The following is a 55,740-nucleotide window of genomic DNA, read 5'->3' as shown; positions in this document are numbered from 1 at the left end:
GAACGCCGTACTGGTGCTGTGAAGTGCCTCAGGTTTTGTCCCTAGGCTTGTGCCTTGATTTCCATCATTTCTTGACCGGGGTGGTGTTTTTCAAAATTCGGCTTCGACTTCAGCCGGCGTGCGGTAGCCCAGGCTCGAGCGTGTTCCGCCTGCCGCCGACTCCGTACGTTTCCCTGAGAACAAGGTTCCCCATCATCCGAAAACAATCCCTCAGGATAACCATTCTTCGTCCACAAATGTTCCCCCTTTTCACCAATAGGGTACTTTCGTATCCTCTTCTCAAATTTCATGAATTAAATAGTGTACAAAAGTAGAAAATGGGCATATCCCACCAGTCGGCAATGTGGGACTCAACCACCAACTAGATTCTCTCAGGAGCACAGGATGCATAAAGTAGCAAAAGGCCTAGCCGCAGCTTTTATTGCCGTATCTACGGCGACGGCCCAGCCACCAGCAATGGCAGTCCAAGCCTCATCATCAACACAAACCCCTGAAACGGAACCAGAGTCTACAAACAGTGCAGCAATTGACTCACTGACCCGCAACGCCCAAGCCGAGAAGGAAAATAGACAGATCCTAGGTGCTGAAGCAGCCTCGTTCGAATCTTCAATGAAGAAAGCATTTAATGAGGATGCAGTTCTGAAAAATGGTCAGTTCATTGATTATAAATCGATTTCCGTCAAACAAACGCCTGAGGGATATTACTATGCTTCCGCCCCGATTAAAGGACTAACGGATGGAAGCATAGCCGTAGCAGGTTTCTCTCCCACGGGAACTCTCGAGAACACTGTTCAAATCAATCTTGCCCAAGCAACGGAGACCACCGGAACCGTGAGCGTCTTCGTTAACGGAGATTTGCAAAAGGAAGAGTTTGTGGAGGTTGGCGCTCAGACAACCTATCCATCATCCCCCAGTGAGAGAATGGTGACCCCCTACGGAATGAATTGGGGAGCTCTCAACGATTGCTTGAGCAGCCAAGGAATCGCTTCATGGGCGGTTGCAGCTCTGAGCATTGCTTGCAGCGCGGGATGCCTTGTTACACTAGGCACGGCTTGCCTTCTATGCATATCTGCAGCTACAGGGGCAACAGTGGGAGTGATTGAGGGATGCGCTTTTAATTCATGGGAATAGATGATAGAAATGAGACAACTAACTACCTCTTTTCTATTTATTGCTGCTGCTGGGGCGATATTCACGACCTTCAAGGTTGAGTACTCTGGCATTGGCTGGATAGTCGCCTTGATAGCCCTATTGAGCGCAGGCATGACCGCATTAACAGGAAGGGCGCAAAACTCGGAAAAAGGTTCTCAAACAACCGGACGTGGACAATGAATGTTTACCCATAGTCCAACCTACCTAACGTCGTAGGGTTGTCCCCTCGTCTGTCAAGACAGCAGTTCTCGCAAATGCCGTCCTGACAGTAGACCCGGACATACCTGTTTCAGCCATAATTTCTTTAAGTGATGGAAGCTTTCCGGTTTCAACAAAGCTTTGACCGACAAGGACTTAAATTTTCGCTCGCTGAAGTGCCCCAAGTTTTGCTCCGTTTGTCAATGCTGTTTTGTCCTCTGATACTCCAGCTGATCTTTTCCAGCTTCTGTAAAACTCTTCTTGAGAAGTTTTACTAACTGCCTAGCGGCAGGGGAACCGTACATTGCTTACGGTATGACCCCCCCTACAACTCAGGAAGCAACCCCGCGGTACGCAGATCTCGCAGATGCCGTTTAACGGTAGATTCAGACACACTTGTTTCAGCCATGATTTCTTTACGTGATGAGATCACGCCAGTTTCCACAAAACTTTGACCGATAAGGGCTTGAATTTTTGCACGCGTTGTTTGCCCCTGTACGCGCTTCCTCCTGTGTGTTCGCTCGGACTGCGCATAGTCGCTATCACGGTCTTTCCAGCGTTGTGCGGCTTTCTGTCCGCCCTTGCGGCCCATCGTGGCTAAGGCTTTGCGCTCGCTGCTGGTTGCCTTTCCAGGCGCGCTCGGCCCCATGGAGGCCGCGTTCTTGGATTGCGTCACGTAGCCGCGGACTCGTCGTGCCATAGTCTGACGGTCGCGCATCGGGGGAAGCTCTGCAGGGCGGCCTGCGCCTCCGTGGGTCTGTGCGACGTTATAGGCGTGCTCGTAGGCGTCGATGATGGCTGCATCCGTGAGTCGTTGGCCGGCAGCACGCAGCCTGTGCCCGGTCTTGAGGGCATGCCGGAACGCGGTCTCTTCGCGGGCGGCGGTGCCCTCGGTAATCCAGAGCACGCGCACACCGTCGATGAGCTCCGGGTCGTACTGGTCGAGTCCGGCAGAGACTTCCGCGTCCACGTCCTGGGCCAGTGCCTTAAACGCTTGTGCGGTGGAAGGCGAACCAGGACGCCAGAGCGATAACCGAACCGCCCACAAGCGCTGCGACCAGGTAAATCAAGGCAGCCTTGAGGGAGAGCTGGTCATCATTGAAAATCTCGTAACGGTCTTCGTCGGTGAACTCGCCTGCGAGCCGGTTTGTGGAAAACTCTGTAGTTTCGTCAAAAGCTGGCGAAGCCTGTTGGGCTTCGCTGCATGATGAGGTGTCGGCCTGCTTGTCAACCATGCTTTTAAGTGTTGCACACGAACGTGAACGACCGGATACCTGCGACGTGGATATCGCTTTGAGGGACGAGTTCTTTAGAGTTTCACGGTAAGGTCTTTACGCGTCGCGAGAAGGAAAGCTCTCCAAAGGATTATTGAAGAACTGGCAAGCCCGATGACCAATCCCCACCACACCCCGTGAGGCCCTAGACCGATGGGAAAAGCAAGTATTAAAGCAGCTGGCAAACCTATAATCCAATAACCAGTGAGGGATGCCTTCAAACCAGTAGTGGTGTCGCTAATCCCGCGCAGGAGACCGATAGCTATGTTTTGTGCAGTATCGACAAATTCCATCACTGCGCCAATAGCCAACAACCCCAATGCGATGCTTAATGTCTCGGTGGCATTGGATTTCTCGGAGCTGCTTATAAATGGGGAAAGTACGAGGCGGGGAGCGCAAAGAAAGCTGACGGAAGCAACAGCAACGATGGCAGCCATCATCGTTTGAGTTCGAATGCCGACTTGGCGTGCAAGGGAGTTGTCATTCAGACCCCAAGCGCGACTCACAAGAATAGAGCTGCCGTGGGAGAACCCAACACCAATCTGGAAAACAATAAAGGTTATTTGATAGACGACGTTGTGCGCTGCGAGTGCTTCTGTGCCAAAGGATCCCATGACCATCGCCAGCACAGAAAACATGCCCGCTTCGGCTCCGTAGGTTGCTGAGACTGGAAGCCCCAGACGAAGCTGAGTGCGGACGAGGTGACGGAGCCTTCCGTGCATCGTGTCTCCGTCGGCACTCCAGAAATCGAGGGCAAGAAAAGTTGAGAGGTCGGGATCTCGGATGGTGATTCGCAGATAAATTAGGGCCGACAATAAATGAACCAGTGTGGTGGACAGTCCAATGCCTAGCAGACCCAATGCAGGAAACGGCCCGAATCCAAAACCGAGCGCGTAGTTCAACGCTGCATTCACTACGATCATCGCCACGGTTATGTGTAGTAGCGATTTTGGTTTGCCGAGGCCTACACAAAACTGACGGGAGACTTGGAACCACAAACAAGGAACAAGACCTGGCGCGAGCAACCACATCATGGAAGTGGCTGCGGAACTAATCTCAGCGGACTGGCCGAAAAACGGTAGGGCGTAGGCAATCGCCATCAGAACCAGTGCTCCCACTAGACCGCTGACAGTTGCTAATAGCCAGCCGGCGCGTGAGAGGTTGCGAATTTCGCGTTGCAGCGTAGCGGCAGATAGTTCGGAGTCCGCTCGCTCGCGAGATTTGCTTTCGTAGAGTGAATGAGCCGACGCAATTCTATTGCCCAGCGGTGTTAATAGGCCCACGGCCATTGTGCGTATCTGGTTAAACCACACAACTGCCAAACCTCCGCCAGCAAGAGCCCCGAGGCTAAGTTGGCCCATCATGAAAGTGTCGGTGGTTGAAATTGCGATATTCGCAAGCTGTGTGCCGGCAAGGGGAAGAGACAACGCCAAAATCTGGCGGTTTAGTTTCTGAGAGGTAGCTCCGGGCACTACTTTTCCTTCGACCATGAAACTCGTGTTGAATTTAGCGAAATTGGGCTTTCCCCAGCGCGCAATGACATAACTTGTTCCCAAATTTTGTCCTCGAGGGCGACATCGAGTAAACCACGTTCGGACATCCACTCATCGTTGAATACGGTATCTAGATACTTTTCCCCTCCATCGCACACCATGGTCAACGATGTAGAGCCAGCGGGAAAGCCCGGCAGGAGCTCGAGGGCTGCTATTACGGCTCCGCCAGCAGATCCTCCCAGTAGAAGCCCCATGTGCTTTCCGATTGTTCGGCATGCAGCGAAAGCTGCTTTGTCGGATACCTTTGCTCCGTAGTCGAGTAAGTCGTAGCGAACTGAAGTGCCGATAACTGCACCTTCGGGGGTGCCCGTTCCAGATTGCCAATAGTCGTGTCCAGGAGCACCGAATGCAATGGAACCTTCCGGTTCGACGCCTATAATAGTGGGACGGTGTCCCAATTGATGGAGACGTTCAGTAACTCCAAAGAGGCTTCCACCTGTGCCTACGGCACTAATGATATGAGTCGGACTTTCCCCAAGATCATTCAAAATTTCATCAGCTGCAGGGTAATAACCCATCGAGTTTGCGACATTGTCATGCTGCTTCATGAATACCCAGCCGTGTTGTTTGCCGAGCTCCTCAGCATGGTTTTCTCTAGCCGATGTGGCGAGCGAATCGTCATCTTGATTGGAAACGAAGCACATCTGTGCATTCATTGCACGCATGGAGTTCAATTTATCTTTACAAGAATGATTATCGACGACTGCTACGAAGTCGTATCCGCGCTCAAGTGCAAGAAGTGCTAAGCCCTGTCCAGTATTACCGGAAGTCGATTCAACGATAGTGCCATGCTCTTGAAGTCGGTTATCCTGCTCTGCCGCCTTAATCATCGACTGGGCCATCCGGATTTTCGCACTTCCAGTTGGGTTGAATTGCTCGAGCTTAAGCAAAACGCGACTTTTCTGGGGCGTACAGACAAGCTCGAACAGAGGAGTATTGCCAATGAGTTGAGACATCTGCGTATAAATTCTTTTTGGCATCTTTATTTGGCCTCTGTTCTAGCGATCTTCCGTGATGGTCATGGTGACAGGATTAAAGGCGTATTTCTGAGGAATCCGATATCCGTGGAAAGCAGACTCGTTCGAGTCCATTTGATACCCGGCTGTGTCGGGATAGACTAGGAAATCTCCAGGTCGAGGCCTGTCGGGGAGTTGAATCATTCTTTTGCTGAGATAATCGCTGTCTAAGCACGTTGATCCGGAAACTGCTGTTGCGGTAGCTACTCCCGAGTCGATAATGACTCCGTTGCGCACAAGGTATGGGTCCGGATAATACTCCGAGTTGAACCATTGCTCTGAGAGGCTGAGACTAGTTCCACGTACGACAGTTACTGTCCGTGCAGCATTGGGCAATGCGTGACACGAAAGAACAGGAAAGAAACTAGCACCCGCGAACTGGCATAAAGACCGTCCAGGCTCTGCCAAAATCTTTATGTTGTGACGATGAGCGCGCTGAGCCATGGAGTCCGAGCTGCGTCGAGTGGACTCCATATCTCGACGTGTCAGTGGGCGATGTTGATTAGCTATAAACCGTAGTGAGTATTGTCCGGATAAAGGTGATCCGAACGGATATTGGTCTTTAGGTTTATCCGAATCTATGAACATTTCGTTTTTTAGTCGAGATTGCAGGTTTCGCCAGACTCCATACTCGACTGAGCTTGTGGGAAATCCACCTCCAATGGAAATAGTGTCGGCCCGTGGAGACAGGGAGCGCACCTTGAGTAGGGTGTCGATTGCCAGATGCGACATGTTTATCCTCTCGTGGAGGTCATAACCGTTGCAGTGGAAACTTAGGCCGGTAATTTCGATGTTGGCACGGCCTTGGCTAAGACGAGCGGTTAGAGACAAGGCGGTATCGATGCTCATACCAAACCGTGTGGAGGGGGTTTGGTTCGCAATCCGGAGAAGAACTCGGAGCTGATTAGGCGTATCGATTTCGTCGACAAATTGGGAAATTATTCTTGAATCTACTTCATTGGAAATCGTTAGAGTTGCATCGTGGCAAACTGCCAAATGGATAAGTTCTCGACTCGGTGTAGCACCAGTAATGATTAATTTATTTCCTGGTACACCAGCGGCCAGAGATGATTGGAACTCTTCGACGCTGGCGACATCGATTCCACTGTCGAAACCACGAAGAGCACTCAGTGCTATCTCGCGACTGAAGTGCGCGGACTTATTTGCCTTTTTGCCAAACCGGATACCGAATTTAATGCCGACTTCCTTAGCGGTTGTATGCCAGGCTGAAAGTGTTTGAGCAAATTGGTTTGGGCAAAGGACATGAAAAGGGGTGTCGGAAAGCTCAGCAATGAAGTCAAGTTTCCCTGAGCCAATCAGAGCCGTTTGCCAGCTTGGAACATCAATCTTGCATGATATGGCACTTACCACAGGGATATCTCCGTCCCGAATCCCTGCTTAAGACCTTCCTTGGCGAGGATTTGGCCGACAGCGATATCGGTTAGAACTAGTCCGCTGTTATAGCAAAACGTAGTTTCGTCAATACGAGGCAGTTTGCGCCCTTTGCGGAGCAAATCGGATAGTTCGGCATGGACATTCGGCAACCGACCATCGGTGTCAGCGTAATCGCGACCGGTAACATTCATCTGTTCGATACTCGTCGTGATGACTCTGCTCGCTTGATGACAGATATCAGGGGCGATTCCGTAGCCCACAACAACGACGGTTGCGTGCCGGGGAATATCGGATGCTGTGACAGTACAACGAGTCTCAGGTCCAGCGGCCCCGATAATGAGATCACAGTTTGAACTCACAGTTGTAGGATCGTCTACAATCTTGATTCTTATTTTTCGGCCAAGCTTCACTGCTGCTGTTGATGCAATCTTGGCGCCTTTCTCTAGTCCCACGCTGTGGCTGCCGGCGAGATAAATCGTGTTTAATGTTTCAAAGGTTTCAAGGAGAAAAGGGGCTGCGTTTTGTCCTTGGGTTCCCGAACCGATGATGAGAGCGCTCTGAGGAATTGCACCAGCATACTGTGCCAATAGCGCTGAGACTGCCGGGGTTCTGAGAGTTCCTGCCGCAGCGCCGTCGAGAAGTGCAATAGGATATCCGCTGGAATCGTCGTACAGTGTGAGGGTCGTGTAATAGCTTCTATCCCTGGCGCTTTGTTGGTGAGTTTTGCTCCAATGGGTATAGGAAGTCTTGAATCCGACGGAATTTGAAGAACGACTTCTGCCGACCATCGAGTAACTCACGCTTTCAGGTACTTCAACTTTGATTTTCCCTGGGCACAGAGTTCCTGGCTGGTCGAGCTCGATGAGAGCGGATTTCACCGACTCGAGTACGGACTCGGGTGAAATTTTTATTTGAGCTAATTCTGATCTGCTGAGGACGGTCAGGTTAGTTCGCTGTTTCATAGGATTTCACCATCCATAAATCGGATGTGTTGGCCGTAGCCGGGTTCGTTGATTTCATTGATGGGGCGTGTGTTTTTGGTTCCCATAATGTTGATGCGTAGCATCCAGCGGTCGGTCCCGTCGTAGTTGGCTACGAAAGGTACTCGTCCGTGGGCGCATCGGTCATTGTTGATGATGACCATCTGACCTGGCTTTATAGGCACCGTATAGGTGACAGTGTGAAGAGCCTGTTGAAGCTTCTCAAATGCCTCCCACCACTGTAAGGTTCCAGAATTTTTGTCTGTGTAGGCGGGGTCAAACCTCATGCCTAAATTGCCATCAGTTTTCCAGATTGATGTCATGGCAGTAGGAGCTGCATATTCGTAATCACCGTAAGATGCATCTGGAATAATGATGGCTCCGTCCCCGGTTAGAATTTTTTTCGAATCTACATCGAGTAGATGCCATGCTTCATCGATGGGGGCCAGCGTAGTGCCGACATTTTTGGGGTTACGAAGACCAAATAAAGCGAAGTGCGTCGCGCGCCGCGGATGAAAAGCATCTTCCGTGTGCAGAGTCAATGTGGTGTTGCTGCTGGCGCCAACTTGCTGGTTCTCCTGGCCGCGGGTCGGCACCAAGTCTGTGGTGATACGGCCTTTCTGCTGTCCGAACCATCCGAATGGGCGACCGACAGCGCTAGCGATAATCGCAAGAACGAATCTCCAGGTTCGGACCTTGCCAACGCATTCCTGCCACGTGGCTGGGGTAGGTCCGTGAACTGCAGGGAAGGGAAGTCCATGGATGGAAGTGGCATGGGCAGTAGGGGAGAGCAGAATTAGTTCTTTCAGTTCCTCCAGCTCATCAGTCAAAAGATGATTGATGGCATTGTACGAGTCGGGAGAGCTAATCTTCTGTGTCGCAGCCAGTTCGTCGGCAGCTTTAACGATCCTGTGTGAGAGTTCTTGGCTCAGGTGCAAATTCTGCATGACAAAGAGATTAGGTGAGGGTAACCTATGCTGTAAAGGGTGACCTAGATAATTATTCTTAAAAGAATTTCGTTAGTAGGCTTGCCTAAGCTTTACTGCTGCTGTAGTTGTTAGTAATGTCTTTTCTCCTGTGGGCAGTCTTTCTTAGAGATTAAGGAACCATCATGACCAATTTTTCTCGACGCCAATTCCTCGCTGCAATGGCAGTTATTGGGACAGGCACTTTTCTGACGGCGTGTACGTCACGAGAGTCGACGGCAGGGGATGGGGCTGCCAGTGGGGATGAAGTCGAAAACGTTAATGTGCTGCGTGTTGGGGCTCTCGGGAAAGCGGCAAGCGCTCAACGAGACCCTTACCAGCTTTTGCCTAATGATTCAGATATGCTTATTAGCTCCCTGATCTGGGAGGCTCTGACGGTGCCGGGCGAGAAAGAAACTGTAGTGCCACGCCTGATGCAGGAATGGAAACAGAATAATCCGACTGAGTGGGAATTTATGATTGCCGACGGTGCTACCTTCCATGATGGTTCCTCGGTCACATCTGAAGATGTCGTGTGGTCGTTGAAGAAGATGCTTTCGGATGAGGAAAACTCATTCCGGCTTCCAGTGATGCCTGATAGCATTCGTGCTGCTGGAGCCAACGTCGTTGTGATGGAAACTGCGGAACCGAATTCACAGCTTCCGATGCTTGCGCGATTGATGACCTTCGTGATGAAGAAGGGTTCTTCTGCTGAAAAGCCCATTGGATCGGGGCCGTTCCAGCTGGTCAGTTGGGAAAATGGTTCTGCTAAGCTCAAGCGTTTCGATAACTATCACGGAACAGTAGCAGGAGTTGCTGAGGTCCATGTCATTCCATTTGAAGACTCCACCGCAATGACTAATGCGCTGTTGTCCGGGCAAATTGACTTAGCTCAAGCTGCGGGTCCTATTGCGGCCCGATCCGTCGAAGGAAATGAAGATATAAAGATTGTGCGCCGGATGAATGACTCGGTTATTCCACTAATCATGCGTACCTCAGATGGGCCTTTCTCAGATGTGAGAGTTCGTCAGGCGCTGCGCCTTGCAGTTGATCGGGAGCAAATCATCCAACGAGCTCTCTCCGGTTATGGAACCCCTGCAAACGACATTCTTGGAACGGCAGATTCGAACCTGGATTCTTCGTTAGTGCGTAAGCGTGACGTTGTGAAAGCGAAGAATCTCCTCCAAGAGGCAGATTTTGACCTTGAGAAAACGTATGACTTGTACGTTACCCCTGAGGCTCCGGGTCAAGTAGAGGCGATGAAGGTTATCGCTGATCAGGTGAAAGAAATCGGCATGACTCTCAATGTAGTGGAGCAGGATTCGGGTACTTTCTACGACGAGACATGGACCAAGGCAGACCTATATTGTGGCTATTGGGGAACTAACGATTCCGTGCTCTTCTTCGCCGGGAAGGTTCTCGACGGTGACGCGGCCTCTAATGAGACCGCATTTGATGATGCTGAATTCAACGAGATCTATGACCAGGTACTGGAAAGCACCGATACTGAGAGAATTAACCAGCTAAGCCGCCAGCTGCAGAAGATTGAGTTCGAGCGATCCGGGTATCTGGTCTGGGGTGCATCCGACGGCGTCGATCTTGCGAGAGCGAATTTGAGTGGTCTGCCTAAGGCTCCAGGCTATGGTCGTGTCCTCCTTGAAACTGTCAAGAAGGCTTAGTGTGTCAGCGGAAATCGCGCGTTGGCTTATTCCTCGGCTGATAATTCGTGGAGGCTTACTTTTCGCAGTTCTCGGACTTGTTTTTGTAGCGATTGATCGACTGCCCGGTAATGCTGCCTCCGCAATCTTGGGCGCAAACCGGACCCCGGAAGCTCTGGCAGCGCTAGAAAGAAACCTGAATCTTGATAAGCCGCTTATGGCCCGCTTCCTGAGCTGGCTGGGAAGTGCGTTTGCGGGCGACTTTGGTACTTCCGTAAACGGAGTACCGATTATTAATCTGCTGAGTTCAGCGCTGCCTGTGACGCTGGCAACAACTGGTATGGCATTTTTAGTCACTGCTGTTCTTTCGGTAGCAATCGCCATTTTTTGGGCTTCACGTGCTGAAAAACCCTGGATTTCGCACATTATTGACCGATCGACAGTGGCATTAATTGCGCTACCAGAGTTTGTCGTTGGTGTGTTTCTGGTAGCGGTATTCTCTCTCTGGCTTGGTTGGTTTCCCGCGGTCACTATCACCGCGGAAGGCTTGCCAACCCAGATAAGTATGTACGCATTACCGGTTATGGCGCTGGTAATTCCTCAGGCGGCCTGGAATTCGAGAATGCTTTTCGCAGCGTTCGAGGATGCTTCTCACAACACTGCGGTCCGCAATGCTGAGCTAAACGGAATCGTGGGAAATCAGCTGGCACTTCGACATATCCTGCCGCTATCCGCACCGACATTTGCTACTTCAATGGCTACAACAGCAGGTGTTTTGGTAGCAGGGACAGTCACAGTCGAAGCGTTATTTAACCATCCTGGAGTGGGGCTTTTGGTGTCTAATGCAGTCGCGCAACGGGATATCTCGGTGATTCTTGCCGTACTTGCTGTAACAGGGGCGATCATATTGGTGTTGCTGACTGTGGCAGATGCAATAAAAGTCGCATTCACCCCGAAGGTGCAACTATGATTCGAAGGTTTTTAGCGGGGGCCTTTATCGCCCTAGTGTTAGGCGGACCGGTCGCTGCTGGTTTGTTTGGCATTGAACTGTCGGCGCATGGCGTGCCCTTCGCTAACGGTAACGAGGAGGGCTTCCTAGGAACAGAACACCTGGGGAGAAGTGTGGGCGCTGCGGTGCTTGTTGGCGGCCAGTCCTTGGTCGTAACTGCAATAATCGTCGGTTCTTTAACCACGGTATTTGGCACCCTACTCGGTATCTTGGGGGCGCTAAGGCCAAAACTGGGTTTCTTTATTGAAGCAGTGGCGGATGCCACGATCTTGGTGCCGGCGGTAATTCTTTTGCTTTTAACCGCTGTGTTATATCCCAATGGAGGATTGCCTTTACTTATCAGCGTTTCTGTCGCAGTCGGTACTCCATACGCCGCCCGCGTAGTCGCTGCCGCAACCTATCCCGTTGCTAGCGCTGGCTATGTTCAGGCTGCACAGGGCAGTGGCGCAACGACCGTCTCGATAATTTTTCGGGACATCATTCCCAATATTTCGGCTGTACTTCGTTCGGTGTGGAGTCTTCGCATTATCGAGGCACTGTATGTTCTGGCAACAGCGAGTTTCCTTGGGGTCGGGAGAAGTTTAGGTGAATTCGCTTGGTCAGCGATGGTGCGTGACAACGCAAGCGGAATATCTCTTAACCCGTGGTCAGTGCTTGCACCGGCTGCTGCATTGGCTGCGACATCGATTGCTGTAGTGGCACTAATTAATGGGGACCAGAAGGAATTGAAGGATGTGTCTATCTCGTGATTGATGTAGATATTTCCGTGAGGCAAGGTCGGCACGTTATCCTACCCCGCACAGTGCTCACTGCCCGAGCGGGTGAAATTACGGTTTTAACTGGGGTGAGCGGCTCCGGGAAGACCTCACTTTTAAAGGCATTGATTGGTGCGGTACCGGAGAGATCGGAAGTAATTGGTGAGGTTTCTGTCGAGTCCAGTGAGTGGCGAGATGTAAACCCGCTGGAGCTTTCATCATGTGAATTAGCTCATTTTCGCCGTGAGCACATTGCTTTCGTAGGACAGGATCCGGGCGCCGAGTTGCCACCATTGATGTCAGTAGCCCGGATGCTCCGGGAGCTAGCTCCAGCGGCCGACGTTGCAGCGTTGCTGCAGCGTGTAGATCTTCCAGCCAGCATTGCTTCCCGACGTATTCACCAGCTTTCTGGTGGACAGCAGCGACGGGTGGCACTGGCTCGGGCACTATCGCGTTCGCCTGAAGCCATCGCTCTTGATGAGCCCTTCGCCGGCCTTGACTCCGATACTTCGACGGTAATCGCTCATCTGCTAAGAGGCCTCGCGGATAGTGGCGTTACGGTCATTTTCACCGCCCACCAGGTTCCTAAGCTTGCGATTTGCATTGACTCGGTCGTGGCTGTCGGGAATGGAACGGAAAAAAGCGATTCGATCACCCAGCGCGTGGAACGCCAGAGTGTAGAGACGACTTCTGGCCACAGCCCGCGTTCAGTAACGAAAGGCATCCAGGTCACAGAACTCTCCAAAGCCTCGATTGGTGAATCTATGCCGGGGCGGGCTGGGGCGGCGCGTCTCCGTCTTAAGAGTTTCAACCTGAGCTGCGTGAATAATGAACGCGTGACTCTTTTCAGGGCCTTTCTTTGTACAGCGTGGACTATGGTTGGGTCAGGACCGCGGAGAAGTCGACACTATTTTCGCTAAACCACGCAGAGTCGGGTGAGATTGAATGTGCTGGTGTAACTCGTGAAGCTAAGCGTACATGGCCACGGAAGAATCGTTTGATGATGCAGATAGTTCCGCAGGATCCTGCCTCTACGTTGAACCCGAAAATGACCGCGCTCGATGCCGTAGAGCGTGCAGCCCGGGTGTCGGTAAGGGGACGCCGTGACGCACGCCGAGCGGCAATAGATTTACTCGATAAAGTCGGTATCGATAAGCAGCTCGCACAGCGTAAGCCAAGTGGACTCTCTGGAGGGCAGAGGCAGCGTGTTGCAATCGCACGTGCTCTAGCCGTGCGCCCAAAGCTCCTGCTCTGCGATGAAATTACCTCGGCGCTTGATTATCAAGCAGCGACCAAAGTGATGAGCGTTCTGCAAGAACTCAACAGCGAGGGAATGGGCATAGTTCTAGTCAGTCACGATGATGAGCTGCTGCAATCGTATTGCTCCACGGTTATCCCAATTGGAACTGCAGCTGTGGGTTGAGACCAAAGCCCTGCTATTCGGGCCTTGGTCCCCTCCAGACCTTAAATAGGCAGCATCTTGAAGATCGGGCGCGGGATGTGCTTCAGCACCATCATCAGCCTCTTCACGACGGGTTTTCACCGCGTTGATCAGTTCCCGTACTGACTTAAATTGCTGGCGTGGTGCAGCCTCGTACTGATCTGTCCCGGCCAAGTCTCTCATCTGCCTTATCAAGTCGCCTAGAGAGCATCGACGTTCGAGTGGGTTAACTGGTGGAACGAGTCAAGGCTCCACCAGAGCCTGGGCTACCGCACGCCGGCTGAAGTAGAAGCGAGAGGGTCTGATGGGCCCCGAGGACAAATAGGGCGACCATCATGGGGTACCTTTCGAATCAACTTCTACCCATCCTCGAAAGGACGACACCCATAATGGCCGCTGGTCCTTAGTTTATCGACCCGACCGCGTATCTCGAAGAGCTACTCACCCAAGCATCACCTGATCTGATGCGTTGGATGCTCGGTGATTTCATCAACCAAATTCTATCTGGCCAAGCCGATACTGTCTGCAGCGCTGACTACAGCACCACCAGCGACAACCACGTCAACCACCACAACGGCTACCGCCACCGACCACTGGATACGCGGATTGGCACCGTCGATGTGACTGTCCCGAAACTACGCCACAGTTCCTTCTTCCCTGACTGGCTGTTAGAACGAGGGTGTGATTAGTCCGTTGATGGCCAGCGCAGCCGACTTTGCTAACGCGAAAAGACTCGTTAGTTTCAGTGGTGCCCTAAACGATAAAAGCAACATGGCTGAGGCGAAGAAACCAAACAGGCTAGGTGCACCACTCTCACCACGCTCGTCCTATGTCAGAGTTGACGAAAACCAGCGGCTTTCCCAAACTCGCAGATAGGATAATGTTGTGGAGGTAGAAATCGCAACGATCGAGTGGGCCTCATAAGAAATATTTCGGAACCAAGACAAAGTTTAGGAAAACTCGGAGCACTTCAGAATGAGTCCACGCTACGCACGACAGGAAACCCTGTGGGGAACTGACACTCAAAAGCTCCTGGCTAACGCCACCATCGCCGTCATCGGCGCCGGCGGCCTCGGCTCACCTGCCCTGCTCTATCTAGCAGGCGCTGGCGTGGGACGCATCCTGTTGTTCGACGACGACACCGTCTCCCTTTCCAACCTGCACCGCCAAGTCATCCACAGCACAGCAACTGTGGGTCAGCCCAAAACCGAATCCGCTGCCGCGGCCATGAACGCCCTCAACCCCGAGTGCACCGTCGAGCAATTCTCGCGCCTCACGCCCGATACTGCCCTGGAACAACTGCGCGGCGCTCACCTCATCATCGACGGCACCGATAACTTCTACTCCCGCCACCTGGCCTCCTGGGCCGCCCATGAGCTGGGCATTCCGCACGTGTGGGCGTCACTCCTGGGTTATGACGCGCAGCTCACCGTCTTCCACTCCGGCCACGGCCCGGTCTACGAGGACCTCTTCCCCACCGATCCACAGGTACCCTCCTGCTCGCAGGCCGGCGTGATGGGCCCAGTCGTCGGCGTGACCGGCTCCGCCCTAGCCGTTGAGGCGCTCAAGCTCCTCACAGGCATCGGCACCCCGCTCATCGGCACGCTGGGCTACTACGATTCCCTCGCCGGGAACTGGGAATACATCCCCGTTCGCGCCAACGGCGCCATCCCGGCGCGCCCCGACAACCCCACGGATGTCCGCGAGATCCCTGCGGACGCCACGCTCATCGACGTCCGCACCGCCTCCGAACGCGCCACCTCGCTTATCCCCGGCTCGCAGCACTTCCCGCTCGATGACATCCTCGCCGGTCACAATCCGCCCTTAAACTCTGAGGACCTCGCCGTCCTCTACTGCGCCAGCGGCCTGCGCTCCTCCCAAGCAGTCGAGGCCCTGCGCGCCCGCGGCTTCAGCAACGTCTACTCGCTGCGCGGCGACATCGACGCCTGGCAAGAACACATTTCCGAGCTTGAGTCCGAAGCCGCCGCCGCGCGTCGCGGCGATCTGGAGACCATCTCTCTCGACGACCTAGAGGCCGAGCACAACGACACATAGACCAAACCATAGCCCGAACCCTTGCTCCCTTTCCTCTACCCACATGGCATCTGATAGAAGGCATCTATCAGAAGGCGTTTTCAGAGCTAAAAACGCCTTTTACCCCGCGCAGATGGCGTTTTGAAACCCAAAGATGCCTTTTGACAGATGCCATCTGCAAAGTGCATCTTATGACTCGAACCATGCACGGGATCGACTCCTACAACGCCCCCAACCAGACACCCCCTTTGTAAGCTCACTGCCATGAGGATCCGCCAGTATTACGTCGCCACCGCTGTGATGTGTGCTCTCACGCTGGTGTACATGCTGCTGCGCTGGGATTCGGTGCCTAACCCCATCCCTGTCCACTTCGATGGCTCGGGCAATCCGGACCGCTTCGAACCCAAGTCTTTCTTCAACGCAACGGCCCTGGTGTGGATTGGCGTTGTCTTCGCCATTGCGCTGCCGCTGTGCGTGCCACCGGTCTCGCTGGCGCGAAAGACAGCGCAGGTTCCGGTGGAGTCAGCGCTTCCTTTCTCCGAGACCACGGCACAGCGCGCGGAGCTGCTCGCTGAAAAGACCACCACCTTCATCGCCCAGACAGTGTTCGCCATGACGACCTGCGTGTGCCTCACCGCGGTCTGCACGGTAGTACCGGACATCCCCTTCTCGGGCTTTCTCCTCGTGGCCGCGTGGATAGCCTTCACCGTGTTCGTCATGATCCAAGGCGTCCGATTGACGCTGACATCCGCGAAGGACGTGAAAGCCATTCCCACCGACCATGATGAACAGGTTCGAAACAAAGCACTCCGCTTTGCCGGCGGCATGGGAGTCTACAACGAGCCCGCAGACCCCATGTGCATGGCAGTCTTTTCCACGAATCCTTCGAAGCTGCAGATCAACACCGCCCACGAACCGGGACGGCGCTACCTGTGGCGCATGGGCATCGCTCTCGCCGCATCCATAGCATTCTGCGTGCTCATCGCCGTACTCTAGGCATATGGAGCACCTGTTTGAGCGCGCACACTCGATCCTTTCTAATGCCACCCACGTTGAGGTGTTCACCGGCGCGGGTATGAGTGCGGATAGCGGCATCGCCACATACCGCGATGCGCAGACGGGCATCTGGGAGAACGTGGATCCGGTTGCAATGGCGTCGATAAGCGCATGGCGTAATGAACCAAAGCCCATGTTCGCCTGGTACCTGTGGCGTGCCCAGCTAGCGCAGCGGGCCGAGCCCAACGCCGGGCACCGCGCGATTGCTGCCGCACGGGACATGACGGTGACTACTCAAAACATCGATAACCTGCACGAGCGCGCCGGAAGCCAAGACGTGGTCCACCTGCACGGCTCCCTGTTTGCCTTCCGCTGCGCCGACTGCGATACGCCCTATGACGAGAACATTGCACTGCCGAAGGAACCGGTCGAGAGCATCACTCCACCCGAGTGCCCCGTGTGCGGTGGACTCGTGCGCCCGGGCGTCGTGTGGTTCGGCGAGGCACTGCCCGACGACGAATGGGCCGAGGCCGAGCGCCGCATGTCCACCGCGGACGCGCTGCTCATCGTGGGCACCTCCGGCGTGGTCTACCCCGCCGCCGGCCTGCCGCAGATTGCCCACGCGCGCGGCATCCCCATCGTGGAAGTCACCCCGCAGCCCACGGACCTTTCACCGCTTGCCAGCGTGGTGGTCACCGCCACCGCAGCGGAGGCGCTGCCTCGCATCCTGGCGGGGCGGATCGATGGCAAAGAGGAGTAGCAACCCGATATCCGCAGCCCTTGCCCACCAAAATGTACAAGATGTACATTTGTTGTATGAAAACGATTTCAGTGGCATCCAGCCAGTTTCGCCAATCCCAAAGCCAAATTCTTGAAGAGGCACAGCACACGCCCGTCGCCATCACTAGTCGTGGAAGCCGGATTCGCGCTTTTGTCGTCTCTCCTTCATTTTTCGCCCGCGCAGTTGAAGCACTGGAAGATCGTGAGGATGTTCAGGCCGCAGAGATTGCCCGAGGAGAAGCCGTAGAGATTTCACACGAAGATCTTAAAAAAGAACTGGGCCTCACCTAATCGCCTTCTATGGCTAACTCCACTTATCGCATCACCTATAAGGCATCCGCAGCCAAGGAATTACGCAAGCTCGATAGACCGACACAAAGGCAACTTCTTGCTGCAATCGAAGACTTAGCTGTTACCCCTCGTCCGGATGGAGTAAAGAAGCTAAAAGCCTCGACCAATCTGTATAGAACTCGAATCGGGCACTATCGCGTGGTTGGCACTATCGCGTGGTTTACGAGATCTTAGACGGAAAGCTCGTAGTCCTCGTCCTGCGTGTTGCTCACCGACGAGATGTTTACCGGAAATAGGCAAGATTCCTCTCAGATAAACAAACCGGTTCCACCCTGCCAGAAGGTGAATACTCCACTTCGATCGAAAGATAGTTCTTACACATCCAGATCGATGTCGTGCTCCTTAGCCTTTCCGTCCAGCACTTGCTCGTAAGACTCCAATAGCCGGCGAGCATTGACTGGGGAGCCGAAAAGATAATCAGTCTCTACCCACGCCGAATAGTTATCCTCTGACATCACGAAACCACCATCCTTACCACAACCATTATTCCCCCCGAGAGGAGATGAATCCATGCTCTACCTTGTTCCAGGGGCCTTAGCGGGAATCGTCTTTTACGCCATTCTCACAGCAGTGAGCTGGGCTATCGAGAAAGCTTGGCCGCAATGCCACCTTGGAGCGCATAGCCGGTTGGTCATCCACTGCCTTGTCGCGATTACATTTTCGATTTTTCTCGCCCTGCCTGGCGGCGGAGGAAACGGGGCCACGCACCTACAGATCAGCGGGTTCCTACTAGCTGGATGCGTTCTGAGCTTCGTTACAGCCGCATGGGACAGGAGCAAAGCCGCTACAAATGACCCCCAAAAATAGTTGGCGGAGGCGGCGGGATTTGAACCCGCGGTGAGTTTCCCCACGCTGGTTTTCAAGACCAGTGCATTCGGCCGCTCTGCCACGCCTCCTCGTCACGCGTCAGCATGCACCGCGCGCAACACGTTCAGAGTACTAGACTCCGCCGCGGGAGAAGAATTCGGCTTATCACGCCACCGATAATGGCCTCACAACCGCAGGTTCGCCAGTGCTACTCGTCGTGCTGATTGCTTTGCGACGCCGCGGGTGCGCCATCCGACTCCTCATGCTGAATGCGCGAGACATGCAGTCGGGCATGGGCAATGGCGTCGAGAGTGTCGTCGAAGACGTGATTCTCGTGCGCAAGCTGGTCAAATACGCCGAGTCCGCGCAACACCGGAACATGTTCTGGCTTCGTGGCTGCGAGTAAGACAGTGGTACCGCGGCGTTCGAGGTGCCCGATGGTGTCGGCGAGCATTTGGGCACCGGTGGCGTCGATCGTCGTGACGTAGCGCATGCGGAGCACGACAACCTTGACCGACGAGACATCAGCGAGCCCCAGGAGGAAATCGTGCGCTGCGCCAAAGAAGAGTGGGCCTTCCAAGCGGAAGGCGGCGATGTGTTCGTCGAGAAGCTCGCGCTCCTTGTCGCGGTTATCTCCCGTCTCCAGCGGGGCAGCCTCTAACACCGCCGTGCGGGCGGTATCGCGCAGTGCAAAGAAGCCCGCGATAACAAGGCCAATGAGCACGGCGACGACAAGGTCGAACACGACGGTGGCGGCAGCCGTGATGAGCAGGGTGACCCCGTCGCCCTTGGTGGCGCGCATCACCGAGCGGATGTTCCGCGGATGGATCATCTGGATCGCAGTAGCGATAAGCACGCCGGCGAGCGCGGCGAGAGGAATCTCGCCCACCCACCGGGCCGCGACGAGCACGGCGACGAGCAAAAGCAGCGAATGGAACACCGCTGCCAGGCGCGTACCCGCTCCTGCTCGCACGTTAACGGCAGTTCGGGCGATCGCGGCGGTCGCGGGGATCCCGCCAAACAGGGGCGCGACGACATTGGCCACGCCCTGCCCAAAGAGCTCGCGGTCGGGATCGTGCCGGTCGCCGACAGTCATCGCGTCGGCAACCGTTGCAGACAGTAACGATTCCAACGCACCGAGAGCTGCGACGGCGACCGCTGCCAACAGCAAGGAATCCAGGTGCTCCCACGGGATGTGCGGCAAGCGCGGAGCAGGCAACGTCGACGGGATGTAGCCGATTGTCTTCAGGTTACTGTCTGCCAGCATGTTGATGGCCGTCGCGGCAGCTACCAACACCAACGCCGCGGGAAAGCCACTACGAACGCGCGCCGCAACCACGATTCCGGCCGCCACCGCGAGGGTCATCACTGGCGCCTGCCATCCCGGGGCATCTAACCAAGCTTTGATTGCGCCCCACGCCAACCCGAGGACCTTCTCGCCGTCCACATCAACACCGAGTGCAGCAGGCAGCTGCTGGAGGCCGATGATCACCGCAATACCGGCTGTGAAACCTTCGACGACAGGCAACGGCATGTATTTCATCGCACGGCCAGCGCCGGTGAATGCCAGCAAGAGCAGCATGAGCCCCGCCAGCACGCCAACGACGAGCACCCCATCGGCACCATGGTCGGCCACGATGGGGATTAACACGACGGTCATTGCACCAGTCGGGCCACTTACCTGAACATTGCTACCACCGAAGACTGCGGCCAAGATGCCCGCGACGATGGCCGTCGTAATTCCGGCTGCCGCGCCGACACCGGACGCAACGCCGAAGCCGAGCGCGAGGGGCAGTGCAACGAGGGCCACCATGAGGCCTGCCGAGAGGTCGCGCCCGATCGTCGCGCGGGACCAGTCGGAGCGGCGCGGTGCGAAACGTAGGGCACGGGATCGGATGCCCTCCTGAGAGACAGCGGAGGGGTGGGTCATGCTACTTTCTTGCTCCTTCAAGACTCAACGACATCCAAAGGATACCCAAGGTGCCGTCCTCCGACGGTCGCATTCCCAGTTCTGGCCGCCGCCATCGCGGTCAATGCCTTCCTCGTCGAGAATGATTGGATTTAAGTACGGTGGTGTGGCATGAAAGCCATCATTCAGACCAATCCGGAAGACCCACACTCGCTAGAGTTGGGGGATGTCGCCACACCAGAACTAGCTGCCGGCGAAGTCCTTGTTAAAGTCAAAGCCGCCGGCGTGAACCGCGCCGACCTACTCCAGGCCCGCGGGCACTACCCGCCGCCGCCGGGTGCATCGGAGATTATCGGCCTCGAAGTCGCCGGTGAAGTCGTCGATGCCGGCACCACCGACGTCGAGGTTGGCTCCAAGGTCGGCGCACTGCTGGCCGGCGGCGGCTATGCCGAATACGTGGCCGTGCCGCAGGGCCAGCTGCTGCCCATCCCCAGCGGCTACTCCTTTGCCGAGGCCGCCTCCGTCATCGAGGTGGCCTGCACCGTGTGGTCCAACATCGCTATGGAAGCTGGCCTCACACAGGACCAGACCATCCTCATCCACGGCGGCGCGGGCGGTATCGGCACCTTCGCCATCCAGGTGGCGAAAAACCTCGGCGCCACCGTCGCCGTGACGGCTGGTTCCGATGAGAAGCTCGAGACCTGCAAGGAACTCGGCGCGGACATCCTTATTAACTACAACGAGCAGGATTTCGCCGAGGAACTGAAGAACCAGTGTGATGTCATCCTCGACATCATGGGCGCGAAGTACCTCAAGAAGAACCTCATCGCGCTCGCCAAGGGTGGTCACATGGTCACGATCGGCATGCAGGGCGGAACAAAAGCCGAGCTCAACATGGCCATCCTCCTCAACAAGCGCCTGACCCTGCAGGGCACCACGCTGCGCTCCCGCTCGTTGGAGGGCAAGGCCGCCATCGTTGCGGACACCGTCAAGAATGTCTGGCCTTGGCTAGAGAACGGCAGCGTCAAGCACCACCTGCATCGCACTTTTGCGCTTGTCGACGCCGCCGAAGCCCACCAAGCCCTCGACTCCGGCGAAGTCACCGGCAAGCTCGTCCTCGAGGTCTAAGCCAGCGACGCAACCACGCGGGTGAGATGCTCCACGTCGTGGTACGTGCTAAACGGACTCAGCGAGACCGTGACGGCACCGCCAACCTCTTCCACGCCCATCTCCGTGAGCAGCGGGGTGTGCGGAGCGATGGTAGTCACCAAACCATTATCAAAGAGGCGGCGGTGAATCACGTCCGCAGGCACGTCACGCACGGCAAAGGTGAGGCGTGGGAGGCGGTCATCGGAGGCGTCGGCAGCCGCCTCCCCCGTCACACCCAGGATGTGAACGGCCGGAAGCGTGCCCAACAGGCTATAGAGATCCCCGGTGAGATCCTCCATATAACCGGAGAGAGCTTGCATGGAACGCGTCAGGCGCACGCGGCGCGAACCGCGCTCCCCGCCGGCGAGCTCCGCGAAATGGTCCACCAGAGGACCAACGCCACCCGCCAAGCCCGCGGAAACCGGGCCAACGACAAGCTCATCGAGGCGGCGGAACATCGCGGTATCGCGGAAGACCAGCGCCGCCACCTGCGGGCCACCAAGAGCGCCCACTTCCACGCCGAGGATGTCCGCCCCAATCGCATCAAAGTCGAGGAGACGGTAGGGGGCGATCGAGGAGACGTCGACAAGCACCCAGGCGCGCGAACGCTCATGGACCGCATCGATGATCTCCGCGGCCGGTGTTACAGTGCCCAGCAGCTCGTGGGCGGCGGAAAAAGCGACAAACCGCGTCGAGCCATCAACCAGATCCGCGTATTGGAATGCCGGTAACTCGCCCGTACCCAAATCCGGCTGCGCCCACCGAATATCAGCTCCCACGTGCTCGAACGCGCGTGTCATCTCCGGCGAATCAAAGCGGGAGAGCACCACCGAAGACTGGCGGCGCAGCAGCGGGCGCAGTGCAACGCCCAAGGACTGGTAGAGCACCGGCAAAGACGGGCCCAGGATGACTCGTTCCGCCGTGGCACCCGTGAGATCCGCCATGGCCCGGCGCGCGGAGGCATACATGTCAGCCGCGTGGAGCTCGCCTGGGTCGTGATGCGCCGAGTGCGCGCCCACGGCGTCCTCCAGCGGCTTCACCGTGGCGGACATACGGAAAGAACGGGCAACGCCAGAGGCCACGCGCTCCGCAATCTGCGGCGCGGCATGCGCGTTCAGGTAGGTCCAACCATCGGACAGACCAGTGTAAAGACCTCGCACGCTGGCGACGTCATACTGTTCCGTCATGCTTCAACCCTTCCTCGAATCGTCCGATCGACTCCCTACTCTATACGCCCCACCTGAATCTTTCCTAACCCTCGGTTTTCCCAGCTCGCTCGCGTTTTCCCAGGTTACGGGCGTGTGTGTAGGTTTTTGGCGGACGTGCGCGCTAGGGTGAATGGCGTGCAAGACAAGAAAAACCTGCGTGACGACGTCGCCCGCATGACCTCCGCGCCTGCACCCGGCGAGGAGCCGGCCTCGCGTTCCATGACCATGTCGGCGGCCTTCGCCGATCTGTTGCAAGGCGCTCGCCAGCGCGAGCTGTGGTTCAAGCTGGGCATCCAAGACATCAAGCAGCGCTACCGCCGCTCGGTGCTGGGTCCTTTCTGGATCACCATCGCGACCGGCGTGATGGCCGCGGCCCTGGGCCTGCTGTACTCCATGCTCTTCCAGATCCCCGTGGCGGAGTTCCTGCCCCACGTGACCGTGGGCCTGATTATGTGGAACTTCATTTCGGGTGCCATCAAGGAAGGCTCGACGGTCTTCATCGACAACGAAGGCTTGATCAAACAACTGCCCGCACCACTATCGGTGCACGTCTACCGCTTAGTGTGGCGGCAAACCCTCTTCTTGGGCCACAACCTCATCATCTGGCTGTTGCTCATCATCATCTTCCCACGCCACCTGGGCTGGGAGTTCTTCCTGTTCATCCCGGCGCTGGCGCTCTTCTTGGTCAACGGCGTGTGGGTAGCCATGTTCTTCGGCATCATCGCCACCCGCTTCCGTGACGTTGCCCCGCTGCTGGAGGCTCTGACCCAGCTGCTTTTCTACGTCACGCCTATCGTGTGGATGACCAACACCTTGAAGGAGCAGGGAGGTGCCGTGGCTAGCCGCGCGCGCATCGCTGAGATCAACCCGCTCTACCACTACATGGAGATCATCCGCGCCCCCATGATTGGTGAGCCCGTCGCTGGCTATCACTGGCTTATCGTCATCGCTTGCACCGTCGTCGGACTGCTCATCGCTGGACTGGCCATGCGCCAGTGGCGCTTCCGTGTCTCCTACTGGGTCTAGAAAGGATCGTCCATGGTTTCCATTGATACGTATAACGCTTGCGTGGACTTTCCCATCTTTGATGCCAAATCCCGTTCACTCAAGAAGGCGATGCTCTCCACGGCCGGTGGCTCCATTGGCAAAAATGACCAGAACGTGGTCATGGTGGAAGCGCTCAAAGACATCAACCTCCACCTGCGTGAGGGCGACCGCGTCGGCCTCGTCGGCCACAACGGCGCGGGCAAAACCACTCTGCTGCGCCTGCTCTCCGGCATCTACGAACCTACGCGCGGTGCTGCCGACGTCCGCGGGCGCGTTGCCCCAGTCTTCGACCTCGGCGTGGGTATGGACCCGGAGGTTTCCGGCTATGACAACATCATCATCCGCGGCCTCTTCTTGGGCCAGACCATCAAGCAGATGAAGGCCAAGATGGATGAAATCGCCGAGTTCTCTGAGCTGGGTGATTACCTCTCCATGCCGCTGCGTACCTACTCCACCGGTATGCGTGTGCGCCTAGCACTGGGTGTGGTGACCTCCATTGAGCCGGAGATCCTGCTTCTCGACGAAGGAATCGGCGCCGTCGACGCCGCCTTCATGGCCAAGGCTCGCGTCCGCCTCCAGGACCTGGTGAAACGCTCCGGCATCCTAGTCTTTGCTTCCCACTCCAATGACTTCCTGGCGCAGCTGTGCGATACCGCCTTGTGGATCGACCACGGTCAGATTCGCTCGGTGGGCGAGGTCTCCGAGGTCGTCGGCGAGTACGAAGGCCCCGAGGGGGGCGAGTACGTGCGGGATTTGCGCAAGCGCTTCGACAACGAGGAAAACGCCTAAGTTTCCGTGAAAACAGGCGACAATTCACTTGTTTTCACGGAAACCTTGCTGTTCCTACTGCCCTAGTTGCCAAACTTTTCGGGCCCCAGCGAATGGTCGGTCATACTTTCGTCACTTAGGGCACCTCACCCCAAGCAGCTCGCCCAGCTCCTCGCTCATGCCACTGACAGTTACTTCCGGCCCCGGCTGGTAGTCCTCTTTGCGCAGCACGGCCTTGTTGCCTTCGATGATGTAGCCCAGCTTGCGTGATACAGCCTGGGAAGCTTCATTGCCGGGGTCCCACTCGGAGCGCAACTGGCACGCGCCCAAGTAATCAAAACAGAAGACCGCAGCGGCATGGCGAACCTGCGTCCCTATCCCGCGGCCCTGAAGGCGGTGGTAGATCCACGATCCGGTTACGACCTCATGGTTATCGGGAAAACTCTTCGCCCGCAGATCCACCGAGCCGATGATCTCACCATCAAGATGCACTCCGAAGTCGAGCGACCATTCTTCCGGGGACATCTGCGCGCGGTGCGCCCACCGGAAGCTCGGGTCCGGCTTCTCTTTCAGCCAGGGGAACGTGTACTCCGGAAGCGGCTCACCGAAAATCTCAGCCGCACTAACACCGTGGATGGCAGCAATGTCGCTATCGCGCAGCACCCGCAGGGTCAGGTCACCCACCTGGATGGAAATCCGAAAAGGAGCCCACATCTCTTCGATACTTTTTACAGCCATGGCTAGCATCGTATAACTCATCACGGGTGGCACAATGGAACGCATGACTGCCACCCTGTCCCAGGCCGGTACGACGGCCGCTGTGATCGTCACCCACCAGCGCGTGGAGCTGCTGCGCGCCTCCCTTGAGCAGGTGGTGAACCAGACGCACCCGGTGCAGTGGGTCATCGTGGTCGATAACGGCACAGAACAAGCTGTAGAGGAACTCCTCCACGAACTGGCCGGTGGGCGCGCCGTCTACGTGCCTTCCGAAACCAACCTCGGCGGCGCCGGCGGCTTCGCGCTGGGCTTCCTCACCGCACTCGCCCTCGGCGCGGACGCGGTGTGGTGCGCCGATGACGACGGCCGCCCCGCCGACCACCACGTGCTGGAAGAGCTCTACCGCGTTGCGGAAAACAACAGCCTTCACGAAGTTTCCCCCGCCGTGTGCAACATCAACGAGCCCGCCAAGCTGGCCTTCCCGCTGCGCCAGGGCTTGGTGTGGCGGCGCTACATGAGCGAATTAGAGGGCGACTTCCTCCCTGGTATCGCCTCGCTTTTTAACGGCGCGCTCATCTCCGCCGAGGCCATGGAGATCATCGGCGTGCCAGATTACCGCCTGTTCATCCGTGGCGATGAGGTGGAATACCACCGCCGCCTGGTCAACTCGGGCTTAAACTTCGGCACTGCGCTGACCACCAGCTACCTGCACCCGGATGGCTCCGACGAGTTCAAGCCCATCCTCGGCGGCAAAATGCATACTCAGTATCCGGACGGCGAGTTCAAGCGCTTCTTTACCTACCGCAACCGCGGCTACCTTCTATGGCAGCGCGGCATGCGCAAGCTGCTGCCGCAGGAATTCGCACGTTTCGGCTGGTTCTTCATCGTGCAGCAGCATGACGTGAAGGGATTCATGGAATGGCTGCGCCTGCACAACCGTGGCCGCAAGGAAGACTTCCGCAGGCCCTAAACCTCAAAGGACTTGCGCGTGCTGCGGAAAATGACCCACCGCTGCACGAAGAAGTTGATGAGTGTTGCCGTGCCTTGCGCAATCACAAACGCCACCGCCAGTGCCCAGGACGAGGGCCACTCCAGGTTGTGGTCGAAAAAGGGGAAGGCCCAGCGGTATAACAAAATATTGATCGCATAGGTCATGGCATAGGTGGCAAACACCGCGGCAAAGCGGCGCTTCGATGCCCGAGCGTTGAAGGTCCACCGCCGATTCAATAAATAAGCCACGAAGGTGCCCACAGCAAAGCCGACAGTTCGGGAGCCCACGTCCCCGAACACCCCTAAACCAATTTGAAAAAGCCAGGTCAGGGAGACGTCGATAAGCGCGGCAATGGCTCCCGTAATGGCGAACTTCGCGCCCTGCGCGTGCAGGGAATTCGATCGTGAGAGGCGTTCGGCGCGACCAACCATAGTTACTTGCCTTTAAAAATGAATACGCGCTGAATGACGAAGTTAGTCACCGTGGCCACGCCCTGCGCGATGACGAAAGCGATAGTGTCCTTCAGCGCGCCCTCGAAGCCCAGACTGATCAGTGGAGCGTTGAGCACCCAATACAGGAAGTTCTGCACGGCGAAGGTAGACAGGTACAGCATGCCCACGGCACCGGCGGTACGACCAGATACTTGGGCACCGAAAGTCCAGCGAGCATTGGCCACATACGCGGCGATGGTACCGAAAACCCAGCCGATCGCCTTGGCCAGGGAGCGGTGCAGGCCGAGGTAGGTCAGGAAGAGAGTGAGGCCATAGTCGATGGCCGCGGTGAAAACACCGACGGAGACAAAGCGCACGAGCTGCGTCTTCAGGGTGGAAGTAGGTTCAGTCACGGCGGAATACTCTACCCGCGGATGAGGGCGCGGTAAATGTCCAGGCGATCCACGGGTGCGACGGCGTCTTCACCATAGGCACCGAGGGATGACAAAACCTTAAGCGACGCCGTGCACAGCTCCCGAATCTCAGCACCGCGAAGCTCCTCGCCGTCATCGTCGACCCAGCCCAACGCCGCCATGGCGGTCTCCACCACGGAATCCGTCAGCTCGCGCCCGCCCATGCAGGACAGCGCCAGCGCCATCGACCAAAAGGCGTCCTTGCCTTCGTTTGTTACTTCTCGCGGCAGGGTACGCAGCTGGCGGTACGCCTGGGCATCAATGTTGACTTCGCGATTCAAATCCAAAGCTTGGAGGAGCGGAACGAAGTCATAGAGCCGGGTTCGTTCAATGAGCGCGCGGACGGGACTAACCACCAGATCCAGAACTTCATCAATGGTTTCCTGGCCTGTGAGCTCAGCATTCACTGCGGTGAGATCAAACGATGTCTGAAAAGATCCGGAGCCGCCCACGCACAGAGCCTCCGGCGTGCCGTTATCGCGCGGATAGGTCTCCACCACGACTATCTCGAAATCCCACAGCCCCCAGGCATAATCAATCTGCTCGCCTTCGCGGCTTAAGAATTCGCGCACGGTATGGCTCGGATCGATTCGTTGGCCGCGGGCATCGGTATGTTCAAAAAAGTGCCACGGCGAATCCTCTTGAGGCAGGCCGAAGCAGACCTCGAGAATATGATGAAGCTCTTCCAGCGTGAGTGCGTCCGAGAAACCAATCTGGCGGTGCACCTCGGCTTCCGCGCGGACGTTGGACACCTGGCACAGCAGGGTTCGAGCAGAATCACCACGTTTGGCGCGGACCTGCGCCAAATCTGTGACCTGTGAGCTCATGTGCCCCACCATACGCACTTTTAGTTGCGGGCGGCGTTCTCGCGCGCTTCGAGCTCGCTGAAGATGAACACGATGGCGGCCCCGATTCCGCCCCACACCGTCCACGGTTTTGCCACGCCGCGGCGGCGGATAAAGCCAACGATTCCCCGCTGTGCCTTAATCCCCAACCAGCCGCCAACTACAAGCGCACCAAGGCCAACCGGAAGCGCCCACAGCGGCACCTCCGGCTTCTCCGGTTCCGGTTGCCCCTCGTGGCTCTCGGCATTAGTAATGGCCACGAGTGCACCAAAGCCTAAGAAAGACAGGACATAGGCGGACACGAGCGCAGTCTTGTTCTTGATCCAATCTGGATAAGAAGTCATGATCGCCACGGCCGCGGCTTGGGTGATACGTCCGGCGAGGGTGTCATCCAACGCATAATTATCTTGCTTGGGAGAAGTCATACCGCACCACTTTAGGCGGGCGGTAGGCTACCGTGCATGTACTCCTCCAAAAAAGAGCACCTCACTCCGGCACAGCGCGCGGCGCAAGATGAGCGCGCCGAGGTCGACAAGCGCCACGGGCACTTCCTCGCCACCGAGCACACCTCACTGCCACTCAATGGTTTTATGACGCGGCTCATCGCCGAGGAACTGCCCATCCTCGACTCCACCTCGCGCGGCCGTGTCTATGAAATCCTGCGTTCTTATGAAGGCCCCGAGATCACCTCGCAGGATGAACTTCCCGAGGAAATCCGGCAGATCATGGATCTGTACTAGCCATAGAAAACCATACAACCGGACGGCACAAATGTTCCGTTTGCTTGGCTTTTGTACCTAATCTCACGTTTTCACTCCCGCCACAGCCACTGCCGCCTAGGTAGTGTAGAAAACCGACCCATCACATCGATTTAAAGAGTAAGAGATGGAACTGCATACTACTGAGAAGTCCCTCTACGGTTGGGGCCGCACGGCGGCGACAACCGCCCATGTTTTATCCACCCCGGACGTCGACGTCATCAAGACCGCCGTCGCCCAGGTGGCCGAGGACAACGCTGATAAGCCTTCCCACCTGCGCCGCGGCGTCATCGCCCGCGGTATGGGCCGCTCCTACGGTGACCCCGCGCAGAACGCCGGCGGCCTCGTCATCGACATGCAACCGCTCAACAACATCCACTCCATCGACCCAGAGTCGGGCATCGTCGACGTCGACGGTGGAGTCACCCTCGACCAGCTCATGAAGGCCGCCCTGCCTTATGGCCTGTGGGTTCCGGTTCTGCCGGGCACCCGCCAGGTCACCATCGGTGGTGCTATCGGCCCGGATATCCACGGCAAGAACCACCACTCCGCCGGTTCCTTTGGTAACCACGTCACCTCCATGGAGTTGCTCGTCGCCGATGGCCGCGTGCTGCACCTGACCCCGGAGGGAGAGCACAGCGATCTTTTCTGGGCCACCGTCGGCGGCATGGGCCTGACCGGCATCATCCTGCGCGCCAAGATCAAGATGACGAAGACGGAAACCGCCTACTTCATCGCGGATACCGACCGCACGGATAACCTCGAGGAAACCATCGCCTTCCACTCCGATGGATCGGAGCACAATTACACCTATTCCTCCGCGTGGTTCGACGTCATCTCCCCAGAGCCGAAACTGGGCCGCTCCACCATTTCCCGCGGCTCCCTGGCCACGCTAGAGCAGCTGGAGGAGCTGAACCCGAAGCTGGCGAAAGATCCGCTGAAGTTCAATGCCCCGCAGCTGATGACCGTTCCGGATATCTTCCCGAACTTCACCATGAACAAGCTCTCGCTCATGGCTATCGGCGAGGCCTACTACCTCATGGGCGCCCCGGCCCGTAACCAGGTCAAGAACCTCACGCAGTTCTACCAGCCGCTGGATCTCATCGGCGAGTGGAACCGCGGCTACGGCTCCAACGGCTTCCTGCAGTACCAGTTCGTGGTGCCGACCGACGCCGTCGAGCCCTTCAAGGACATCATCCGGGACATGCAGCGCTCCGGCCACTACTCCGCGCTCAACGTGTTCAAGCTCTTCGGCCCGGGTAACAAGGCCCCGCTGTCCTACCCGATGCCGGGCTGGAATGTCTGCGTAGACTTCCCCATCAAGCCGGGCCTGGGCACCTTCCTCGACGATCTGGACAAGCGCGTCATGGAATTCGGTGGCCGCCTCTACCTGGCCAAGGAGTCCCGCACTTCGGCGGAGAACTTCCACAAGATGTACCCGGGCCTCGAGGGCTGGCTCAAGACCCGCAACGACATCGACCCGACTGGCGTCTTCGCCTCCGATATGTCCCGCCGCCTCGAGCTGCACTAGAAAGGATTAACCTCATGCTGAATGCAGTAGGCCAAGCACAACACATCCTCCTTCTCGGCGGCACCTCCGAGATCGGCCTCGGCATCGTCGAGGAATTCCTCGAGCGCGGCCCGGCCAAGGTCACTTTGGCTGCTCGTGCCGACTCCCCGCGTATCGCGGAGGCCCGCGCCACCATCGAGTCCCGCGGTGGCGACGTCGAGGTCCTGGACTTTGACGCGACTGCCTTCGAGGGCCACCCGGACGTCGTCCAGCGCGCGTTTGAACGTGGCGATGTCGACGTCGCCATCATCGCCTTCGGCACCCTCGGTGACCAGGAGGAACTCTGGCAGGACCAGGCTAAGGCAGTTGCCTCGGCCCAGACCAACTTCACCGCACCGGTCTCCCTCGGAGTCTTACTCGGCCAGAAGTTCCAGCAGCAGGGCCACGGCACCATCGTGGCGCTCTCGTCTGTCGCCGGCATGCGCGTGCGCCGCTCCAACTTCGTCTACGGCGCCTCCAAGGCCGGCGTGGACGGCTTCTTCATCAACCTCGGCGAAGCCCTGCGCGGCTCCGGCGCCAAGGTGCTGGTGGTTCGCCCGGGTCAGGTGCGCACCAAGATGTCGGCGGAGGCCGGCGAGGCACCGCTGACCGTTAACGTCTCCGACGTGGCCAAGGCCACCGTCAAGGCAGTGCTCGACGGCAAGCAGTCCATCTTCGTGCACCCGCTCTTTGAGTACGTGTCCTTGGGATTCAAGTTCATCCCGCAGGCCATCTTCCGGAAGCTGCCTTTCTAAAGTTCCGCTATGTCCACGGCGTGTGGGAGACTAAGTGCATGACTGAGTCTCCCGCCACGTCGTCTATGTCCCCCACCGTGGAATATAACGTCGACCGCTTGACGCGTCGCGCCACTCTCGTGGGAATGGCCGCCGCCGCTGTAGGTGGCGGCCTTATCACGCTCATTGGTTTCTTCGCCTTCAAGACGGTCTCCCTTCCGGCGTTCAGCACGTCGATGGTGACCCGCGCATTGAGCACTGCGGGAACTGCGCTCACCGTTCTCCTAGTGGGCGCGTTATGCGTGTGGTGGGTGATTGGCGCCTCCCCGCGCCCCCGCTGGCGGTCGTGGCTCACCACCGCTGTGTGTTATATCTCCCCAGCGCTGCTCACGCTGACCAGTATCGGCCTCCCCCTTTCGGCCTCCCGCCTGTGGCTCGACGGCGTCCAGGTAGACCAGGTTTTCCGCACCCAATTCCTGACCCGCGCCACGGAAGCCGGTTCCTATGCGGACATGAACTACGAGGGCCTGCCCACCTTCTACCCACTGGGCTGGTTCTGGATGGGCGGGCGCCTCGCAAACCTCCTCAACATGCCCGGCTGGGAGGTATACCAACCGTGGAGCCTCATCTCCCTGGCCGTATCCGGGTGCATCCTGGTTCCCCTGTGGCAACGGCTGTCCGGTTCCCTGCCGGTTGCCACCGCCATTGCCCTCACCACCACAGCGGTGACGTTGGCCATCGGCGCTGAGGAGCCCTATTCCGCGGTCATCGCTATGGGCGTGCCGGCCGTGGCCGTGCTGTGCTCGCATGCTTTCCATAATTCTTCCTGGTTCTCCACCGCCGGAATTGCCATCTACCTGGGGGTTTCCGCCTGCTTCTACACGCTCTATACCGGTGCCGTGGCATTGACCATCGTCAGCCTCATTGCGCTCGTCACCTGCGTGGCCGAACGTACATGGACTCCCCTGATACACCTCGCTACTATCGCGGCCGGTTCTCTGGCCATCGCCGCGATCGCCTGGGCGCCATACCTGCACGCGGTTCTGCATGCCACCGCCCCGCTGGAATCCACCGCGCAGCATTACCTGCCGGAGGAGGGCACCCAGATCCCGGCCCCCTTCCTCTCCTTGTCCGTCATCGGCATTCTCAGCCTCATCGGCTTGATCTACCTCGTCCTACGCATCGACGAGCCCGACATCAGGTCAATGGGCACCGCGATCGTCGGCACCTACCTGTGGATCTTGGCTTCTATGGTCATGACCCTCGCCGGCAGCACGCTGCTGGGCTTCCGCCTCGAGCTGATCGTCGCGGTGCTCTTCGCCACTGCTGGCATTCTCGCGCTGGCCGACGTCCGCCTCATGGGCCTTCCCACGCTCTACCCGGCGCGCTTCACCGAGACCACGAGCAAGCGCATAACCTTGGTATTCGCCATCATCATGGGCCTTGGTGGTATTTACTATGCCCAGCAGATCCCGGCGACGAACGTGACCGCCCTGGACCACGCCTATACCGATACCGACGGCTACGGTGAGCGCGCGGACCGCTACACCAGCGATTCCTCCGCCAACTACGCCAAGATCCGTGAGTTCATCGACTCCCAGGGCTACGACGCCACCGACACAGTTGTCCTGACGGATGAAAAGCTCTTCATGGCGTATAACCCCTACTACGGGTTCAACGCCTTCACCAGCAACTACGCCAACCCGCTGGGAGAGTTCAGCACCCGCAACCTGCAAATCGAGGAGTGGGCCTCGAAGTCCTGGGAACAGACTCCGGAGGAGTTCGCGCAGTCCCTCGAGTCCGCGCCGTGGCGCGGGCCCGACGTTCTCATCTTCCGCGGCGACATGGAAGAACCCGGTGACGGTTACAAGACTCACTTGGCGGAGGACATCTACCCCAACCAGCCCAACGTGCGCTACCGCGCGGTGTTCTTCAACCCGGAAGTCTTTGAGAAGGGCTGGGAAGTCAAACAAATCGGCCCCTTCGTCGTCGCGGCCAGATCTTAAAAAGGCACGTCGGTGACGTACACTGATCGCCGTGTCAGATCGGAAAACCTCTTCATTACGTGCACCGCAGTCCCTGCGGCTCACCGCCATCATCGCTGGACTCATCGGGTTCCTCTGCTTTGTGGCCACGCCGCTGCTGCCGGTGAACCAAACCCAGTCCTCCTTCGATTGGCCCCAGCAGGGCTCCCTGCAGTCCATCAACGCCCCGCTCATCTCGGTGGCGCCGGAAGAAATTGATGCAGAGATCCCCCTGAGCGCCGTCGACAAGCTGCGCGATGGCCAGGACCTGCTCTACGGCACCGTGCCCCCGGAGTCCAAGAAGGCCTCCAACCGCGGCATGTTTGTCCGTGCTGGCGAGGGTGGTCTCTCGGTCACCAGCCTCGATGAGGTCATTTTCTCGCTCACTGCCGAGCAAGTGGCGAAGCTGCCTGACGACGCCACCCTCCGCATCCAGTCCACCGGCGACGGCACCACGGTGACCCTGGGCAAACACAAGAAAACTTCCGATGAGGATCTGCGCCCGCAGGTCACCGGCGTCTACACCGAAATCGACGACACCCCGGAAGCCCTTAAAGAGCTGGGCGATGACCTCCGTATCCACGTCGAGATCAACTCGCGCTTCACCTCCTCCCCGACACCGCTCAAGCTCATCGCCATGTGGCTGGGCTTGGCCATGGTGGTCATCAGCCTGATCTGTCTCTGGCGAATTGACCGCCTCGATGGCAAACGTTTCGGCTTCATGCCCGAGACCTGGAAGCAGATCCGCCCGCTGGATGGCGTCGTGGCTGCCGTACTCGGCTGGTGGTATATCTTCGGCGCCAACACCTCCGATGATGGCTTCATCCTCACCATGGGCCGCGTTTCCGATCACGCGACCTACATGGCGAACTACTACCGCTGGTACGGCGTCCCCGAGGCCCCGTTCGGCGCTCCCTACTACGACCTCGTAGCATGGCTGGCGCAATTCTCCAGCGCCTCCATCATCGTGCGCCTGCCCTCCCTCATCTCGGCGCTCATCATCTGGTTCGTGTTGTCGCGCGAGATGCTCCCGCGCTTCGGTGCCCGCGTCAACGAGCGCCGCTTGGCGCACTGGACCGCGGCCTTCATGTTCTTGGCTTTCTGGCTGCCGTATAACAACGGCATCCGCCCGGAACCCATCGTGGCCCTCGGCGTCATGCTGACGTGGGCCTCCTTTGAGCGCGCCATCTCCAACCAGCGCCTCCTACCAGCGGCCGTGGGCACCATCATCGCCGCCATTACCCTGGCCGCAGGCCCCACTGGCCTTACCGCGGTGGGCATCTTCCTGGTCTGCCTGCCCGCGCTGTTCCGCATCATGGGCACGCGCGCTTCCCAGGTCGGCTGGACAGCCCTCATCGCCCCGTTCCTGGCCTGCGGCACTGCGGTCATGGTTGCCGCCTTCGGGGATCAAACGTTAGCGTCCGTGCTCGAGTCCACTCGCGTTCGTTCCGCGGTCGGCCCGTCCCTGCCGTGGTACTCGGAGTTCGTGCGCTACTCCACGCTGTTTGAGCCCTCCGTGGATGGCTCCCTGACGCGCCGCTTCGCCATGTTCACCATGCTCTTCTGCCTGGCGCTCATTATCTACGCTTTCATTAAGGACCACCGCGTCGTGGGCGCGGAGGCAGATCCCACCAAGCGCCTGCTAGCCATCATGGCGCTGTCGGCCTTCTTCCTCATGTTCACGCCGACGAAGTGGACGCACCACTTCGGCATCTACGCCGGTGTCGCCGGCGTTATCGCCGCGCTCGGCTCGGTGGTCCTTTCCCAGATCGCCATGCGCTCCCCGCGCGCCCGGACCTTCTCCATCGCCGCGGTGATTTTCCTCATGGCCATCTCCCTGGGCGGCTGGAACGCCTGGTGGTACGTGTCTTCCTTCGGCATCCCGTGGTGGGACCGCACGGTGCAATTCAAGGCTATTGAGGCCAATACCGTGGTGCTCGCCATCGGCATGGTGGTGCTGGCGATTGGCCTCTACCAATCACTTACTCACAACAGCCGGAAGGCTGAGGTGTCCCGCTGGGCAGGCGCCATGTCCGCACCAATCGCAGTGGCCTGCATCCTCATCGTCGCCTTCTCCTGCGCCTCCTTTGCCAAGGGCTACGTGGCCCAGGCGGATTCTTACTCCGTGGGCAAGGGCAACCTGGCCTCCCTACGCGGCGATGTCTGCTCGCTCGCGGATGCCACGCTGGTGGAAACCAACACCAACGACGCTTTCCTCACTCCGGTTACAGGCGAACTCAAAGACTCCCTGGTGGATCCGGAGGAAGACAATTTCGGCTTCGGCCCGAACATGATCAAGGAGGATATTGAACCGGAGAACCTCAACTCGGCGTCGGTAGGCGCCATTGCCAACACCACCGGTGATTCCTCTGCGTCCTCCAATGAGCAAAAGGAGCTCACCGAAACCGAGGAGAAGGCCACCGAGGTCACCGACTCTTCCGCCGGCGGCGTGCGCGGAACCTTGGGCGTCAACGGCTCCGAGATGCACCTGCCCTTCAACCTGGATTACACGAAGGTCCCGGTCATGGGCTCCTACGATGAGTCGCAGCGCTCCACCGCCACCATCACCACGCAGTGGTACAACCTGCCGGAATCCTCAGAAAACTCCCCCATCCTCTCGGTTTCTGCCGCCGGCAAGATTTACCACCACGACGTCAACGGCGTGGAGCAGGAGGGCACCGAGCTCACCCTGGAGTACGGCACCCTCAAGGACGGCAAGGTCACCAACAAGGGTGAGGCCGAGCTTTCCGACGTCGGTGCTACCCCCAAGTGGCGCAACCTCCGCATTGCTCTGGACGAGCTCCCGGAGGAGGCCAACGTCGTGCGCCTCGTTGCGGTAGACGACTCCACCGATGAGGATGATTGGATGGCGTTTACCCCGCCGCGCGTGCCGGAGCTTGCCACCATCAACTCGCAATTCGATTCCTCCACCCCGGCACTCCTTGACTGGTCCGTCGCCCTGCAGTTCCCCTGCCAGCGCACCTTTGACCACTACGCCGGGGTAACCGAAATTCCGCAGTTCCGCATTCTTCCCGACGCCGCCGCGCAAACTTCCCTCACGGACTTCCAGTCCTTCTCCGGTGGTGGCGCGCTGGCAACCGCGGAAGCAGTGAACTACTCCTATGAGATCCCGAGCTACCTCAACAACGATTGGGCGCGCGACTGGGGCTCCATTGAAAAGTATGAGCTGCGCACCAACTCCCAAGGCGAGGCCCCGCTGGAGGCGAAGATCGACCAAGAAATCATTCAGCGCTCCGGCTGGTGGAAGAACTCTGAGATGAAGATTCGCCCAGAGGGCGAGCAATAGCCCTACAGGAACTTGGCAGCGTCACGCACCCGCTGGCGCGCCACGGCCGGGGTAGAGATACGGTGCATCGACACGTACTCCGCGGTCTGTGCACCGGGAATCTCCACGGGCTCAGCAATCTCGTCCTGTACTGCGGTCTGGACCAAGATGTCGGAATACAGCCCCGGCAGCTTCTCAACATCGAGAACATAGTCGCCGCGGATCTCCTCCGGCAGCTTGGCCAACGCACCGAAGTCGGGGAAGGTGAGGAGGAGGGCGTCGGCAGGCACCAGCGCTGCGAGCGCCCCACCGGAGGAATATCCCCACACCGTCACGCGGTTGGCCCCATGCTCGCGCGCATAATCGACGGCCGCCTGAACCGACTGAACCATCTCCGCCACGGTGTGCTCGGGCGCCAACGGATAATCCACATCAATGATCGTGGTCCCCGACAGCTGCGCCGCAGCAGCCACTTCGGGCCGCCACTGCATCTCTAGCGCCTTGCCGTCACCGCGCCACCAACCACCGGAGTGCAGCGAGACTGCCCAGCGGCCATTCTGTTCCGAGGGAACAAAGATAGCTCCGACCTCAGAATCCTCAACACGCACCCCCGCCGTGAAGGCAGTACCGGGCAGCGAGTGATCCACCGCGGAACCCAGCACCATCATCGAGGCCTGCACGATGCGATCCGGCAGCAGCGCACAGTAGCGGTCCGCCTCCGGCGAACCTCCACCTGCCCACGGCGGGCGGAAGTCCGGCAGCGGGTAGTGCACCTCCATGTAGGAGGAGAGTTGCTCGAGCTGTTTTTCCGGACTTAGTTGGTAGTCACTCATGGACCCAAGGGTACTACCAGATGGTGACGCGCTCCTCTGGGACCAATCCATCCTCGACATCAAAAGCCTCGTAGAACTCGTCAATGTTCTCGGCGATGATGTTGCAGCGGAACTCCGCCGGCGAGTGCGGGTCAATAGCCAAGTACTGCGTAGCCATCTCCGGACGAATAGCAGTACGCCACACGCGCGCCCACGCCAGGAAGAAGCGCTGCAGACCGGTGTACTCGTGCTCTGCCAATTCAGGCTCAGCACCTTCTGCCTCAAAGGGCGCGACCTGACCGTTGATGTCCAGGCCCTTGTCGGCGCAGTAGTTCTTGTAGGCCACCACGGCAATGCCCAATCCGCCCAGGTCACCGATGTTCTCACCCAGAGTGAAGCTGCCGTTGACGCCTGCGGAATCAGTGCCCTCCAGTACCTTGGGCACCTGGCCTTGGAACTGATCCACCAGCTTCGCGGTCAACTTCTCGAAGGCCGCGCGGTCCTCATCCGTCCACCAAGAGTTGAGGTTGCCCTGGCCATCATACTGCGAGCCCTGATCATCAAAGCCATGCCCAATCTCGTGGCCAATCACCGCGCCGATAGCACCGAAGTTCTCCGCGGCATCAGCTTCTGGGTTATAGAACGGCGGGCGCAAAATAGCCGCCGGGAAGGTGATGTCATTGACCACCGGATTATAAAAAGCATTCACCGTCTGCGGGGTGGAGAACCATTCATCGCGGTCCGCCGGCTTGCCAATCTTGGCCAACTCATAATCGTGGTTCCACGCGTTGCCTGCGCGCACATTGGCCACCAAGTCCGCACCCTTCGGCGAAAACTCCAGGTCAGAGTAGTCGCGCCACGTATCCGGGTACCCAATCTTGGCCTTGAACTGGGAGAGCTTTTCCAGCGCGCGCTCGCGGGTACCCGGGTTCATCCACTCCAGCTGCGAAATCCTCTCGCGGTAGGCGGCGGTAAGGTATTCCACCAGCTCATCCATCTCGGACTTCGAGGACGGTGGGAAGTGCTTGTCCACGAAGACCTTGCCGATTTCCTGGCCCACCATGTTTTCCGCCAGCCCGACGGCGCGCTTCCAACGTGCACGCTGCTCAGTAGCACCCGAGAGCTTAGTTCCATAGAACTCGAAGTTCTTCTTACCGATCTCCTCGGTGAGGTAGGGGGCACGCGACAACAGAATGTGCCACGTAGCCCACAGCTGCCAATCCGCCATACGGCCGGCGGTGAACAGGCCCTCGAGGTGCTCAAAGTAGGACGGCATCATGGCCACCACACGGTGCTCCGGCAGTCCCCCACCCTGCAGGATGGCGCGGGTGATGTTGGGCAGCTTGGCGACGTCCACCGGGTTATACGTCTTCACCGCATCACGGGAGGCCACCACATCCCAGTGCCCTGCGGCAATTTCCTTCTCCAGGTTCACGATGCGGGTAGCTGCAACCTCCGCGCCCAGCCCGAAGAGGCGAGCGGGATCTAAGAATCCCAGCATCGCCGCAACGTGCTTCTCGTAGTCAGCGAGCGTCTGCGCGTGAGCTTCTTCGCGGTAATAAGCCTCATCCGGCAGACCTAAACCAGACTGAATAATGTAGGCCACCGCGTCCTCGGAGCCGGAGTCTTTTTCTACCCAGAAGGTCACCGGGGCACCAACGCCCTCGCGCTCCAGAACACCCAGGTTGTGCGCCAGCTCCTCCGGATCAGCCGCAACCAGCTTGTCCAGATCGTCGGAAAGCGGCGCCGTCCCCGCAGCATTGACTCCCTCAACGTCCATGTGAGAGGAATACACGATCCCAGGACGGCCAGCGTCTTCCTTAACGATCTCGTGGACGAGTTCCTCGGCTTCGTCGCGCAGCGCGTGGAAGGTGCCGTCGACACCGCGATCATCGGGGATAACGTGGGACTCAATCCATGGGCCATTAACAAATTGATACAGATCCTTCATGCACTTCACTCTATGTCAGAAGCACGCGTTAGTGTGGTGTGCATGACTTCTTATCGTTTCCCTCCGGCGAAGATGACGGGACCTTTCTTCGCCGTGCTCGGGGCAACCTTGCTCGTCCTTGGGCTGCCCGCTGTGCTGAGCTTGGCCTTGCCGGAACGTGAACCTGAAATGGAAGAAGTGGTGCTCGATGACCCTGAGTGGCGCCAACCCATCGAGGGCCTTACGTGCAGCGTAAATCATGATTCCATGGCCAACCAGGCCTGGGACTGCGGCGATACCTTGGTCGAGGCCTATGTCACCGAAGGCGTCGAGGACGATGCACTCGCTTTGCGCCGCGCCGTGCGCGCAACCAGCTTCGAGGGCATGCCGAAGAAAGAAGACGTTAAAGATGCCGGAGGCATTCTCACCCTTGAAACGGATGGCTTTATTCCGGTCTTCGCCTTCAGCGTGGCTAAAGGCGATCTCAACTATCAGATCGTCTTCTCCAATGGTGACCCGACCGACCTTGCCCAACAATTTATGGAGGCCTTCTGATGAGCAAAATCTTCCGCGTTACCTTGTGGATCATCATTGGTCTCTGCCTACCGATTTCCCTGATTAATCTGCTCGGCATTTTCTTCGTGGCTCCTCTGCCGGGCCTCGTTAGCTTGATCCTCGGCGTCGGCTTCTTAGCGCTGGGCCTGTTCCTGTGGAGTCGCAGTCCGATGTGGGCAAAGCCGGGGAAAGGGTGGGCGTCGGCAAGCGTGCTCTGGGGAGCCGGCGCTGCTGTGACCTTGGCGCTGCTGTCAGCCTCCCCACTGACCGACCTCTCCGTGGGCCTGGGCTGGGAGGAATCCATGATGTCCTGGGCCGGTGCTTATCCGGAAGAATTTGCCAAGGCCCTCGGCGTGGTCTTCATCCTCCTCAGCTTCCGACAGCTCAACCGGCCTTGGCACGGCTTCATCGTCGGTGCGCTCGTGGGCTGGGGCTTCGAAGTCCTGGAAAACAGCCTGTACTCCGCGATGGGTGCACTGATGCACCCGACCTCAGACTGGATCGGCATGCTCCAGATGTGGGGTCTGCGCCTTGTTGCAGGCCCGTGCCTGCACATGTGCTTCTCTGCCATCGCAGGTTTTGGCATCGGCTGGGCTATCTACGCCGCGCATAAACCATGGTGGTGGCGCCTCGGCATTGGCGTGGGCGCGCTGTTTTTCTCCTTCTGTCTCCATTTCGCGTGGAACTACATGTGGGAGGAAACCTGGCAGCTCGTCACGCAGTATGTCCTCGTGGCGCTCATCATGTACCCGACGGTCATCTACCTGGGAATCCGCGCTCACCGCCTGGCCAAGACCGACGACACCTATTCGCATTCGCCGGGCGCGGCCAGCCTGCGGTGACTTAGTCGAACTGTCCTTGCAGGACAGCCACCGCATCGAGCGGAGTCACATGATAAGAAATGGGATTCTGGTTCGCACCGGCCATGAGCGCGTGGGCGCAGGAGTGACCCGCGCCCATCATGTGGCCGAGCTCGTGGGCGATAGTGCCTTGGAGCGCCTCTGGGTACTGAGCGTTAGCGGTCTTGATGAAGAGCATCCCATGGTCCGGGTAGGCCGTACCTTGGACGTAACCGTTCGGTTCCGGCTTGTAGATGATGGCGATGGTGTCTTCATCAGCCTCGGACGGCGCTACTTCCTTAAGCGAGGCCTTCCCGTCGAGCGCGTCGTTCCACTCAGCTACCGCGGCATCGAGCTGCTCGCGGTAGGGGAAATCATCCGCCACCTTGTACTTAAGGACCCCGCTCTGGAAGTAAGAAGGAACGGAATCGGCATCGCGCAGAATAGACGGATCCGGAACGGGCTTTCCTTCATTTGCCAACTTGGTAATGGTGGCACACGTGCCTGGGGAAATAAGCGAACGGGTTTGGTCGCTCTTCGCAGTCGCTGCTGGGGCAGCGCTCAAAGCTGCAACAGCAATGGTCAAAATGGACAACGTCTTGCGCATCAGAAATACCTTTCGGGCTAGCAACTGCTTCGTTGACAGCCGAGAATATATTGATTTCTTAGCAAGCGCAAAGGTACTTCTTAGCTTATTTCCTGGTTGGTCAGCACACCTGCGACGAGCTCGGCACAGCGCGCTTCAGTTCCGCACACGCCCTATCGCGCGCATCTTGGAGGGGCGTCGGCAAGCTCGGCGCCTGCGGAGAAACCTCCACCGCACCGAGAACATCCGTCGTGAGATCCGCCGGGGAACCATAGGTATTAGCCGCCACACTATAACCCGGACCAAAAGAGGCACTCGCGTGAACTTGGCGATCATCCGACCACCCAAATTTCGTGCCGATGATGCCCGGGATTCGTGCGGTGCCAAAGCCCTGGCGGTAACCGTCGGCCGCTGTGGGCGCTGCCGTCGCCATGCCCTTCGTGATCGGCGCGGCAACCGGATCGCCAGAAATCACCCCGATGAAGCGCGTGAGATCCTCCGGCGCGCCGTACTTCAGCACCCACATGCCAAGGTATAGCTTGGCCAGGGATAGCGCGGCGCGGGACTCATGGCCATTTCCGGTAGAGACTGAGTTTCCGTCGGCATAACGCACGGTCATCTGGGTGCGTGGTGGAACCTTTTCAGGATCGAACGTCAGGGCATGGGCGGGTGGCGCCGTGAGAGCCGCAAGAGCAAGGCCAACGATGAGCGGGGTAGGTTTCAGCACGTGCATAGATTAACTCAAGTCACAATTTTAACAACCCCTAGTGAGGGCGCATTAACCAAACATACGTCCCACTCCAGGGGACTTCCGCGCGGCCCACATCGAGCGGGAGACCGACTGAAACCACACCTCGCCAGCATCTGTCATCTCAATTGTCTCCCCTTTAACAACTTTTCTTCCGGGGTAGACATCGTCGAGGGTGTGGCATAAACTCGTTTTCGAAAGGGGTTTCGAACAGTGGGGGGTTCGGATCCTCTCAGTAATTCACTAAAGAAAGAGGGGGGTTGCGCGTTTCGTGTCTTCCACTACAGATGTTGTTAATGCGTCCTATTTTTCTCATTCCAATCCAAATGATCCAGTCTGCGTGGCAGGTCAAGGTGTACGCCAGGCAGACTATGAATTCTGGTCCAGCGTTCTTCCCGCACTTGACGAGGACGCCGATACTGCTTGCATGCGCCTTGGGATAAAGACCGGTAAATCTGCTGGCGCGGTAGCCCGCATTATCATGGGCCTTCACCGCCTTACCGAGCTTCCTCAAGTAAAGGCTCTGCAAGATGCCAACCATTTGCTGGATTTAGCGGCTTTGATTGCCATCGATCAGGTGATGGCTAAACTAGGCCAGCCTTCAAAGGAGGTGGTCGCCGCAATTGATGCCTCATTAGCTCGGTGGTTTACCCCGACTAAGCCGAATCAGGTATTTCCCACCACCGCGCAGATTCGCCGCCGGATACGCGACCTCGTCAAAGTTCATGATGACTCCATCGCCGTGGAGGATAAGCGCCCAAAGAATCGGTACTCCATGATGACCCGCGCCCAGCGCGCCACCCTAGAACTCGAGGTAGACAGCAGCGTCGGAATCATCATCCATGAAGCAATTAAGGCAGCAGCCGAAAAGCATAAGGTGTCCATGGCGGAAGCGCTGATCCTCCTCACTACCGGAAAGGTGGAGCCAGAAGCTGCCCGAGTAGTGCTCCACACATATAAAGCCGACGATGTAGAGGACGCCCCGGTGTACGTAGAAGGACATGGCTGGCAAGTGGGAGACATCCCGGCTCAATCCACAACGGTGAGAGATTTGAGCACCAAGCCGGAGGCCTCTAAGAGCTACGGACCAGCCACGATGGTTCGCAAATACGTTGAAGGCCGCGATGGCACCTGCCGTGCCGCTGGTTGCGGAATGCCGGCGTGGTTGTGTCAGTTAGACCACCGGATTAACTACGCCGATGGTGGGCCAACGCATCCGGACAACATGGTGGCGTTGTGCCAGCACCACCACAATATGAAAACCGATGGACGGGCCTTTTATATCTTGGACCCGGATACCGGGGATGTGGTCTGGCTTTTTGAGGACGGAACTTGGGCAATCACAGAGCCTTCCGGGCCACTGGCTCCTAAGCGCAAGCGCTGGGCACGGACCATTGCACAAGATATTGAAGGATATCGCACCAGGAAGCATCGCGAGGCTCAGGAGCTTAAAGCCGAGCTAGACAAAGAACAACGAGAAGCCGCACGCCAAACAGAAAAGGCGAAGAACAAGAAATCTGAGGGTGGTGAGGAAATCCCCTTCTAGGAAGGATTCGTCGTTTACAACGACGAATGGGAGAGCCCTTCTACCCCATGTCGACTAGGAGCACTCCGCCAATGATCAACGCGATCCCTAAGCCCTTAAGCCAAGTGAAAGGCTCACGGAAAAGCATGAAGGATAAAAGAGCAGTAAGCGCCACGCCACAGGCAGTCCAGATTCCATAGGCCACACCTAGCGGTATGCCCTGACGGAGAGCCAACGACAAGAAAACATAGGAGGACACATAGGCCACGACGACCCACGCTACCCACGCCTTCTGCCCATGAACGGCCAGCATACGCAGGCCCAATGTACCGGCGACTTCGATGAGGATGGCAAGGGATAACCAGATCAAGGATTCACCTCCACGAGCGTGGTCTTCGGTGCCCTGCCGCCCATTTCAACGCAGACCACGCCGGCGATGATGCACCCCATGCCCACCAACATGAGCGGCGTGAGCTGTTCGCCAAAGAGGTACGCGGACAACCCTGCGGTAAGCACCACGCCGGTTGCGCCCCAGATGCCATAGGCCGCACCCACGTGCATGCCGCAGCGCAACACTTGGTGCAGGGCGGAAAAAGCGACGACGTAGCCCGCCACCACCACGACATAGACCGCGGGGTGCTCTAGCGCCGCCTTGAGGCATAAAGTCGCCACCACCTCACTGATGATGGCAATGCTCAAAAAGAGCCAAGCGCGCACTTTCACCCTCCCAGATCCGCCGCATCCAGACCGCACTTCGAAAGGATCACGCGGTCCCCACGGTGTGGGATACCTTCTTCATCCCAATGGACTTGGGCGGCGGAAGTGTGGGCGCGGCCGGTACTGTTAACCACCCGCCACCAGGGCAGTTCTGTGCTTTTCGACATCACCCAGCCCACATACCGTGGGCCGACGCCCGCCACTTTTGCGATCTCGCCATATGTGGAGACATTGCCGGGCGGTATGCGGCGCACAACCTCCGTAACCCTAGAGTTCGATGGGTTCTTCGGGGGCATCCTCAACCTCACACAAGGTCAGGGCCGCACCCGTGGAATCCTCGATCAGGCACAGGCGGCCGAATGGTGAATCGTGGGGCTCGCGAATGATTTTTCCGCCGTTATCCACCACAGCCTTCGCCGCTTGGTCGATATCCCGCACGCCCAGGTAGGTTTGCCAGAAACTCGGCAAGCCCTCCGCGTGCCAGAACCCGGCAAAGGCAGCGCCTTCCTCCTCTGCAACCGCGTAGTGCTCATCACCACGGATTTCCCAGTCGAAGAGCTCGCCATAAAAGTCCAACGTCGAGTGGAAATTCTCCGAGACCGTCAGCTCGTGCCATACCGGGGTCCCCGGCTCGCCGCCAGCAACGAAGCGGTCGAGCTCCGGCTGCGTCAAACCAAACATGGCACCACTGTTGTCCAGAACAAGCGCCAACGGCGCGCCTAATGCGAGGATCTTGCCGCCGAGTTGTTCTACCCGGGCGCAGTCGGCTTCCAAGTCGCGGGAAAGGAAGTACGTTGCCCAAGTGTCTTGGCCAGGGACGATCTCCGCGATCGGCAGGCCCTCCAGACGGGCAATGCCCTCTTCGAATTCCCAGCCCAACACGGCGGAATAAAACTCCTCGGAAGCCTTCACGTCGGAGCTAGCCAGAGTAATCCAGTAGGGCATTCCTACTTCTGCTTCAAAGGCGGGCATTAAAGGTTCCTCCACTTCTCCGGGTCGAAGTCATCATCGGCGGTGGCCTCATCAAAATAATCGTCGTCGTCTTCGACGACGCGGGCGCAGGTGTCGGAGACGCAGATGACGTCGCCAAGCGCCAGCGTTGCACCGCGCTGCTTAGTCACTTCCCCATTGACGGTGACCTGGCCTTGCTCGATAAGTTCTTTGGCCTCACCCCCGGTGGCGACCAAGGATGCCAGTTTGAGGAACTGGCCGAGCTTGATGGATTCTCCCTTAATTGAGACTTCTAGCATGCTGACCAGCATACCCAGCGGCTGCACTGAGCAGTCCCTCCACCAGAATGATGACGCCAAGCAGGGCAAACACTACGCCACTAAAGATATCGACACTGGCGGAGTTCTTCGCCATCCACTTCGACACCGCACGAGTACACAGCGCGACACCAACAAAAATAATGAGGCTTTCTATAACCAACACAGAACCAACCGTGGCATTGGCGCTCAAGCCCATGTCCGGATCGATAAAATTGGCAAAGATAGCGCCGAAGAAAATCAGAACCTTGGGGTTGGAAAGGTCGCTGACCAGGCCCATGCGGTACGCCGTGCCGAGTCTGATGATGCCATCCGGGGTGAACCCGCGCGGTTGAGGGTTCATAGTTGCCGGTGCACGGCGCTCTTTGATGCCACCGCTGATGGCAGAAAAAGCCATCCACAGCAGATAGCTGCCGCCGGCAACCTGCAGCGCCACCAGGATTTCCGGGTGCGCCGAAATCAATGCGGTAAGCCCCGCTAGCGAAGCAACGGTCCACATCATCAAGCCGGTGGTGCTACCGATTGCGGCCCACACCGCCGCGCGCGTAGAGCGTGCACCCAAACGAATAATCTGCACCTGAGGTTACCCTCGTTTAGTGGACACCCTATTTGTACGGATCTTGTGTCCGTAAGAGAGGATGTTCATTGTGAGTCAACAGCGCAAGAAGTACACGCCTGAGTACCGGCGTGAGGCCGCGAACCTGGTAATCGAGTCAGAGCGCCCGATTGCCCATGTGGCTAAAGAGATTGGTGTTTCCGCCGGGCTTTTAGGCCGGTGGGTCAAACTCGAGCGTGAACGCCGAGGAGCCTCAGATGGGATGAGCGAGGCTGATCTTCGTGCTGAGAATGCTCGTCTGCGCCGTGAGTTGGCAGAGGCCAAGATGGATAATGAGTTTTTGTCAAAAGCGACGGCCTTCTTCGCTGCGAAGCAACGCGAGCAGAAAAGTTCGAATTGATGCGGCAGGAGAAGGCGAACTACAGCATCAAGCGCATGGCACGGCTATTAAAAGTGTCTCGGTCTGGATACTACAAATGGGCCCATGTGCAGCAGAAACGACTATCCGGAAAGGATGATCGTGTTGCATTTTACGATGATGTTGACCGAAAGATTCATCAGATTTGGAAAGACTCTGATGAGGTTTATGGTGCTCCGCGGATCACCGCAGAGCTTGCCGAGCGCTACCGCATTTCGCTTAACCGTAAGACTGTGGCGAAGCGGATGCGCATGATGGGCATTGAAGGGATTTCACCGCGTGCGTTTGTTCCGGTGACAACGATTCAATCCAAGCGTAAGTCAACTCTTCCTGACCTGGTCAAGCGCATGTTTGATACTGGTGAGCTGAATCGGGTGTGGATGTCAGATATTACTTACCTGCGCACCAGCGAGGGCTGGTTGTATTTGTGCGCGGTCCGCGATGGTCATTCCCGCAGGGTACTGGGCTGGGCTATGGATAGTGTTCAAGACACACACCTGGTTGAACGGGCCCTGCGGATGGCGCATACGCTGCGCGGTGACGTTCCTGATGGGCTGGTGTTTCACGCTGACCGTGGAACGCAATTCACTAGCGAGAAGCTCTGGGAGGTCTGCCGCAGACTAGGCATTGCCCAGTCTGTGGGGCGTACTGGTGTGTGCTTCGATAACGCGATGGCCGAGTCGTTCTGGTCGACGCTAAAACCGAGTTCTACGACCGTAAGCGATGGCCTACCCGTGATGCCGCACGTAAGGCCGTTGCCTACTGGATTGAAGTCGTCTACAACCGTCGGCGCCGGCACTCTGCACTCGGAATGGTCAGCCCCGTCGACTTCGAGAACCACGCCGGCGCAATCAACAGCAGAAAAGAAATAGCTGCCTAACCCCTAGGTAGCTCCACTACGTGTCCACGATTTGCGGGCAACCCCACACCACGTCTGGTCCTGGCGAGGCCATCGCCGCGAACCACACACCCATTAAGGCCACTATGGCGCTGAATGCCATCTAACACCCCCATACTCACATGTGTTTTCACTAACGCATGCCACTATAAGAGGCGTCTCACCTGCAGCGAAACAGGTAATTTAGCTTTGCGTGCGCGGCTTAATGGTCATGGTGTCAATGTTGACGTGCTCCGGCAGCGAGGCCACCCAACGCACGGCCTCAGCGATGTCTTCTGCGGTGAGGTTGAGTTCGCCGTCATACACCTGTACAGCACGTTCGGTGTCGCCCCGAAAACGATTGAGGGAAAACTCCGCCGTGGCTACACGGCCCGGGTCGAGTTCGGTGACACGAACGCCGTGCTCCTCGATACGAAGTGCACGGGAAATCACGCGCACACCGTGCTTAGCGGCGTTGTAGCCGGAGCCGCCCTCGTAGACGTTCCAACCGGCAACGGAGCCCATGTTGATGATGAGCCCACCCCGCAGCTTCGGCATGAGGGCTTGGATCATACGGACAGTGCCTAGGACGTTGACGTCGTACATCCACTGCCAGTCCTCTACGGTGGTCTCCACGAGAGGTTCCAAGCCCTTCGCGCCACCGGCGTTGTTGACCAAGAGGTCCACGCGGTCGAGGTGGGAGACGAACTCAGCCACGGACTCGTCCGAGGTTACGTCGAGGGCGTGCGCCTCGCCGCCGATGTCCTTCGCGAGGGCCTCAAGGCGCTCTACGCGACGCGCACCGACGACAACATGCCAACCGTCGGCCGCCAACGCTCTTGCCGACGCCTCCCCGATCCCCGACGATGCTCCTGTGACGACTGCTACCTTTTCCATGCGCCCTAGGATAGGACTTCTTCCAGCTCGGCGCAGATGTTTTCGACGATCCCGGCCTTGAAATCAGCCGGGGTGAAGGTGCCATCCTTCATGTCGGTATTCAGCGAGATATCCAGCTGGGTGCGCAGCTGCTTCATAGAGAAGTTCGCCATGATGAGGCGCCACGCCTCTACCGCGCGGATGCCGCCGCTGAAGCTGTAGCCCACATACGCAATCGGCTTGCCTACCCACTCGGCGCCGAGGGAATCGACGGCGTTCTTGAAAGCGCCCGGCACGGAGTGGTTGTACTCCGGGGTGACAAAGATATAGCCGTCGCAGGAATCGACAGCATCGGACCAAGCCTGCACCTGCGGATCCTCGTAATTCTTGTTTGCCGCCATAGGAATGACGGAGGTGGTGAGGATCGGAACGTCGAAGGCCTTGAGGTCAATGAGCTCGTAGTCCACGTCGCGCCCCTGAGCGAGGTCGGTGACCCACTGGGCGATGGCCAGTCCGGCGCGGTCGTCGCGGGTAGAGCCGAGGATGATGCCGATTTTCGCCATAAGGATGCCTTTCTTAATTTGTTAACACGTCAACGTCTGAGGGTACGCCGATATGTCGACGCAATCGACAAGTCATCCAGATATGTCGAAAATTCTGAAAAAAATCGACATATCTGCTCAACATGTCTATTCTTTTACCATGCCAACCTATAGCCCGGACACCCCCTACAATGAGCTTCCACCCCTCCCCCCTGCAGAAGTGGTGGAAACCGTTCCCGTGCTTAAGGCCATCATCGATGCTAAGGAAAAACTGGCTGAACTGCGTACGGCCTGCCAGCTCATCCCTAACCCGGAGATCATCACCTCAACGATTCCACTGCGTGAGGCTCGTGCTTCCTCCGAGATTGAGAACATCGTCACCACTAATGACGAGCTCTTCCGTGCGGCGTGGCACGTCGATGCCGAGCCGACTCCTGCCACCAAGGAGGCTCTTCGCTATAACGCCGCGCTCCACGCTGGACTTTCCTCACTATCGCAGCGACCTCTATCAGAAAAGACAGCAAAAATCGTATGCAGCACCCTTCTAGATACTCAGGCCGAGGTGCGTTCACTTCCGGGCACGTTTATCGGTAACCCTGTAACGAAGGAGAGGCTCTACACCCCACCTGAAGGAAGGGAGATTATCGAGGACCATCTCGCAGCGTGGGAGGACTATATATATTGCAGCCACGACGTTGATTCCCTTGTAAAGATGGCACTGCTTCACTATCAATTTGAAGCAATCCATCCTTTCTACGATGGCAATGGGCGCACTGGACGAATCCTTAACGTCCTCTACCTCATCCAAGAAGATCTTCTTGAGCTGCCGGTTTTGTACCTGTCCGGGTATATCGTCGGAAACAAAGCAGACTACTATCGCCATCTCAACGCTGTGACAGCTAAGGGAGCATGGGAAAACTGGCTTCTTTTTATGATCCGCGGCGTTCACGCAGCGGCTGCCGACGCCTCCTCGATGATTACCCAGCTTCGGGCTATCCAGGAAAACACTGCGCAACGAATACGTTCTGCGGGCGTGATTAACCATCCCCTCGAGATGGCCGAGCTCATTCTTATCAAGCCCTATGTACGCATTACTGACGTGGTAGAGACGGGCTTCGTCAAACGCCAAACCGCCAGCGCGTGGCTGGCGCATCTCGTAGATTTAGGAATCCTAGAAGAAATCCAACAAGGCCGCTCCAAGGTTTTCCTTCACCGTGCCGCTCTCGATGTTCTGACTCGAGACTAAGAGGAGGGAATAGGATGGCTGACATGCATCACCCAGACGAAGGATCCTTTGAACGCATGACCAGCGGGCAGTGGTTCATGCCCAGTGTCAACGAGGAGGTTAGCGCCGAACATCGACGCGGCTTCCTGCTGGCCAAGGAGCTCAATGAGCTGCAAAACACCAACCCAGAGCGCGCGAAGGAGATTTTGCGGGAACTGTTGTCGCCCGAGTCCGAGGTTCCCGGGCTGCACACGCCGCTCAACGTCGAGTATGGCTGCAATGTGACCATCGGAAAAGACGTGTTCATCAACTTTGGTGCGACAATCCTGGCGCAGGCGCCTGTAACCCTCGGAGACCGCGTCATGATCGGGCCGAATTGCTCGCTCATCACGGTGGGCCACCCCGTCAACGATCATGAGATGCGGGCGGAGGGCTGGGAGATTGCGAAGCCCATTAGCGTCGGGCGCAACACGTGGTTCGGCGCCAACGTCACGGTGCTGCCGGGCGTGACCATCGGCGAGGATTGTGTCGTTGGAGCGAACACACTGGTCACCACAGATATCCCGGATAGGTCACTGGTGCTGGGTCAACCCGGTCGTGTGGTGCGCACGCTGGAGGACAACGAAGATAGGTGGGAGCGCCAGGATCTCGATGTTTGATCTCAAGGCGATCGGCAAGGGGCTACCCGTCCTGGAGACCATCGATTCTCTGCCTTCCGCCGGTCACGTCGTAGTCCAGGCTCCGCCCGGCACGGGTAAGACCACGCTCGTTCCGCCGGCGCTGGCTAACCAAGTAGAGGGCAAGGTTCTCGTCACCGCGCCGCGCCGCGTAGCTGTGCGTGCTGCGGCAAACCGCCTTCAAGAGTTGTCAGGCCAGCGCATCGGCTATGCGGTGCGCGGTGATTCCCGGAAGGGTCAGGACGTTGAATTCGTTACCCCCGGCGTTCTGTTGCGCCGCTTGCTGCGGGATCCGGAACTCTCTGGCGTTGGTGCCGTGGCCATCGACGAGGTCCACGAGCGCCAGCTCGATACTGACCTCGTACTCGGTATGTGCTTAGAGTTGGCGCAGCTCCGCGATGATTTTCGGGTTATTGCCATGTCCGCGACTGTCGACGCCACCCGCTTCTCCCAGCTCATGGGGAATGCGCCCATCCATTCCACCGAGGCCGTAACGTACCCGCTCGACATTTCCTATGAACCGATTCCGGGGCGCGCTGCGGGAGATCGAGACTTTTGGAAAGGCGTGGCGAGGGTTGCCGCGCGGCAGCACGAGTCCACGCTGGTCTTTGTGCCGGGAGTTCGCGAGGTCAACCTGGTGTGTGATGCCTTGAGCGGCCACAACGTTTTTCCGCTCCATGGCCGCCAAACCACGCAGGAGCAGGACGCTGCGCTGTATACGCGAGAACAGCGCATCGTGGTGGCCACCTCCATCGCCGAATCTTCGCTGACCGTGCCGGGTGTGCGCACCGTCGTCGATGCTGGGTTGTCCCGCGTCCCCAAGCGGGATGCGCAGCGCGGGATGAGTGGGTTGGTGACGGTGTCGACGTCGAAAAGCAGCGCCGATCAACGCGCCGGACGTGCCGGGCGTGAGGCGCCGGGTACCGTCGTCCGCTGCTATTCACAGGAGGACTACCAGCACTTTTCCCCGCATGTGATTCCGGAGATTCTATCCGCGGACCTCACGCAGGCGGCGCTGTTCATGGATTGTTGGGGCGCGGGGCCGGACTTCCCGTTGCTTGATCAAGCACCGGCACCCGCGCTTGCCGACGCCCACCGCACCCTAGATCTGCTCAACGCTGGCGAAGAGCTGGCGCTACTGCCGACGCACCCACGGTGGGGCGCGGCACTGTTGAAGTACGGTGCGGGGGCGGCGCAGACGATTGCCCGCCTGGATGATTCGGATCCGAAGCGGCTTGCCCGCCTGGTGCCCAACAAAGGTCCGGTGGACCCAGGCGTGGTGGTCGCAACTGCCTTCCCGGAGTTCGTGGCAAAGCGCGTAGGTGACAAGGAGTATTTGTTGGCGAGTGGCACCCGCGCGCGGTTTCTCGAGGATGGTCACGAGTGGTTGGCGGTGGCGGAGGTGTCGTTGGCACAATCTCGAAACGCCATCATTCGTGAAGCAGTGCCGATTGCGGAAAAGGACGCGCTCGAGATCATCGGCGTGACGGAGGAAACCCGAGCTTTTCTCGACGGCCCCAAAGTGCGCGGCGTACGGGTGCGTGCGGCAGGCGCCATCGTGCTGTCGGAAACCCCAGTGAAGGTCTCCGGTGATGAGGCGGTGGAGGCACTACGCAACTCCGGACAGGGTTTAAACCTGTTTCACTTCAGCGACAAGGCCCAGAACCTGCGGGAGCGTATGCGGCACTTACACGCTGCATACGGTGAGCCATGGCCGGACGTGGACGGTGATGATCTGAGCTGGCTGGAGCCGGAGCTGCACGAACTCGCTGAGGGGAAGCGCCCAGACATGTACCCGGCGCTGCAGCGTCTGCTGCCGTGGCCCGAAGCTAGCCGCTTGGATGAGCTCGCGCCGGAACGGTTATCGGTTCCGTCCGGACGTGCTGCGAAGATCGATTGGTCCGGCGAGCGCCCCGTGGTCTCCATCAAGTTGCAGGAATGTTTTGGGTTGGCGGAGTCTCCCGAATACTGCGACCATCGCGTGCAATTTCATCTGTTATCCCCCGCCGGCCGGCCACTTGCCGTCACCGATGATCTAGCGAGCTTCTGGTCCGGGCCCTATGCCGGTGTGCGCGCGGACATGCGCGGGCGCTACCCCAAGCACCCGTGGCCGGAGGATCCGTGGAATGCGGTGGCAACCGCAAAGACGAAGAACAGGATTTAACCCCACTGCTGCCAGGCCAGGTACACGCTCATCACCACGACGAGAGTGAGGAGTGCATAGCGGATGAGCTTCGCACCGCCGCCGAGCACTGTTCGCGCGCCCAGCTGCGCACCAATGATATTGGCCGCTGCGAGAACAAGTGCTAGGCCCCATACCACGTGCCCGCCCACGATGAAGACCACGAGCGCGCCGACGTTGGTACATGTGTTGACCACCTTGGACATCGCGGCGGAGGTAAGGAAGTTCTGGGAAAAGATGGCGGTGAAGGCCATGATGAGGAACATGCCGGTGCCGGGCCCAAAAATACCGTCGTAAAAGGCAATGGCCGCCACGGCGGCTAACCCGGTCCACGTGCGCCAGCCGCCGCGGATACCGTCTCCTTCGCCGCTCCCGAAGTCTGGGCGAAAGGCCACGAAAATGCCGACTGCCACCATGAGCACGATGATGACCGGCCGCATGACGTCCTTGTCCATGAGTGCGGCTGCTGCAGCGCCGAGCCCGGAGCATAGGAGGGCGATAAGGCCCATACGGATGAGCTCGCTCTTCGGCGGGCGGACCTTCTTGACGAGCGTTACGGCAGCAGATGCTGTGCCCGAGACCGCTGCCACTTTGTTCGTGGCCAGGGCTGTAGCCGGTGCAAGCTGGGGCGCGACCGCCAGAATGAGCGGAATGAGCACGAGCCCGCCGCCACCAATGACGGCATCGATCCATCCGGCCACGGCAGCGCCAATGGTGAGAATCGCCCAACCACTTAATCCGAAATCCATGTCCATCATTAAACTCGATTCCATGTCTGTTCGTACGAGATGGGTCATCGTGGCCCCGGGGTCAGCAGCACTCGGGGCATTGTTTAGCTACCTTCACGTACCCGCAGCCTGGATCCTCGGCGCCATCGTGGTCTCGGGAGCCATGGCCTTGACGACGGGCAAAGAACTCGCCGTTAATGAGCACTTTTATTCTGTCGCCCGCGGATTCATCGGAATGATGGCGGGCATACCTCTGACCTTAGTTCCTGCCTCCACCCTCATCGGCTTTGTGCCAGCCGCGGTGACGATGTCACTCATTACTGTTTTAATCGGCGTCGCTGGCGGTGTTCTGCTGCATCGTTCGCAGCCGAAGGATATTTCCTGGGAGACGGGTATTTTGTCGATGCTGCCGGGCGGGGCCTCCCTCATGCCGGCACTAGCTAGCGAGCTCGGCGCGGACTACCGCTACGTGGCGCTGACGCAATACCTGCGCCTTCTGGCGGTGTCGGTGTCGCTGCCGTTGGTGGTGTCGTTGTTGGATGCCCCCGCTGGTCACGGTGTCGACATGAGCGTCGACGGCGAGGCCACGTGGTGGGTAGTTCTGCTGACCCTCGCCATCGCTGTGGTTGGTGAACAGCTGGGCAAGCTGGTGCGTTTGCCCGCTGCTGCTGTATTGGGGCCGCTCATCGTGACGGTGCTGGTCGCGCAGGTTATTCCAGCCGGCCACACTCTGGAGCCGCTCTACGTGTTCAAGATCATGGCGTTTATGTCCATTGGCTGGGTCTGCGGTGGCGGGCTTTCAGTACCGGCACTGCGGGCCTTCGCCAAGCAGCTACCGGCGACGATCCTCTTCATCATTGTCGTGATCGGCGTGTGCGCGCTCACTGCTGTGCCTTTGACCACATGGCTGGACATAACCTACTTCGAGGCTTACCTCGCCACCTCACCCGGCGCGCTGGAGACGGTGCTCGCGCTATCGGCAGAAGGCGGCGCAGGACCAGCCGTGGTGGCCGTGCCGATTATTCGACTCCTCATCGGGCTGGTCATCGCCGGCTACCTGCCGCAGATTTTGCGGCTATTCCGCCGATAGTGGATAAATCACAGAGTCACTAGTGGATAAATCCAAGAGTCTGACAGCTAGTCCAGAATCGTCTCGCGCAGGATCGACATCGGCACTGAGCCCAGAGCCAATGCCTGGGAGTGGAAATCACGTACGTCCATCCCCTGTTCGACTGCGGCGTCGCGGGTCTGCTGCCACAGGCGCTGGCCCAAGGCATAAGACGGCGCCTGGCCCGGCCAGCCCAGGTAACGGGTGACCTCGAAGGAGAGGTTGGCATCGTCCATCGCGGTGTTCTCACGCATGAAGGTCTTGACGTGGGACTTGTCCCAGACACCGGACGCGGTGCAATCCGGCAGCGCCTTGCCCAAGTGGAGTCCGATGTCCACCACGACGCGGGCGGCGCGGAAGCGTTGGGCGTCGAGAAGCCCCATGCGGAAGCCCGGATCATCCATGTATCCCAGCTCCGCCATGAGTGCCTCAGCGTACAGAGCCCAGCCCTCACCGTGGCCGGAGTTCCACGTCACCGCACGGCGCCATAGGTTGAGATCCGGCTGGGTCAGCGCGGCACCAATCTGCAGATGGTGGCCCGGCGCGCCCTCGTGGTGGACGGTGGTTAGTTCCTGCCAGGTGTGGAAAAGCTCCTGGCCAGCCGGTACGGACCACCACATGCGGCCGGGGCGGGAGAAGTCATCAGACGGCGAGGTGTAGAAGATACCGCCGGTGCCGGCCGGGTCAATGCAGCACTCGATTTCTTTAACCGCCTCCGGGATGTCGAAGGCGGTGCCGTCGAGGTCCTTGATGACGCGGTCCGCGGTGGACTGCATCCACTCCACTAACGCGTCGGTGCCGTGCAGCTGGTAACGCTCCTCCTCGTTGAGTTTGCGCATAGCTGCGCGCACGGTGACGTCGGAGCCATAGAGCTCGTGGGCGATCTTTTCTTGTTCCGCCTTGATGGAGCGCACCTGGTCCATGCCCCACTCATAGGCCTCATCGAGGTCCACGACATCGCCGACGAAGAGCCTGGAGAAGCGCTCGTAGCGCTCGCGACCCACCGCGTCTTGCGATGGTGCTTGTGGTTGCAGCTCGTTTGAGAGCCAATCGGCGAACTCGCCGAAGGCTTCCTTGGCCGCGTCCACCTCTGGGCCCTCAACGCCAAGGTCCTCGAGCATGGAGCCGGCGTCGGCAAGCCGCTCGCATTGCACGAAGACATCGGAGATCTGGCGCTGCGGCGCCACCATGCCACGCGACGCCGCCTCCGTGAGGGACTCCCTGTAGCCGTTGAGGGAGGCCGCCACCTTCGACAGGCGCGAGCGCAACGCATCAAGCTGCTCCGGGGTGTCCTTCGGCATGAGCATGAGGGTGTCGC

General features: G+C 58.4%; 56 protein-coding genes, 1 tRNA gene and 4 pseudogenes (1 of these 61 running past the window's edge). 30 read left to right on the top strand and 31 right to left on the bottom strand.

Annotated elements, in window-relative coordinates; all coding sequences use genetic code 11:
• Window positions 1-41: 41 nt before the first annotated feature.
• A complete protein-coding gene (locus HWX44_RS08640) occupies window positions 42-290 on the bottom strand; it encodes a hypothetical protein (protein ID WP_175974193.1) in 249 nt (82 codons plus the stop codon).
• Between the two features lie 94 nt (window positions 291-384).
• Here HWX44_RS08640 and HWX44_RS08635 point away from each other — a divergent pair, with 94 nt between their 5' ends.
• Window positions 385-1,131 carry a hypothetical protein gene (locus tag HWX44_RS08635; RefSeq protein WP_144656703.1) on the top strand — a complete coding sequence of 249 codons (747 nt, stop codon included), beginning with the start codon at window positions 385-387 and terminating at the stop codon, window positions 1,129-1,131.
• Window positions 1,132-1,675: 544 nt separating this feature from the next.
• Here HWX44_RS08635 and HWX44_RS08630 read toward each other — a convergent pair.
• From HWX44_RS08630 to HWX44_RS08600, 7 genes and pseudogenes are all read right to left on the bottom strand, one after another.
• Window positions 1,676-2,350 (bottom strand): annotated as a pseudogene (locus tag HWX44_RS08630) (ArsR family transcriptional regulator); the annotation flags it as partial.
• Window positions 2,337-2,585, bottom strand: a complete 249-nt coding sequence (locus HWX44_RS08625) for a hypothetical protein (protein WP_254868149.1) — start codon at window positions 2,583-2,585, stop codon at window positions 2,337-2,339. The gene HWX44_RS08625 and the pseudogene HWX44_RS08630, both read right to left, overlap by 14 nt.
• Window positions 2,586-2,659: 74 nt before the next feature.
• Entirely contained in the window at window positions 2,660-4,096 is a 1,437-nt protein-coding gene (locus tag HWX44_RS08620) for an MATE family efflux transporter (RefSeq protein WP_035010194.1), read from the bottom strand.
• Complete coding sequence (locus HWX44_RS08615; RefSeq protein WP_035011700.1) at window positions 4,096-5,157, bottom strand: PLP-dependent cysteine synthase family protein; 1,062 nt, start codon at window positions 5,155-5,157, stop codon at window positions 4,096-4,098. Before HWX44_RS08615 ends, HWX44_RS08620 begins: the two co-directional genes overlap by 1 nt.
• 18 nt (window positions 5,158-5,175) lie before the next feature.
• The gene (locus tag HWX44_RS08610) at window positions 5,176-6,564 is read right to left on the bottom strand and encodes an alanine racemase (protein ID WP_076772194.1); all 1,389 of its coding nucleotides are present in this window, start codon (window positions 6,562-6,564) and stop codon (window positions 5,176-5,178) included.
• Window positions 6,558-7,550 carry an ornithine cyclodeaminase gene (locus tag HWX44_RS08605; RefSeq protein ID WP_046648446.1) on the bottom strand — a complete coding sequence of 331 codons (993 nt, stop codon included), beginning with the start codon at window positions 7,548-7,550 and terminating at the stop codon, window positions 6,558-6,560. Before HWX44_RS08605 ends, HWX44_RS08610 begins: the two co-directional genes overlap by 7 nt.
• Window positions 7,547-8,515 carry a TauD/TfdA family dioxygenase gene (locus HWX44_RS08600; protein WP_070851609.1) on the bottom strand — a complete coding sequence of 323 codons (969 nt, stop codon included), beginning with the start codon at window positions 8,513-8,515 and terminating at the stop codon, window positions 7,547-7,549. The genes HWX44_RS08605 and HWX44_RS08600 overlap by 4 nt, the downstream gene beginning before the upstream one ends.
• Before the next feature lie 164 nt (window positions 8,516-8,679).
• Here HWX44_RS08600 and HWX44_RS08595 point away from each other — a divergent pair, with 164 nt between their 5' ends.
• From HWX44_RS08595 to HWX44_RS13310, 12 genes and pseudogenes are all read left to right on the top strand, one after another.
• Window positions 8,680-10,212, top strand: a complete 1,533-nt coding sequence (locus tag HWX44_RS08595) for an ABC transporter substrate-binding protein (protein WP_175974191.1) — start codon at window positions 8,680-8,682, stop codon at window positions 10,210-10,212.
• Window position 10,213: 1 nt separating this feature from the next.
• Window positions 10,214-11,161: an ABC transporter permease gene (locus tag HWX44_RS08590; RefSeq protein WP_246821926.1), complete on the top strand. Its 948-nt coding sequence runs from the start codon at window positions 10,214-10,216 to the stop codon at window positions 11,159-11,161.
• Window positions 11,158-11,949 (top strand): ABC transporter permease subunit, encoded by a 792-nt coding sequence (locus HWX44_RS08585; protein WP_070851612.1) that lies wholly within the window; start codon window positions 11,158-11,160, stop codon window positions 11,947-11,949. Before HWX44_RS08590 ends, HWX44_RS08585 begins: the two co-directional genes overlap by 4 nt.
• Window positions 11,946-12,456, top strand: a pseudogene (locus HWX44_RS13570) (ATP-binding cassette domain-containing protein); the annotation flags it as partial. The gene HWX44_RS08585 and the pseudogene HWX44_RS13570, both read left to right, overlap by 4 nt.
• A 367-nt stretch (window positions 12,457-12,823) precedes the next feature.
• A complete protein-coding gene (locus HWX44_RS08575; protein ID WP_175974187.1) occupies window positions 12,824-13,378 on the top strand; it encodes an ATP-binding cassette domain-containing protein in 555 nt (184 codons plus the stop codon).
• A 428-nt stretch (window positions 13,379-13,806) separates the two neighbouring features.
• Window positions 13,807-14,073 (top strand): annotated as a pseudogene (locus HWX44_RS08570) (transposase); the annotation flags it as partial.
• Window positions 14,074-14,371: 298 nt separating this feature from the next.
• Entirely contained in the window at window positions 14,372-15,451 is a 1,080-nt protein-coding gene (locus HWX44_RS08565; protein ID WP_175974186.1) for a ThiF family adenylyltransferase, read from the top strand.
• A 243-nt stretch (window positions 15,452-15,694) separates the two neighbouring features.
• Complete coding sequence (locus HWX44_RS08560) at window positions 15,695-16,426, top strand: DUF1648 domain-containing protein (protein ID WP_144657054.1); 732 nt, start codon at window positions 15,695-15,697, stop codon at window positions 16,424-16,426.
• A gap of 4 nt (window positions 16,427-16,430) precedes the next feature.
• Window positions 16,431-17,186, top strand: a complete 756-nt coding sequence (locus HWX44_RS08555; RefSeq protein WP_144657052.1) for an NAD-dependent deacylase — start codon at window positions 16,431-16,433, stop codon at window positions 17,184-17,186.
• Window positions 17,187-17,242: 56 nt separating this feature from the next.
• A complete protein-coding gene (locus HWX44_RS08550) occupies window positions 17,243-17,497 on the top strand; it encodes a type II toxin-antitoxin system Phd/YefM family antitoxin (protein WP_175974184.1) in 255 nt (84 codons plus the stop codon).
• A 9-nt stretch (window positions 17,498-17,506) separates the two neighbouring features.
• A complete protein-coding gene (locus HWX44_RS08545) occupies window positions 17,507-17,731 on the top strand; it encodes a type II toxin-antitoxin system RelE family toxin (RefSeq protein ID WP_254868147.1) in 225 nt (74 codons plus the stop codon).
• Window positions 17,713-17,793: a type II toxin-antitoxin system RelE family toxin gene (locus HWX44_RS13310; protein ID WP_254868152.1), complete on the top strand. Its 81-nt coding sequence runs from the start codon at window positions 17,713-17,715 to the stop codon at window positions 17,791-17,793. Before HWX44_RS08545 ends, HWX44_RS13310 begins: the two co-directional genes overlap by 19 nt.
• Before the next feature lie 78 nt (window positions 17,794-17,871).
• Here HWX44_RS13310 and HWX44_RS08540 read toward each other — a convergent pair whose 3' ends face one another.
• From HWX44_RS08540 to HWX44_RS08530, 3 genes are all read right to left on the bottom strand, one after another.
• Complete coding sequence (locus HWX44_RS08540; protein ID WP_010188335.1) at window positions 17,872-18,012, bottom strand: hypothetical protein; 141 nt, start codon at window positions 18,010-18,012, stop codon at window positions 17,872-17,874.
• Window positions 18,013-18,365: 353 nt separating this feature from the next.
• Window positions 18,366-18,453: transfer RNA gene (locus HWX44_RS08535), tRNA-Ser, on the bottom strand.
• Between the two features lie 119 nt (window positions 18,454-18,572).
• The gene (locus HWX44_RS08530; RefSeq protein ID WP_144657047.1) at window positions 18,573-20,294 is read right to left on the bottom strand and encodes a SulP family inorganic anion transporter; all 1,722 of its coding nucleotides are present in this window, start codon (window positions 20,292-20,294) and stop codon (window positions 18,573-18,575) included.
• A 150-nt stretch (window positions 20,295-20,444) separates the two neighbouring features.
• Here HWX44_RS08530 and HWX44_RS08525 point away from each other — a divergent pair, with 150 nt between their 5' ends.
• On the top strand, window positions 20,445-21,401 hold the full coding sequence (locus tag HWX44_RS08525; protein ID WP_144657045.1) for an NAD(P)H-quinone oxidoreductase: 957 nt from the start codon (window positions 20,445-20,447) through the stop codon (window positions 21,399-21,401).
• Here the strand turns inward: HWX44_RS08525 and HWX44_RS08520 are convergent.
• Entirely contained in the window at window positions 21,398-22,609 is a 1,212-nt protein-coding gene (locus HWX44_RS08520; RefSeq protein ID WP_175974182.1) for an aminotransferase class V-fold PLP-dependent enzyme, read from the bottom strand. The two genes, HWX44_RS08525 and HWX44_RS08520, sit on opposite strands and share 4 nt — an antisense overlap.
• A gap of 195 nt (window positions 22,610-22,804) precedes the next feature.
• Between HWX44_RS08520 and wzm the strand changes: the two genes are divergently transcribed.
• Together wzm and wzt are read left to right on the top strand one after the other, a co-directional pair.
• A complete protein-coding gene (wzm, locus tag HWX44_RS08515) occupies window positions 22,805-23,656 on the top strand; it encodes a galactan export ABC transporter permease subunit Wzm/RfbD (protein ID WP_175974244.1) in 852 nt (283 codons plus the stop codon).
• Between the two features lie 12 nt (window positions 23,657-23,668).
• Entirely contained in the window at window positions 23,669-24,466 is a 798-nt protein-coding gene (gene wzt / locus HWX44_RS08510) for a galactan export ABC transporter ATP-binding subunit Wzt/RfbE (protein WP_175974180.1), read from the top strand.
• Between the two features lie 111 nt (window positions 24,467-24,577).
• Here the strand turns inward: wzt and HWX44_RS08505 are convergent, their stop codons facing one another.
• On the bottom strand, window positions 24,578-25,183 hold the full coding sequence (locus HWX44_RS08505; RefSeq protein ID WP_175974178.1) for a GNAT family N-acetyltransferase: 606 nt from the start codon (window positions 25,181-25,183) through the stop codon (window positions 24,578-24,580).
• A 34-nt stretch (window positions 25,184-25,217) separates the two neighbouring features.
• On the opposite strand from HWX44_RS08505, the gene glfT1 reads away from it, so the two are divergent.
• Window positions 25,218-26,132, top strand: coding sequence for a galactofuranosyltransferase GlfT1 (gene glfT1, locus HWX44_RS08500; protein ID WP_175974176.1), 915 nt, complete (start codon window positions 25,218-25,220; stop codon window positions 26,130-26,132).
• Here the strand turns inward: glfT1 and HWX44_RS08495 are convergent.
• From HWX44_RS08495 to HWX44_RS08480, 4 genes are read right to left on the bottom strand one after another with little or no spacing between them, the layout of a single operon-like run.
• Window positions 26,129-26,584, bottom strand: a complete 456-nt coding sequence (locus HWX44_RS08495) for a GtrA family protein (protein WP_144012868.1) — start codon at window positions 26,582-26,584, stop codon at window positions 26,129-26,131. The genes glfT1 and HWX44_RS08495 overlap by 4 nt on opposite strands.
• A gap of 2 nt (window positions 26,585-26,586) precedes the next feature.
• A complete protein-coding gene (locus tag HWX44_RS08490; protein ID WP_175974242.1) occupies window positions 26,587-26,976 on the bottom strand; it encodes a GtrA family protein in 390 nt (129 codons plus the stop codon).
• 32 nt (window positions 26,977-27,008) lie between these two features.
• Window positions 27,009-27,884 (bottom strand): plasmid pRiA4b ORF-3 family protein, encoded by an 876-nt coding sequence (locus HWX44_RS08485; protein ID WP_254868146.1) that lies wholly within the window; start codon window positions 27,882-27,884, stop codon window positions 27,009-27,011.
• Between the two features lie 20 nt (window positions 27,885-27,904).
• Window positions 27,905-28,327 carry a hypothetical protein gene (locus HWX44_RS08480; RefSeq protein WP_175974172.1) on the bottom strand — a complete coding sequence of 141 codons (423 nt, stop codon included), beginning with the start codon at window positions 28,325-28,327 and terminating at the stop codon, window positions 27,905-27,907.
• Window positions 28,328-28,363: 36 nt separating this feature from the next.
• Between HWX44_RS08480 and HWX44_RS08475 the strand changes: the two genes are divergently transcribed.
• From HWX44_RS08475 to HWX44_RS08455, 5 genes are all read left to right on the top strand, one after another.
• Window positions 28,364-28,642: a hypothetical protein gene (locus HWX44_RS08475; protein WP_102234566.1), complete on the top strand. Its 279-nt coding sequence runs from the start codon at window positions 28,364-28,366 to the stop codon at window positions 28,640-28,642.
• A gap of 145 nt (window positions 28,643-28,787) precedes the next feature.
• Entirely contained in the window at window positions 28,788-30,191 is a 1,404-nt protein-coding gene (locus tag HWX44_RS08470; RefSeq protein WP_070702502.1) for an FAD-binding oxidoreductase, read from the top strand.
• 14 nt (window positions 30,192-30,205) lie between these two features.
• Window positions 30,206-30,964, top strand: a complete 759-nt coding sequence (locus tag HWX44_RS08465) for a decaprenylphospho-beta-D-erythro-pentofuranosid-2-ulose 2-reductase (RefSeq protein ID WP_175974170.1) — start codon at window positions 30,206-30,208, stop codon at window positions 30,962-30,964.
• Window positions 30,965-31,002: 38 nt separating this feature from the next.
• Entirely contained in the window at window positions 31,003-32,949 is a 1,947-nt protein-coding gene (locus HWX44_RS08460; RefSeq protein WP_070681592.1) for a galactan 5-O-arabinofuranosyltransferase, read from the top strand.
• Window positions 32,950-32,980: 31 nt separating this feature from the next.
• Window positions 32,981-36,274, top strand: coding sequence for an arabinosyltransferase domain-containing protein (locus HWX44_RS08455; protein ID WP_175974167.1), 3,294 nt, complete (start codon window positions 32,981-32,983; stop codon window positions 36,272-36,274).
• Between the two features lie 2 nt (window positions 36,275-36,276).
• Here the strand turns inward: HWX44_RS08455 and HWX44_RS08450 are convergent, their stop codons facing one another.
• Together HWX44_RS08450 and HWX44_RS08445 are read right to left on the bottom strand one after the other, a co-directional pair.
• Window positions 36,277-37,086, bottom strand: a complete 810-nt coding sequence (locus HWX44_RS08450; RefSeq protein ID WP_158397295.1) for an alpha/beta hydrolase — start codon at window positions 37,084-37,086, stop codon at window positions 36,277-36,279.
• 13 nt (window positions 37,087-37,099) lie between these two features.
• Complete coding sequence (locus HWX44_RS08445; RefSeq protein ID WP_175974163.1) at window positions 37,100-39,016, bottom strand: M13 family metallopeptidase; 1,917 nt, start codon at window positions 39,014-39,016, stop codon at window positions 37,100-37,102.
• A gap of 42 nt (window positions 39,017-39,058) precedes the next feature.
• Here HWX44_RS08445 and HWX44_RS08440 point away from each other — a divergent pair, with 42 nt between their 5' ends.
• Both HWX44_RS08440 and HWX44_RS08435 read left to right on the top strand, forming a co-directional pair.
• On the top strand, window positions 39,059-39,550 hold the full coding sequence (locus tag HWX44_RS08440; RefSeq protein WP_049156735.1) for a hypothetical protein: 492 nt from the start codon (window positions 39,059-39,061) through the stop codon (window positions 39,548-39,550).
• Window positions 39,550-40,392 (top strand): PrsW family intramembrane metalloprotease, encoded by an 843-nt coding sequence (locus HWX44_RS08435; RefSeq protein WP_175974161.1) that lies wholly within the window; start codon window positions 39,550-39,552, stop codon window positions 40,390-40,392. The genes HWX44_RS08440 and HWX44_RS08435 overlap by 1 nt, the downstream gene beginning before the upstream one ends.
• 1 nt (window position 40,393) lies before the next feature.
• On the opposite strand, the gene HWX44_RS08430 is transcribed toward HWX44_RS08435, so the two are convergent.
• On the bottom strand, window positions 40,394-40,996 hold the full coding sequence (locus HWX44_RS08430; RefSeq protein WP_046647030.1) for a hypothetical protein: 603 nt from the start codon (window positions 40,994-40,996) through the stop codon (window positions 40,394-40,396).
• A 100-nt stretch (window positions 40,997-41,096) separates the two neighbouring features.
• A complete protein-coding gene (locus HWX44_RS08425; protein ID WP_175974159.1) occupies window positions 41,097-41,702 on the bottom strand; it encodes a hypothetical protein in 606 nt (201 codons plus the stop codon).
• A 292-nt stretch (window positions 41,703-41,994) separates the two neighbouring features.
• Here HWX44_RS08425 and HWX44_RS08420 point away from each other — a divergent pair, with 292 nt between their 5' ends.
• A complete protein-coding gene (locus HWX44_RS08420; protein ID WP_175974157.1) occupies window positions 41,995-43,269 on the top strand; it encodes an HNH endonuclease signature motif containing protein in 1,275 nt (424 codons plus the stop codon).
• Window positions 43,270-43,309: 40 nt separating this feature from the next.
• On the opposite strand, the gene HWX44_RS08415 is transcribed toward HWX44_RS08420, so the two are convergent.
• From HWX44_RS08415 to HWX44_RS08390, 6 genes are read right to left on the bottom strand one after another with little or no spacing between them, the layout of a single operon-like run.
• Entirely contained in the window at window positions 43,310-43,618 is a 309-nt protein-coding gene (locus HWX44_RS08415) for a DMT family transporter (RefSeq protein ID WP_158397285.1), read from the bottom strand.
• Window positions 43,615-43,965, bottom strand: coding sequence for a DMT family transporter (locus HWX44_RS08410; protein ID WP_175974156.1), 351 nt, complete (start codon window positions 43,963-43,965; stop codon window positions 43,615-43,617). The genes HWX44_RS08415 and HWX44_RS08410 overlap by 4 nt, the downstream gene beginning before the upstream one ends.
• A gap of 2 nt (window positions 43,966-43,967) precedes the next feature.
• Window positions 43,968-44,261, bottom strand: coding sequence for an MGMT family protein (locus HWX44_RS08405; protein WP_102234559.1), 294 nt, complete (start codon window positions 44,259-44,261; stop codon window positions 43,968-43,970).
• The gene (locus HWX44_RS08400) at window positions 44,233-44,937 is read right to left on the bottom strand and encodes a VOC family protein (RefSeq protein ID WP_046648598.1); all 705 of its coding nucleotides are present in this window, start codon (window positions 44,935-44,937) and stop codon (window positions 44,233-44,235) included. The genes HWX44_RS08405 and HWX44_RS08400 overlap by 29 nt, the downstream gene beginning before the upstream one ends.
• Window positions 44,937-45,215, bottom strand: coding sequence for an RNA-binding S4 domain-containing protein (locus tag HWX44_RS08395; protein ID WP_046648682.1), 279 nt, complete (start codon window positions 45,213-45,215; stop codon window positions 44,937-44,939). The genes HWX44_RS08400 and HWX44_RS08395 overlap by 1 nt, the downstream gene beginning before the upstream one ends.
• Entirely contained in the window at window positions 45,196-45,810 is a 615-nt protein-coding gene (locus tag HWX44_RS08390; protein ID WP_175974154.1) for a LysE family translocator, read from the bottom strand. The genes HWX44_RS08395 and HWX44_RS08390 overlap by 20 nt, the downstream gene beginning before the upstream one ends.
• A 61-nt stretch (window positions 45,811-45,871) precedes the next feature.
• Here HWX44_RS08390 and HWX44_RS08385 point away from each other — a divergent pair.
• Window positions 45,872-47,087, top strand: a pseudogene (locus HWX44_RS08385) (IS3 family transposase).
• Between the two features lie 201 nt (window positions 47,088-47,288).
• On the opposite strand, the gene HWX44_RS08380 reads toward HWX44_RS08385, so the two are convergent.
• Both HWX44_RS08380 and HWX44_RS08375 read right to left on the bottom strand, forming a co-directional pair.
• Window positions 47,289-47,981 carry an SDR family oxidoreductase gene (locus HWX44_RS08380; RefSeq protein ID WP_175974152.1) on the bottom strand — a complete coding sequence of 231 codons (693 nt, stop codon included), beginning with the start codon at window positions 47,979-47,981 and terminating at the stop codon, window positions 47,289-47,291.
• A 5-nt stretch (window positions 47,982-47,986) separates the two neighbouring features.
• Entirely contained in the window at window positions 47,987-48,523 is a 537-nt protein-coding gene (locus HWX44_RS08375; protein ID WP_046648604.1) for an NADPH-dependent FMN reductase, read from the bottom strand.
• A gap of 82 nt (window positions 48,524-48,605) precedes the next feature.
• Between HWX44_RS08375 and HWX44_RS08370 the strand changes: the two genes are divergently transcribed.
• Genes HWX44_RS08370 through HWX44_RS08360 form a run of 3 tightly spaced genes read left to right on the top strand, consistent with a single transcriptional unit; the run spans window position 48,606 to window position 52,568 of the window.
• Complete coding sequence (locus HWX44_RS08370) at window positions 48,606-49,748, top strand: Fic family protein (RefSeq protein ID WP_049156716.1); 1,143 nt, start codon at window positions 48,606-48,608, stop codon at window positions 49,746-49,748.
• Between the two features lie 23 nt (window positions 49,749-49,771).
• A complete protein-coding gene (locus tag HWX44_RS08365) occupies window positions 49,772-50,386 on the top strand; it encodes a sugar O-acetyltransferase (protein ID WP_369816117.1) in 615 nt (204 codons plus the stop codon).
• Complete coding sequence (locus HWX44_RS08360) at window positions 50,379-52,568, top strand: ATP-dependent RNA helicase (protein ID WP_175974151.1); 2,190 nt, start codon at window positions 50,379-50,381, stop codon at window positions 52,566-52,568. The genes HWX44_RS08365 and HWX44_RS08360 overlap by 8 nt, the downstream gene beginning before the upstream one ends.
• Here the strand turns inward: HWX44_RS08360 and HWX44_RS08355 are convergent.
• Window positions 52,565-53,341 carry a TSUP family transporter gene (locus HWX44_RS08355; protein ID WP_374704006.1) on the bottom strand — a complete coding sequence of 259 codons (777 nt, stop codon included), beginning with the start codon at window positions 53,339-53,341 and terminating at the stop codon, window positions 52,565-52,567. The two genes, HWX44_RS08360 and HWX44_RS08355, sit on opposite strands and share 4 nt — an antisense overlap.
• A gap of 16 nt (window positions 53,342-53,357) precedes the next feature.
• Here HWX44_RS08355 and HWX44_RS08350 point away from each other — a divergent pair, with 16 nt between their 5' ends.
• Window positions 53,358-54,404 carry an AbrB family transcriptional regulator gene (locus HWX44_RS08350; RefSeq protein WP_254868144.1) on the top strand — a complete coding sequence of 349 codons (1,047 nt, stop codon included), beginning with the start codon at window positions 53,358-53,360 and terminating at the stop codon, window positions 54,402-54,404.
• Window positions 54,405-54,451: 47 nt separating this feature from the next.
• Here the strand turns inward: HWX44_RS08350 and HWX44_RS08345 are convergent, their stop codons facing one another.
• Window positions 54,452-55,740 carry the 3' portion of a DUF885 domain-containing protein gene (locus tag HWX44_RS08345; protein ID WP_175974147.1) on the bottom strand. Its footprint extends 373 nt past the window's final position, so the window shows 1,289 of its 1,662 coding nt (coding positions 374-1,662); the start codon falls outside the window, past its right edge; it ends in the stop codon at window positions 54,452-54,454.

This window comes from Corynebacterium sp. Marseille-Q2823 (assembly GCF_903645345.1).
Classification (GTDB): domain Bacteria; phylum Actinomycetota; class Actinomycetes; order Mycobacteriales; family Mycobacteriaceae; genus Corynebacterium; species Corynebacterium hiratae.
The sequence above is the reverse complement of the archived record's forward strand: the minus strand, read 5'-3'. Positions and strand labels throughout refer to the sequence as shown.

What these genes read in the sequence shown, in the direction of transcription:
- HWX44_RS08400 (WP_046648598.1), bottom strand. Translation starts at nt 44,937, where the DNA reads ATGCCCGCCTTTGAAGCAGAAGTAGGAATGCCCTACTGGATTACTCTG.
- HWX44_RS08360 (WP_175974151.1), top strand. Translation starts at nt 50,379, where the DNA reads ATGTTTGATCTCAAGGCGATCGGCAAGGGGCTACCCGTCCTGGAGACC.
- HWX44_RS08540 (WP_010188335.1), bottom strand. Translation starts at nt 18,012, where the DNA reads ATGTCAGAGGATAACTATTCGGCGTGGGTAGAGACTGATTATCTTTTC.
- HWX44_RS08375 (WP_046648604.1), bottom strand. Translation starts at nt 48,523, where the DNA reads ATGGCGAAAATCGGCATCATCCTCGGCTCTACCCGCGACGACCGCGCC.
- HWX44_RS08465 (WP_175974170.1), top strand. Translation starts at nt 30,206, where the DNA reads ATGCTGAATGCAGTAGGCCAAGCACAACACATCCTCCTTCTCGGCGGC.
- HWX44_RS08435 (WP_175974161.1), top strand. Translation starts at nt 39,550, where the DNA reads ATGAGCAAAATCTTCCGCGTTACCTTGTGGATCATCATTGGTCTCTGC.
- HWX44_RS08530 (WP_144657047.1), bottom strand. Translation starts at nt 20,294, where the DNA reads ATGACCCACCCCTCCGCTGTCTCTCAGGAGGGCATCCGATCCCGTGCC.
- HWX44_RS08640 (WP_175974193.1), bottom strand. Translation starts at nt 290, where the DNA reads ATGAAATTTGAGAAGAGGATACGAAAGTACCCTATTGGTGAAAAGGGG.
- HWX44_RS08380 (WP_175974152.1), bottom strand. Translation starts at nt 47,981, where the DNA reads ATGGAAAAGGTAGCAGTCGTCACAGGAGCATCGTCGGGGATCGGGGAG.
- HWX44_RS08615 (WP_035011700.1), bottom strand. Translation starts at nt 5,157, where the DNA reads ATGCCAAAAAGAATTTATACGCAGATGTCTCAACTCATTGGCAATACT.
- HWX44_RS08370 (WP_049156716.1), top strand. Translation starts at nt 48,606, where the DNA reads ATGTCGAAAATTCTGAAAAAAATCGACATATCTGCTCAACATGTCTAT.
- HWX44_RS08405 (WP_102234559.1), bottom strand. Translation starts at nt 44,261, where the DNA reads ATGCCCCCGAAGAACCCATCGAACTCTAGGGTTACGGAGGTTGTGCGC.
- HWX44_RS08355 (WP_374704006.1), bottom strand. Translation starts at nt 53,341, where the DNA reads ATGGACATGGATTTCGGATTAAGTGGTTGGGCGATTCTCACCATTGGC.
- HWX44_RS08550 (WP_175974184.1), top strand. Translation starts at nt 17,243, where the DNA reads ATGAAAACGATTTCAGTGGCATCCAGCCAGTTTCGCCAATCCCAAAGC.
- HWX44_RS08440 (WP_049156735.1), top strand. Translation starts at nt 39,059, where the DNA reads ATGACTTCTTATCGTTTCCCTCCGGCGAAGATGACGGGACCTTTCTTC.
- HWX44_RS08605 (WP_046648446.1), bottom strand. Translation starts at nt 7,550, where the DNA reads ATGAAACAGCGAACTAACCTGACCGTCCTCAGCAGATCAGAATTAGCT.
- HWX44_RS08480 (WP_175974172.1), bottom strand. Translation starts at nt 28,327, where the DNA reads ATGACTTCTCCCAAGCAAGATAATTATGCGTTGGATGACACCCTCGCC.
- HWX44_RS08560 (WP_144657054.1), top strand. Translation starts at nt 15,695, where the DNA reads ATGAGGATCCGCCAGTATTACGTCGCCACCGCTGTGATGTGTGCTCTC.
- wzm (WP_175974244.1), top strand. Translation starts at nt 22,805, where the DNA reads ATGACCTCCGCGCCTGCACCCGGCGAGGAGCCGGCCTCGCGTTCCATG.
- HWX44_RS08600 (WP_070851609.1), bottom strand. Translation starts at nt 8,515, where the DNA reads ATGCAGAATTTGCACCTGAGCCAAGAACTCTCACACAGGATCGTTAAA.
- HWX44_RS08495 (WP_144012868.1), bottom strand. Translation starts at nt 26,584, where the DNA reads ATGGTTGGTCGCGCCGAACGCCTCTCACGATCGAATTCCCTGCACGCG.
- HWX44_RS08395 (WP_046648682.1), bottom strand. Translation starts at nt 45,215, where the DNA reads ATGCTAGAAGTCTCAATTAAGGGAGAATCCATCAAGCTCGGCCAGTTC.
- HWX44_RS08475 (WP_102234566.1), top strand. Translation starts at nt 28,364, where the DNA reads ATGTACTCCTCCAAAAAAGAGCACCTCACTCCGGCACAGCGCGCGGCG.
- HWX44_RS08350 (WP_254868144.1), top strand. Translation starts at nt 53,358, where the DNA reads ATGTCTGTTCGTACGAGATGGGTCATCGTGGCCCCGGGGTCAGCAGCA.
- HWX44_RS08445 (WP_175974163.1), bottom strand. Translation starts at nt 39,016, where the DNA reads ATGAAGGATCTGTATCAATTTGTTAATGGCCCATGGATTGAGTCCCAC.
- HWX44_RS08365 (WP_369816117.1), top strand. Translation starts at nt 49,772, where the DNA reads ATGCATCACCCAGACGAAGGATCCTTTGAACGCATGACCAGCGGGCAG.
- HWX44_RS08625 (WP_254868149.1), bottom strand. Translation starts at nt 2,585, where the DNA reads ATGGTTGACAAGCAGGCCGACACCTCATCATGCAGCGAAGCCCAACAG.
- HWX44_RS08565 (WP_175974186.1), top strand. Translation starts at nt 14,372, where the DNA reads ATGAGTCCACGCTACGCACGACAGGAAACCCTGTGGGGAACTGACACT.
- HWX44_RS08555 (WP_144657052.1), top strand. Translation starts at nt 16,431, where the DNA reads ATGGAGCACCTGTTTGAGCGCGCACACTCGATCCTTTCTAATGCCACC.
- HWX44_RS08485 (WP_254868146.1), bottom strand. Translation starts at nt 27,884, where the DNA reads ATGAGCTCACAGGTCACAGATTTGGCGCAGGTCCGCGCCAAACGTGGT.
- HWX44_RS08585 (WP_070851612.1), top strand. Translation starts at nt 11,158, where the DNA reads ATGATTCGAAGGTTTTTAGCGGGGGCCTTTATCGCCCTAGTGTTAGGC.
- HWX44_RS08635 (WP_144656703.1), top strand. Translation starts at nt 385, where the DNA reads ATGCATAAAGTAGCAAAAGGCCTAGCCGCAGCTTTTATTGCCGTATCT.
- glfT1 (WP_175974176.1), top strand. Translation starts at nt 25,218, where the DNA reads ATGGAACGCATGACTGCCACCCTGTCCCAGGCCGGTACGACGGCCGCT.
- wzt (WP_175974180.1), top strand. Translation starts at nt 23,669, where the DNA reads ATGGTTTCCATTGATACGTATAACGCTTGCGTGGACTTTCCCATCTTT.
- HWX44_RS08460 (WP_070681592.1), top strand. Translation starts at nt 31,003, where the DNA reads ATGACTGAGTCTCCCGCCACGTCGTCTATGTCCCCCACCGTGGAATAT.
- HWX44_RS08450 (WP_158397295.1), bottom strand. Translation starts at nt 37,086, where the DNA reads ATGAGTGACTACCAACTAAGTCCGGAAAAACAGCTCGAGCAACTCTCC.
- HWX44_RS08545 (WP_254868147.1), top strand. Translation starts at nt 17,507, where the DNA reads ATGGCTAACTCCACTTATCGCATCACCTATAAGGCATCCGCAGCCAAG.
- HWX44_RS08595 (WP_175974191.1), top strand. Translation starts at nt 8,680, where the DNA reads ATGACCAATTTTTCTCGACGCCAATTCCTCGCTGCAATGGCAGTTATT.
- HWX44_RS08430 (WP_046647030.1), bottom strand. Translation starts at nt 40,996, where the DNA reads ATGCGCAAGACGTTGTCCATTTTGACCATTGCTGTTGCAGCTTTGAGC.
- HWX44_RS08505 (WP_175974178.1), bottom strand. Translation starts at nt 25,183, where the DNA reads ATGGCTGTAAAAAGTATCGAAGAGATGTGGGCTCCTTTTCGGATTTCC.
- HWX44_RS08520 (WP_175974182.1), bottom strand. Translation starts at nt 22,609, where the DNA reads ATGACGGAACAGTATGACGTCGCCAGCGTGCGAGGTCTTTACACTGGT.
- HWX44_RS08470 (WP_070702502.1), top strand. Translation starts at nt 28,788, where the DNA reads ATGGAACTGCATACTACTGAGAAGTCCCTCTACGGTTGGGGCCGCACG.
- HWX44_RS08525 (WP_144657045.1), top strand. Translation starts at nt 20,445, where the DNA reads ATGAAAGCCATCATTCAGACCAATCCGGAAGACCCACACTCGCTAGAG.